Raw genomic sequence first — 46,596 nt, 5'->3', positions numbered from 1 at the left:
TAATAATTCATGGGATAAATCCTAAATTTACTTAATGATACAAAGAAGAATGAATTTTTAACGTTGCGCACTGTCCTTGATCGAGTTTTGTGTCATTCAGAGGACGCATAACAAACCCATAAGCATTGCCTAACTTTGCTGCCATGCGCAATCTAATACGGTCATTTTCTGATAACTCGGGTAGCCATCCAAGAACGACACTGTAATTTCCCGTCAACAACGCCTTTTCCATGGCATCAACTGTCGATAATGGATTGATCTGCCTCGCCTGAACAACTTTACTCATTGGTAAACCTGATTGCTGTAACCATAAACGGCTCAATTTCTGTTGTGGAGTCAGCCATAAGAGCCATCGGGATTGCTTACCAAGCTGTTGTAATAAAGGAAGCAGTAACTGTGCTACCGCAGGATGATTTTCACTGTACACAAGTTCACTGATAAGGCCACTGTAGCGCGCCGAAAAAAATGAGAAAACGATTCAGGTAGTTTGATAATTCAAAAGCTAGATTGGTTTTCTCATTTTACATGACTTTTATATTAATCTGTGGCGCTCTTCTGCGGGGATGTATTTGTAGATAGTTTTAGGTGATACATCTAGCACCAAAGCCACTTGATGCATGCTTGCGCCATTTGCAAACATTCGTCTAGCCCGCGCAACAACTTCAGTTGTCATTATCCTGCGCCGCCCTCCGACTCGGCCCTCAGCCCTAGCAACAGCAAGGCCAGCAAGCGTGCGCTCCACTATTAGCTCGCGTTCCATTTCTGCTAGTGCTGACATGACATGAAAGAAAAACCGGCCCATAGCAGTGCTGGTATCAATGCTATCGGTCAAACTGCGGAAGTGCACACCACGTTTTTTAAGCTCTTCAATCAAACCAATTAGGTGGCGAACGCTACGCCCCAGTCTATCAAGTTTCCACACAACCAATGTATCCCCTTGCGACATGGTGCGCATTGCACGCTTCAAGCCTGGTCGGTCTGATGATTTACCGCTAATTTTATCTTCAAATATTTGTTCGCAATTTGCACTAATAAGAGCGGCTCTCTGCAACTCGGTATTTTGGTCATTTGTTGACACTCGGATATAGCCAATAAGCATGTTTTATTCCCCATTAAAAATGATTGGAGTGTGTCACTTTTATGGGAATGGCTAAAGTATCAATAGTCTCGCAAACCTTGGTTTAGGCGACGCGGCTAAAAAGGGAATTGCATCAAATGCGGAAATGCAGTTGGGAACAGCGGATAAGCTGGTTTCACTTGTTGGACTGATGAGTATTTTTGGTAAGCGAACTTTCACAACAAATGATTATTTTCGTATTCCAGATGTGCCAGGCGGGCTAATCATTCAATGGTGCGGCGGGGCTACCACTACAACGGGTGACTCAACTCAAGTGGTGAATTTTCCAATTCCGCTCCCTACTGTATTGCTTCATCTATCTGTAACGACAATCGCGGGCAGTCAGTCAGTCAGTGACGCAAATTTCCAGCAGTTTGCTGCAACGTTATCAAACTGCACTGTAGTCGCTCAATATCAAAGTGGCGGCAACGTCTCAGGTGGTGTCACACCACGCGTATTCGTAGTAGGGTACTAATATGAAAGCACAATTCAGTCCATCTCTATTATCGTTCTATCCGCAAAATATGATTGATGACGGTAGTTACAATGAGTATTTACCAACAGATTTGATTAATGTAACCGATGGTGAGCTTTCAACATATTGGAAGCAATCCGCGCCCACAGGAAAACAGTTAGGTGCTGTTGACGGCAGGCCATTGTGGATAGATTTACCCCCGCCAACTGATGAACAACTCGCTGAGATTAAAGCTATTGATGTTGCCAAAGCTAAAACCGATAGATCAAAATTGATTAGCGATACCAGCAATAAGATAGAAACCCTAAAAGATCGTATCGATGCGGGACAAGACAAAGCTGCCGAGTTGAAACTGTGGAAGTTATATCGTATTGCACTTGATGATATTGATGTGAACTCTGCGCCGGATATTGAGTGGCCTTTAGCGCCAGAGTAATTAGTAATAACCGGGCTAATTAGCCCGGTTGTATTGCATATCTAACGTTGAAGTTTTGATAGAAATATCAAGTATCTTTCGTCGTTTTCTTCAACTTCTCCGAGATGATGAAAATACTCTGATGATTGAGGTTCAGGAAAAACGCTAGCAACTTCCGTTTCAGTATCATCTGTAAAATCAACGTAAACTTTTTGCTTTATTACTTTTGTCATTTTTAATCACCTTTTAGAATGAATAACCTGATATATAAATTACGGCTGGTGATGGCGCTGATAGCGTTGTGCCGTAGATGTAATAAAGCGCTTGCTGCTCTGTTATATCGATACCGTAGCTGCCTACAATGTCTTGCCCAGCTGTGACTGGTAATCCTGCGCGAATTTCTTGGTTGCCACACATCGAAGCATCGCCCGAAATTTGATACGAAGCGAAGCCTGGTGAAGTGGTGCCCCCGCCGACCTGCGCTGAGCCTTTTATTGCAATAGCGTTGCGTGGTACTGACGATGCTATTGCTAATCGCGTTGCTACACCTAATGTTGTTGTCGATAACGCAATTACGCGCTGGAAAGAGAGATTGCGCCCCATAAGCTGACTAACTTTAAACTTGCTCGCGGCGATCGGATTGACGCTGACAAGTGCTGATGCTGTGTAACCGGCTGGCATCACCCCAACGCACACTTCAGGCGCAACTGCTGATGTTGCGTTGACTGCAAGCAATGCGGATGTTTGAGTTGTCGGGTTATAAATCGCATATAGCGCTACAAATCCAGTCACAGGAACTGTGCCAGTATCCATACCGCCCACGCCAGTAGTCGCAAGGTTAATTACGTTGCTAAAACCGCTAAGTTTGTATTGCAATCCACCAATAGCATCTTGAACAACCAACTCATCTGCTGTGAAAGTCGCTGTTGCTAGAGTTACTGGAATACTCATTTTTGCATTTCTAGATGTACCAACGATCCCAGTAAGTTGTGCCAAATGTGCTACGTCGCCTAAACCAAGGTTTAAGAGAGTTGCAGCCACGGCAGCGGGGCCAGCGGTTTTAATTTCAGATAAATTATTGGCTTTTTGTAACGCACCAGTAAGCAACACACCTATACCGAGGTGGTTCCATGCGGCCGCAACGGCGGCGGGGCCAGCCGCTTCTATTTCAGAAAGGTTATTTGCTACTTTTAAAAAGTTATTACTATCTGAGCTGATAAGAGTTGTAATAGCCTCACTAAGTTGAGACAAATTTTCTTTATCGGGAGTAATATCCGCCGCAGCTAAAACATTCAGAATTTCAGCCTGAATGATGTTGAACCACGTCGAACCTGGCCAGCTCGGTGGAACGCCATTGCCACCTTCAGTAAACCATTTTGTGGTATTACTCTGCACCGGCGGTAAATTTGGCATAACCGGTACGCCTGTTTCGTTATCTAAATGAAACATTAAATATCTCCTTCATATATAAATTCATAACCCGTTCCCGCCAGCCGATATTTATTTAAAACGCATTCGAGCATCATGGCCTGGTCGCTGATAAGGGGGGTAAGTACGTTATCAGGCACCGTAAAACGGCCATCAGGTATCTGATAGACATGTACTTTCAATACAAATCGATAACGGGCGGGATACAGCGGATAGGTACAGCTTCGCAAGCAGTGATGGGGTAATATCACCTCAACTTCAATAGTAAATCCCAGCGCGGCGGCTACAGCTTCAATCTGCCAAGGGGCCAATCCACCTTTTCGGTAGTATTTCTCAATAACAGCATTGCGCCGCGAATCAAAAGTAATATTGGGAATATTGCATTCAGGGAGTGCTAAGTATTCTTCCCACTCGGGCAATAATAAAACCGTAGTATCAGGGCGCATTTCCAGCAATAACAAATCAGCACTACTTTCAGCACGATTTAAACGCCAGCTAAAGCCCCTTAGAAGTGCGCTTAAATTAGCGGTTACATCGCGTGGCCAAGCCTTTCCCCTCGGCATTAGTTGCTGTAAGACATTTTGCCAAGCCGTTACGCTGTGAGCCATGTAACTTCTCCAATCGTAATTAACTCTTCATCCTGGCAAGTAATATCAGCAGCAATATTAAGTTGATAATCCTTAACACCATTAGCAGTACCAATGGCAGTGCGTAACGCTGATAGCAATAATGTTTCGCCTGGTGATAACTGGCGTTGTAATAGATTCAGGTTAGTCAGCGTTGACGCGCGGGTTTCTGCGGTATCCGGTGTTAATTTTATATTCGGATTGAGTGGCTTTAACGTAAGGTCAAATATCCATACCTCAGTGCCACCAGGCTTACCGACATATTTGCCCGTTGCTGGGTCAGTATGGCGAAACAGATATTCATGCATCGCGGCTTTATCGGCAGACGTTGGGGTAATATCTGTCCGGCCATCATATACCCACGCTAATCCTACTGTTCCTAAACCATGCCATAAGTCTTCAGCCCATGCCCGACTTACACCCGGCACTTCACGCGCCCAGCCGACATAATCATGCACAGCCCCCCCCACAGGGGGATTACGTTTACGAAATAACAAACGGTCTAACAACTCACTGATTGGTTCAATATCGGTACCGTTCATGATACCGTCATCACCCACAACACCAATGCTCTCTACACCTGGTATCGGTTGGATTAACGTTAATGAATTTCCACCATCTATGTTGCCTGTGGTGCCAATAATATCGGCCTGCACAATAACAGTGATAACCCCATTAGCTGCTTCACCGGCATCAATAACGCTGTAGCCTATACCGGTTGTCGTCTGCATTTCTGTATCAAGCGGAATCGGCCTATTGCCATTAAATACCACTGGCCCAGTGGCAAAAGTGGCTTGTTTTTGAATAACACCTTCATTACGGGCAGTATCAATAATTGTTTGATCATCTGAGTTCGGTGAAGGAATTATTTGTGCCACAATCCAAGATTGATAATCATACAAATCACGAATACTACCGCTTACTGCAATATTTAAAGCACGTTCAACACCGACAATCGGTAATTGCTCGTCTAATTCAATTTGAATATCTTGCGCACCGGTATTAATAAGCTGGCGAATCGTTGGCACATTAAATGGCATATTCAATCGCCTCCCAGCGTTTTTTTATTTCTACTGTCAGTGAAGTTTTATCAGGGCGAGTTAACAGTACGGATAACCAAATCCAGTTGGTTTGCGGGATAGTGGCTTCAACTTGAATTGACCTTACCAGCCCGGCACGTGCCAGCGGTTGAAGGGCTATTCCTGCGTAATTCTGAGCTTTAAGGCGAACTTCTTCAGTGAGTTTTTCACGCTCAAGCAACCACAGCCAGGAACCCCATTCAAACTCACTGAATGAATCACCAGGCCAACCGCGCCGGTCATCCGTTCCATCCGGTATTTCATCGCTGGTCTTGGCTTTAGCATCAGTAAACAGACAAATCAGGATTAAAGTAACAAGCCCTTCGTCAAGCGAAAGGCCATTGTGGGTTATTTCAATATCACCGCCCGCGGGGACGTGCCAATTTAATCTGATGGTCATAGCATTTTCGTTGTTTCAGCACCGTCGCCATCCTCATGAATATGGTCAAATATACTTTTTCCTTTAACCGTAATATCATCTTCAAAGTTTGTCGGGCCGGTGACATTGATGAGTTTACTATTAATGTCACATTGTTCTTCAGCAACCAGATTAACTCTTTTCCCCCTTAGTTCTATTAACCCGTCTTTCTTCAAAATAATGGTATGCCCCTCTTTGTGATAAAGGCAAACATCGTTAGGATCCAACCCTTTTGGCCGACTTTTTTTATCTTCTACAGCAATGGCAATCTGACCAGAACGGCGACCACCTACGGCAATGACAATGGCTTCAGAGCCAGTTGGAGGGACAGAGGTTAATCCGTAGTTTTGAAAGCGTTCAACCTCGTCATTGGTTTCATCGGCAAGAGATTGGAGCTGAAGGTTTTGACGGCCCAAACTATCAGTGACCATCCGTACTACGGCACGATCAACAATTAGTCGCATACGCCTACCAAGGGCAGTGATTGACCGGCCAAAATTAGCAATATCTAATCCCATGTCACCCCCACTTGAGTGCCTTTTTTACCTTTCTTGCTCTTCGTGTTTTCGGCTGGCATATCCATAGACTCAGGGGGAACTAAAGACAGTATTGTTAATCGACCATTATCCCCTTCTGAAAAGGAAACGGTTTTAATTAACCAGGTCGCATTCAATTGCTGAATAGCGTCTTCTACTTGAACAAGCTTATTTGTCTGCCAGAGTGGGCCGCTATCATTATTCTCCCGCCAACCCGCCAGAGTTATTTCAGAGGTGTTGGCTTCACCCAACGCGCTGGCCTTGAGCCATTCCCCACGTGCACTGGCTCCGCCTACGGTGAGGTTATCTTCATTAACCAATATCTTTGGGCGATAGCGAGTAATTTCAGGGTCACTGATAATTATCTGGCGGCCACCAACCACTTTAACCGGCTGCTCGCCCCATGTGGTGCCACCTGCTGATGCAGAGCCTTTTATAATGTATTGGCTAGCCCGTTCGCGCCAACTGAAACGGCCACGGGCGGCAAGAATATTTTGACCTAGGACAAGAGACACACCGGCACGCTTTGTTGATGCGCGGGTAATAATTAACCGGCCCCAAGCATCTGACGTCATCAGTACACCCCGTTGCTTGGCCATACGATCAAGTAACTCGAATCCGGTTTCACCTTGTTCCAAAGTGATGTTGCTGAACGTGTCACCAGTATCAGTTTCAGTGATGACCTGAATGCCATAAGGCTTACATATAGTTGCAGCTATTTGTTCCAGTTTCTGGCCACGCCACTGGCCCGACTTATCAACAACAGAGCTATCAACCAGGTCACCGGTCTTATCACGACCAAGCACCCGCAAAGAAACAGAAGTTGCATCATAACTCGGGATGAAATCATCAATGTAACCGGTTAATACACGGTCTGGCCCTATGTCGACACTGCAAGGCATACCTGGCTTAATGGTGCGAGGGGCGGCATCTGACCACTGGGCGGTGACAGTAAGATCAAACTCGCCAGCGATACTTTCCAGCGAACGGTTAATAACCATATCAGTCCAGCCACCAAAAATGGTGCCGTTAACACTCAATGTCAGTGGTTCACTCATTGCCAACGACCTCTATAATTTGGGATGGAAGAATGAAAGCGGGATAACGCAAGCGGTTACGAATAACCAGGGCATCACGTTGTTCGGCATCGCCGGTTTCGCGCCAGGCTAACAACATCATCGGCACCGAATGGGTTGGGGACACACGCCGCAACTCCGGTAACTGGACGCTGCGAATACGCACATCATTCACCACGGCAAATCGCAGATCACGTAATGAACGCCAAAGTTCACGCTGGCCTGATTCAACGGCAATATTGGCTTGCTCTCCCAGCCGTTCTGCCAAGGCATCACCGATAGTTGTCGCCTGCTGGCTGGTTTCAAATGTGGTTGTGGCGACGGTTTCAGCCTGAGCAACTAGCGCAGAGGTGATAACCACTGCGCTAAAATCATCGATATTGGCTTGCATCGCATCCGAAATATCAACCAGCGAGGCGGGGGTAACACTGCTGGCCGTTCCTGCATCGGCATTAACCGCAACATTGTTTGCTAAGGAGTTTGTGGCCGCTCTTGCTGCTCTGTCGCCATCCCAACGGTCACGCAATTGGTCATACACCCGCAATGCCCAAGGTGCCTCGGTCACCAAATCTTTCATATCACTAACCAACCCAGTGATATCTCGAATCATTTCGCCTGGCGCGGCGATAACGATGCCAGACAAGTTTTTAAAGCGGTTTAGCCTGTCCATCCATTCATTCAGCGCTTCGGGCAAGGTTGGCAAATTAGCCACAAACCCTTGCAAATCATCAAGCAAGGTATCAACCATGCTACCCAAGCCATCAAGAGCGGCAAAGTAATCACCGTTGGCCAGTGCATCTTTCACTGCGTCAGCACCACTTAACGTGGTGGCGGTAGTATCTTCTTGCTGTGCTGGAAAAAGCTGCTCACCTGCTTCATAAACCTCAAAAGAAACATAAGCAATGCCTCCCTCTTCGGTGGTCAGTTTATGGGTAACTTTGCCTACCTGTACCTGCTGAATACCAAACCATGGATGAACCAAATCCCCTGGCCCAGGGGTATTCAGCGCGGCCAATAGCTGGTTTAACTGGGTTTTGTAATCTTTCCCCAACAGCTTTGCATTAATTTGCTGCTCAGTCAGTACCGCGCCATGGTCTTCAGTCCAGCCCACTTCCTTTTTCGGGTAAGCATGAGGGATTGCCCTACGGCCACCGGTACCCTCAACATCAACAAAAAAGAATGAAACACCACGAAATGAAGCAGGTAGCAGGTCTTCCCATTGGGTTTTAGCCATCAGTCTTGCCCCACATTACGTACACCAGATTGCGCACTGAGCGTCACGCCTGGCTGATTCATGGAAACGCTTTTGACTCGGGCGTCACCCTCAACGACCACCCGAATTTCGCCTTGCAGCTGCGGGGGAACCATCGGATAGATTGACGCTTGGTTTTGTGACTGAAGGGAAGCCCAAGGTGACGGGTCTTTATATTCAGGAGTCGAGTTTATCCATTCTTTGAGTTCCGCCCATACTGATGATGGGTCAACTTGAGTGGACTTAATATTGCTACTTTGGGCTGCTTCATCAGCCCATGACCGGACGGAAGAATTTTTAGCCCACTCGCCAGCGCCTGATGAATCGTAAATGGTCTTTGCACCCCAGTGAGCTAATTCATTCTGCGCATAAACCATCCCAGCCCCCGTTAAAGCGCGGGTTGCTGCTCCCCAAAAACCGCCAGAGGTTGGAGCCGGTGGTGCTGGGTTTCCTCCTGGTAAAGGTTGTTTTGGACCATTTGGGTTACCACCTGCGGGGAGTCCACCGGCTCCCATATTCACGACGTAAACAGGCATCACACCGGAACCAAAGGCATCCGTTACGCCTTTTGGTACCCCTTTTTTACCTGGATTAAGGAAGTCATAAGCGCCTTTACCAATCTGGTATGCCTTACGGGCGGCAAGGAGTCCACCAACAGCAAGAGTGACGTTTTTCCCAATTTCTAACCAGTTCTGCACAGTTTCCTGGTCTACAGAATTCAATGCATCGGCCAGTTCCTGAACCGGCTTGGCCAACTGCGCGTTAGCAAACTTTTGGCCGATGGTAGTTAAACTCTGTAAGGAGGAGGTGAAATCCTGTGCTGCATAGTTGGCATCAGCCATAATGCTCTTCCCATCGGCAACCACGCCCATATAAGTCTTTAATTTTGCCGCGCCAGCCTCGCTGGAAACCCCAGCTACTAGGTCCATGCTTTCCTGACCAAACCCGACCTCCATTAACTCGCCACGCTGACCTTTACCGCCTTTTTTACCACCGCGCATTGAACCGGCTGAAATCTCGCTCAGCAAGACAGGCAAATCGCGAATCGTGCCATCTTTGTTAAAGACATTTACCCCTTTTTTCTTAAGGGTATTTACCACTTTGGGGTTTTGCAGGTCACGAATAAAGTTCTCAACCATGGTGGCAGTTTTATCTCTATTGGCGGTAACGTCTTGTGCCGCTTCGGCAGTGGCCGCAACCGACATAACCCCGCGCACCCCTTTACCACCCGCTGCCGCATACAACGATAGCGAGGCTGGCAGCTTTTCAGCCATGTCTTTTAGCTCAAATGCACCTTCTTTGCCGAGCTTGTTCATGCCATCCAGCGCCAAACGAACAGTGTCAGAATCCTGAATAAGAAACTTGCGATACTCAGCAATCAGCCCACCGATGCTTTCACCGGAACCACCCGAGCCTGCAACGGTTGCACCAATATTTTCACGGTTTTGTATAGCAAATTCTAAATCACCAGTACGACCATTTATCTCTTCGAATGCACCAAAAATTTCACTGGTATCAACTTTATATTTTATTGCTACATCTTGAATGCCACCGAAAACGGCTTGCATATCTTGCTTGGTTTTATCCGCAGTAATACCTAACCGGGTTAACCGGCGGTCTACCGTGGCGTATTGTTTTAGCATCGCGCCGCCAGCAAAACCGGCAATCGCCGCGCTATACCGATTACCCAGTTGGTCTAACCCACGACCTGCTGCTGCACTGGTTGCCTGAATAACCGACATAGCCCGTTTATTATTTTGAGCAAAACCAGACATACTGCTGCCATACTGGCGAGCCTTCGCCACAAGGTTACCCGCCAAATTGATGATGATTTCAGTGTCAAGACGGCTTGCCATGCGACTTCCTCAATTGTTCGGTGATACGAAACAGTTGTCGTAACGGCAACTGTTCCAAATAGGCGGGATTAAATCGGGCAGATAGATTCACAATTAAGCTAATTAGCGCCGCCGCCATCGGCATTAGCTCGCCCCCGTTCAGCTACCTCCGTGAGCATGTCATCCATGGCTTCGGCGTTCTGAGTCAACAATTTGAAGTCATCAGGATGGAGCTGCAAAACCTGCTTTAAGCTTAAAGGCCCAGGGATTGAACCAATACTGGCGATTTGACGGCGTAATAACTCCACCCCCATCATCACTTCCGAGCAATACGCGACTGCTTTACCGGACTCACCGATAACAACACGCTCCGCTGCAAGCTGAGCATCAACGATATCTTTGGTGGTCAACTCACGTAATTGCACTTCGGTATGAAGGGTTTCATCGGATGAACCCTTAGCTGTCACCAAACCATTAGGTAGCGTCATCGTCATTTGAGCCATGAGTTACACCTTAACCAAACGTGTGCCGATGAAATTAGCTTCAATCTCACCAGAGTCTTCACTGAGAGGTGTCGGGTTATCGGTGGCCGCACCGGTCAGCATGTAGGACAACCCGTTATCACCTTCAAACATGACAGTGACATTTTCCCAATTACTGATTTCAATCACGTCCACATCTTCAGCAGCGGCAATCGTTAACTGAATCGACGGTACCGCCATTTTGCGCGAATACCCCCAATGCTTGCCGCCGCCACTGTGCATAGTACGGGCGAACCCACCTGGGTTAAGGGTGGATTTACCCGCTGTTTTAATCTCACGGCCATTAACCCGAATCGATGCCATGCCTAAAATCATGATGCCCCCTTAGAGCTTGAATTGAATCAAACCAGCCAGCACGCGCAACTGATTGATGATGTTGGGATGGATGACAAAGTTCAGACGGTTCATATCGGTGGTGTCGCGGTAGACCTCTAACGTGTCCTTGTAGTTGTCGAAATCTTCTACAAGACCAACCGGCTCCAACTCTGTCAGGAAGATATCAAGCAACTCTTCTCGGCCTAGCTTAGGGGTCATGACTGGTTGACCTGGTTGCAGATGTTCCAACACATCATCACCGGCTAACTTGTGGCGGGGATAACGATTAGTGAAGCGGTTTTTAATGACATAACGGATATGGCCAAGGGTCGCCGGTGACGTGATATCAAGGTATGAAGTATCTGCATCACCAAAGCTATTAACGCGGTAAGTGGTGATTTCACGCTCAATACACACATTACTGCCGGCATCGACAAAATGCGTGGCCACACCATCGAACAGATGAAGATTGCGTTCAACAGGATCCCAGCGAACTTCTTTAGCCGCAGGAAGGATGCCGGTTAATGCGAGAGTTTGCAGGGGGCGAGCGGGGTCAATGGCCAAAGAATATGCCGCCGTTCCCGCATAAGACGCCGCCCACAAGTAGGCTGGTTGTGGCGCAATGTTGGTTCCCATGCTGGTGATCAGGAAGTCATTACGATTGTTACCCCAGGTGCCAGTTTGGGCATGAGTACCACGAATGGCGGTATACGCAATGGCCTCCACCATGCGCAGTGGCCCCCAACGATCAAGCAGTTCATCACGTAAGGTATTCAGGCTGGCTACATCATTAAACGGGCAAACAATATGATTGAACCAGTCATCACCCAAAGCTGCAATCACACTGGTCATATCCGGTGTTCCGGTACCGCCCGTGAATGCCGCAGTGGTAATACTTAAACCGGCAGGCGTTTGCTCACCCACGTAGTAATTAAGCCGTACATCGAGATCGTTTGTGGTTTGTCCACGCCACTTGGCAGTGAGTACCACGGTACCCGTTTCACCGGCTTTAACCGCAGCAATAACTGGTAACGATGGCAGTGCATTAATGGCTGCAACGATAGCATCAGCAATAGCAGTGGCCGCTTGCTCAGCTTTAACGCCGACTTGTACCGACTCACCACAGACTAATAACGATAATGTCCCAGCGGCGGTAGCGGTACCGGTAACAATAAGCTGAGAGGTTGCCGCAGCACCGGCGGCGATATCGTCAATCCCCATAGCCCAAGTTTCTGTATAGCTGTTGGCCTTACGCAAGGTTTTAAGCATTTCAGCCAACATAGAACCACGCCCAAACAACTGATTGGCCGTGCTGTCACTGGTAATGCGGTTTTGTGTCAGTGGTTCGGCAGTTCCGCTGGTCAGTTGCTGACCGATAACCAAAATCTTATGTTGTTGCGCCGGTGCGCCATTCAGTGCCAGGGAGTTATCAATTTCGATGTAAACCAGTGGCACGCGAATATCATTAGGAATTGAGCCTAGCGACATATTATTTCTCCACTTTTACAGTTTTAGCAGCCGGTGTATTGCTAACGGCTGGCTCAGTTTCAGCGACAGTGGGCGCGAGTTCTGTTACCTCTCTTACCTCAAGATCACCTTCAGAAATCCGGCGCAACCAGAACGCATTCAGGGTTACCGTTTCCCCGTCAGCCGCCAGAAGCGAACCATCGGGCTTGCGTACCTGTAAGTTGGCCTTGGGTTTAAGCATTTTCATTTTCATTACTTTCTTGTCCTCTTACGGGGATAACGGCTTCAATGACAGGAACGCCAGATTTAGGCGTGGCGTGCATACCAAGCCGCAGGAAATCAGGTAACTCACTGATATCAAGATCAGTATCGAGTTTATATTCCTGATTCCACATCACGGCCCACATCGTCAGACCTAAATCATCCAGGCTGCCGCTGTAGATGTTATCGGCGGAAATAGCATCAGCGCGCTTCTCCGCTCCCATACCTTTGGTCGATGCCATTTCAGTGATACGGCGAACAATTTTGGCCACGAGAATTTCACAGCGCAGGTCACGGCCATATCCCCACACATCAGTAGTCATCACATAAGCGGCAAAGGTCACCAGGCCTACAGTGCCACCCGCTTCATGCCGAATGTCTCTGATGCGTAACGCAGCAATACGAACACAGCCATCACGATCAGATAAGTATCGCTTCACTTCTGCTGGGGTATTGAACTGGCCAATGTGTCGCTCAACGACGGGAACCTGGTCAGGGTTATTGCCCTGAATAACTGGGTTTAGCCAGGCAGCAATTTTATCCGCTGCCGCAACCGTACTGCCCAGTGTGACCAGGCTAGGGCGTTCACTACTCACGGTAATACCTCTTTCCAAAAGTCACCGATGACATGCAATAGCTCTTTACTGTTGCTGCTCGAAAGGCCAAGAAACTCACGTTGTGCGATTGACATCATGCGGCTGTGAGCACCAACTGTTTGCCAAACGGGATGTTTAAGCACCCGTCCAAATGCCTGTTTAATCAGGCGTTGATGTGAGCCAACGGAAACGCTGCCATTAAACCCTTCCTGATGAACCCGGGCATATTCCAACGGCGTACCAACCCGCACCTGATTACGTTCAACAACATAGGTAATGCTATCGTTCAAATTTCCGTCACCTTGCAGCAGGCTTTGATTTCCATGACGGGTTTTAGCATAACCGTCTGACCAATCTTGCCAGGCAGTGCCACTGGGTGATTCTTTCTCATCCGTGATACGCCTGCGGGTTTGGGTCTCGACAATCGCGCCAAGGCTCTCCAGTAATTCACCACGCAAACCGCTATCCGCTAAACGCTCCACGGCCTGTTGAAGTTGGGCGAGTTTTTCTGTGCCGAACACTTCAACCTGAATCCCCATTACAACACCCCTTTCAGGCTGTTACGGGTGAATATGCGGGGGTTTTCACCAGTCATAATGACCTTGCCGCTGGTTGTTTCAGTCGGTTGTTCTAAGGTCGGCAATCCCAAATCACGCGTGCCATTCGCAATTTCTTTAATCACTTTGATAGCATCTTCATAGCGCTTACGAACCAGCTCGGTTGCCTGATTGTCTCTGTCAGCCAGCCAGTAGAAAGCGATTGAAATGGCTTGCCGGTTCAGCATTGACGGGACAGTGGTTTCCAACGGCACTTTAAAACGCCGTGACAAGAGCGAATTGATCTCTTCATCGGTAGCCGTTAGCGCCTTGGTAATGGCCACTTCATCGAGTGCATTGGTTTCCCGATTAATGGCCACGTTCCAAACATAAGAACCGTCCGTATCAATCAAGTCCTGGCGGGTTAAGTAAGCGCTCATCATTACTCTCCAGCCACAACAGGTACGACAGTCACGCGCAAATGAGGATCACGTTTTAAACGGGCCGCAGTATCAGCGCTGATAAATGGCGCAAGATTGCTGGTATCCGGTATGCCGCCATCGTTATCAGCAACAGGTTCATCACTGACAAACACATTGATACCGGAATGAGGCCAGAACTGACCGCAACGATAAAACCCATTGACATGAACCGCTGAAACCAAGAGCACTTCAGTCAATGCAACTTCACCAGACTGAGACAGGTCATTCATCAGCGAGCCGATTTGGGCTTGCGAAAGCTCAAGTTGGTCGGCGTCAAGTTGCGTCCCCGCTATGCTGGCTGATTCATGTGATTGGCGATTGTCTTCAATCACAATAGAAACAGTCCGAGTGGTATCACCCGTCACTCCAGTAATTGGCTCATCCGGTTTCTGTGTCGCACTGAGTTGCTCAAGCTGAAGATTTCCTCCCGCATCCAGCGCTGTAACAGCCGACGCTGTAGCGTGTTTATCTTCCGGTGAAAGAACCGTTTCGATTTGCTTTTGCTTTGTTTTTCCACTCACTGTTCCGTCCTCTTTAAAGGGGGTTTTAGCGGGCGTTAAACACCCGCTAAAGTTGGATAATATTGACTGAGCAATACGGTTATGGCGTAACCGGTGGTGTGACGATGAACGGGCTATTCACAATTTTGACGTCCTGGTAATAGATGTTGGAATCACCACCATCGACTAACATGGCCTCAATCAAACGCTTAGCGGCTGCACGATTGCTTTTCCCCACAACGAGCGTGGTTGGCGTAATACCCAAAGGGGTGCCATTGTCTTTGAGCATTCCTTGCATCAGCTCTACAGCTTTCTCGTAGTTCGCGGCAGTCAATGGAGTACGGGAGGCCACAGCGGTTTGCCAGAAACCAAAGCCGACATTGGAACGCGCATCGACACCAAACAGGAATTCGTTGTTCTTGAAGGTATGCTCATTGCTCAAATCATCCAGCGCAGTGAAGTTAAAATCACGACGGTTTTGGTAGATGATCGGCTTGAGGATTTGAGAACCATCGATAAGGAACCACGGTTCACCCAGTTCTTCACCCGTGCCGACAATGTTGCTGTAGGTTCCACCTGCCATCGGATGGTCGGTATCAAAGAAATTCTGACCATCAAAACAAAGTGTATGGAAACCAGCGACCAACAGCGGGAATGTCAGTTTGTCAGGGAAAATCGCCGTATCCTGTCCTATGCGTTGTGCAATAACCGAATACTGACCTACTTGATCATCTTCAATCGATTCACGTTTAACTTTGATCGAGCTTTCCCAAGTCTTGTTGAAAATGGTGTAACCATTTTGGGCTAACTCCGCGAACTGGCGTGCACCAATCCACTCTTTGATCTCCGGCCAGTCACCCAACCAGGCATAGGTATTTGACGCACCACCACTGGGAATAATCGTCGCGATTTCCTGATACAACGGCTTGGCACCGTTAAGACCTTTGGTAAACGACGCATTTAGCGAAGTGCTGATTGCGTGCAAGATTTCAGCATTAGGAGTTGGCATTGCTGTTATTCCTCAGTGGTTTTCGGTTTAGCTGCCAGGAATTCATCTTGACTGATGCCCATGCTGCGACACATCGCCAGCTCGGTATCAGTCAGTTCCGGAGCGGCGTTCTGACCATCTTTTTTCGGGGCTGGTTTGGTATTAACAATCACCGGCGCACCCTTGACGAACTCAGTGAACTGTTGACGTCCACTTTCACTGCGGCAGGTGGCGAGGTACATATCGCGGTTTGCGGGAGCGACCTTGCCGCTGGCAATCGCTGAATCCACCAGAGAAGCAACGTCTTTCTCCGCCAGCACATTCAGTTTGGTTTCTGCTTCTGTGGCGCGGTTCAAGGCCAACTCATAGGTTTCCTTTGGCACAAACGTGCTTAGGTCAGGGTTTTGAGCACGGTTTAACGCCACTTGCTCTGCGGTTTTCAGGCTCTGGATAGCAGTGACGCCGTTTTCAACGGTGGCATCTGCACCCAGGCCCAACGCTGCCGCAATCAGTTCAGGCAGTTTCATATCGGTGTTCTCCGAGTTAAGGGCAGGAAAATCTAAGTTGGGTTTGTTGGTCAGTCCGGCACTGGACAGCTTGGTAACCAATCCATCAGGGGTGTTATAAAATGCGGGGCTGTAATAGCGATATTTACGACCACGGATTTGCGCCGCGCCATCAGCGTTCCAGTTGAATTTACCCATGATATAAGCGCCATCAATTTTGAGGTCTTCTATCCAGGCATAGGCGGGGGCTTCTTCGCCTTTCGGGCCTTTCAGTTCTGTGGCATGTTCAACATCAACAGGAATAAAGAGGCCAGCCAGCGACTTTGCAATTACCGCTTCAGGTTCATTGTTTACCCAAACACGGCCATCGCGCCCCTTAAACAGGCCAATAGGCAGCACAGGAAGCCATTCAGGAAGTGGCTCATCTTCTTTGCCAATATTCAGTTCGAAACAGAGAGCCACGTAATTCGCAGGCATGGAAGTTATCCGCATAGGAAATCATGCAGACAGTGTGAAATGAATGGGGGGGATAGGTGGATTAACCGCTTTCCCTCTAATCGAGGGGCGGAACCGTGTTTAAAACACGTTTAAAAGCGCACAGGAACGTTTAACAAAAATCCTGTGCGTCATCGTATCACAATGCGGGTTAAGGTCACTACGGTAGGTTCAGGTGGGTTTCCCTGTGAAACTAACTATCACCATCGAATACTTGCTGTTTGGTATTGAGCTGACGCTCTAACGCAGCCTGTCGGTTGATTCCAGGATTGTAATTCCAGCCTGGGTCAATCCCTTCTGGGATTAACTCTTCTTCACCTGTTCGCTTATTCAACCACTTCACATTCTTGACAGGTGGAGCCTCAGTTTTTAATGGTGTCTTGGTTTTGCTGACCTGACCGGTAGGTAAACCATTATCATCATAGACAGCGGTGGTTTGTGTTGCGCCGTTCTCAAGCAACTGCTCATATTCATATTTACTGACCTGGCGAATACCGCATTTACAGCCCCAACCATTTGGCCCTGTGTGGGTTAACCAAAATGGATCATCAACCGGCAAACAGATATTGGCCCATTTCAAATGGTCTACACGATGTTCGCGGGAGGGGCCAAGTGTATAGATCAAATATGGCATAGCACGTTTGGTTCGCTCTATGCGTTGCCACTGTCCTGCCGTTCTGGCGGTACGCATGTTGGTATCATAGATGGTCCGTAATCGACTTTCGCTCCCCAACTGTACTGTTTTAGTTTCATTGGTTAGTGGATCAACCATATCGCGGATACCCCACCAACCCCGCTTTACCAACAACGGCTCTAACACTTGCTGAAACTCTCTGAAAGTCTGGCCTGTTGCCAGTGCGTTGGTCACCAGCTCCTTCACGTCATTGAGTAAATCGAGCTGTGTCATTTTGGCAACGGTAAAGGCCGCGCGTTGCTCTTCAAGCCAAACATCACGGAAATCAAATCCAGGCTGAAGATATTTAGCCTTAAACCAGGCCAGTGCTTCTTTCGGTACAATATCGGGAATTTTATCCGGCATCACTTATATCCCCCATACCCCGAGCCAGAAAACAAAGCCGCGCTAGTTGGTCTACAAATTCGTCTGCATCCAGGCTGGCCTGTAATTCAGGCAAACGAGCAAGGAAATCTTCATAACTGGCGGCATCACTGGCCAGCGCTAACACCGGATTAGTGAATGCAGAGCCAACACGCTGCCAATCGCTAATCCCTTCACGGGTCAGCGAGTCAATATCATCAGGGGCAGATTGGCGATTAAGGGCGATATTTTCACGGTTTAGTGCGGTGAACATACCAGCACTATTGGTAGGCTGAAGAATATCGGAACCGGCTTCCGGTTCGGGTAATCCGAATTTGTCACGTAATACTGACGCCTGCACTTTCATGCCACGATCAATCAGTGGGATTAACGCATCCACTAAGGCTTTCAGGTTCTCTGGTTCGTTAATACGCAGACAGACGTTCGGATAGTTATCTTGAGGGCCATAGTTGAGCATGATGAATGGCCGCACCAGAAACTCATTCAGCGTATTCTCAAGTTGGCGGGCATCCCAACGGGCTATATCCATTCTGACCTGATTATGAACATTAGCCTGACTCTGGCTGCTACCATCATCAGTGGTCATTGTCTGGCCCAACACCGCTTTACTGGTTTGTGCGTCGCACCATTCGGCCATTCCCTTGAACAGGTCACCGCCCCCCTGACGGCTGGCCGTTTCAACCATATCAATCTGCATTGATTGGGGAATTGCGCACCCCGCATCCGATGCTAAGGATGCTATAGCATCAATCAAGGTCTGGATATCTTCGGTACTGGCGTTCGGGCCATACTTCCCAAGCGTGATCGGCAAACCAAATTTCTCACCGAAAGCCCACCAGTCACGGACGGTAAAGGATTTCAGCATATACATTACCGCCACCAAACGCGCCAGACCATTACGCAACGGCAAGCCAGATTTCAATCTTGGCTGATGGACGATGTACTTGTATGCGGCCAATGGTTCGCCATGGAATGGTTGTGCTTCGGTCAGAACGTGAACTTGCCGTAACGTCTCGGCATCCATCTTCAGGAACCGTGGGTCAACCCACGAATAGTCACGCGGCACCCATTGGGTGCTTGATGAGATATCCCACAGGATTTCTACTACTGCAATGCCTTTTCCTAAGCCATCGAGCAAATCAAATAGCAGCTCTGGTATTTGTGGCCGTTCAATCATCATCCGTACTGCATCGGCTATTTCAATATCACGGGCATCATCACTGGCGGCTTCTACTGTGGGTTCTATCCCTGCCACGGTCAGCTTGCGGGTACGCAGCACACTTGAATAATGCAGGTCACGTTCTTCCATCTCTTCAGCCAGGATAAAATAATCCAGTGCATTACCTTCAGCCGCCTGGCGCAGTACACCTGCCAGTCGTCGAGGATTCAAGGTGCTGGCCACGCTGATACCTGAGTTAGCTCGGCGCATACCGGTGGAGCGAGCGCGGGTTTGCTCTTCCTGAAGTTCATCTTTATTCACCGTTACCGCTTCGCCGGTAGCAGGATTAAACAGATTGCGGATAGCACCGGTCAGTTTGTTTAACATCAGAGTAGTCCTCGCTGATTTTTCAGCCCACGGGTGGTATGTAACTGGCGGCGTTCTTCTCGCTCATCTGGTCGTTCGGGTTTATTGAGCTTGTGCAGTTCGTAGCGACGGCAGTCTTCTTTGCTGGCCAGAAATGCCAGGAAGATTGCAATAGCTGCATCGCCATGGCGTTTCTTGCCGTCAGTGCCGGTGGTGCGACTGTCATCAATGCCTGGTACACCGCGCAATATCTGAATAGCACCCAAGTCGTTAATCACATCTTCATGTTTCGGCACTACCAGTTCGTTATCTTCAAAGGCAGATTTAAAGCGCGGCATATTTTCACGATAGTGCGGAACAGAAAGCATCACCTGTTCCACTTCATTGCCGTAACGGTATGCCGCTTGCTCAGCCAGATATTGACCATTGCCGCGAGCATCCAGTTTGATACCGTCACGACGCGGCAAGCGATCACAAATGAAATACAATGCCTGCTCTTGCTGCTTGAAAGGGACATTGGCCAGTTCGACCAGGAAAGGAACCTCACGGGTGGTATCGTCATTGACCGTGATCGGCGCAAAAACAGTTAAGTCGCCATTACGGGCAAAGTCTTCACCCAGCGCATGACGTAAGTGGGTAGGTAAACGGTTGAGTACAGGTAATACAATTTGCTCTAGCCATTCCTGCATCTCCAGTGCACGCATAGGCTCGGATAAGGCATTGAATTCAGCGGAGCCAGTAAAGCGTAGAACAGGGCCAGCCCCCCGCGCAGCACGTTCACGGATGGAACGCGGTAAATACACACCGCTGCCGCTTTTCGGCTCACAGTAATATTCCTCCCTGGCATCTTCCGGCGTGGCAGTGTCTTTCAACAAGTTGCCTTTCCACTCGTCTTCAGCCGCCTGGCTCCACTCTTTACGCGTGACCTGACAGATACGACGATAAAGCCCCTCACTACAGGCAATATCAATATCAATACGGTGAACGGAGTAGCGTTTTTTGCCTGCGCGGCTGTCAGTGATAATGGTATTAAAGAGATTATCAATACCGTTATGGGTGGAAATAAGCCGTACTTTAGAACCCCACATCGTCAGTGCCAGCGCCGCTTTAAGTACTGCCGCAAGGTCACTCTGGAATGCCGACTCATCAATAATGACATTGCCCTGCATCCCACGTAAATTCGAGGGATTGGACGACAGCGCCTTGATTTTGAATCCACTGGCAAAATTGATGACATAAACCAGAATGTCCTTATCTTCATCTGCCAACACCTCTTCACCGATATCAGACGCCGCCCAATCATAAGCTTTCGCCCACATCGAACAGGCATCGATAAACTCACGGGCCATGTCTTTTGTCGTACCGACATAGAAGGTATCACAGCCACCGGCACTGGGAGCCATTGAACCATTAAGCGCAGCGTCTGCCGCTTCTGCCCAGGTCAAACCGGTACGGCGTGACTTCTCGGCAATCTTCAGTTGCGAAGTGTCAGCAATCCAGCGCCGCTGATAGGGAAGCAGCACTTGGTCAGCATCGAACTCACCCGATAAAATGGCCGATGCAGACTGATTCCGCAGTTGTTCATGTTGTGGCGTTAATGGGGTCATTATGCAATCCCCAAAATCTGGCGACGAATATCAGCCGCAGTTTCAGCCGAAAGCCCCGCTTGCTTGGTGATTTTTTCGGTTTGAGCGGCAACCTCTTCAGCGAATGCCTGGCGTATCTCTTTTTCGCGCTTGTGGCTGACCATCTGCGCCTGCTCAATGCGCTGCGCCACCAGTGCCAATTGCCCCAAGGCTTTTGGCTCTACATGTTCCTCACCTTCAGCCAGCTTCATCGATGTTTCAAAAGCCAGCGTTTTGACAAACTCCATCAACAGCTTGCCGATATCAGTGGTGGGGGTCTCTCCAAATTTTGTTACCCATACATCAGCCATCTCCCGCGACTGGCGGATACGTGATCCAATGGACTCCATACGGCTGGCATAGCGGTTTAACCCAGTACGACTCACCCGCATCTCTTCAGGCAATGCATGGCCATCAATCAGCTCATTAACCGCTTCCCTGATTTGTTCCTGGGTATAGCGTTTATCGCGCAACATCTGATGGAGTGCATCGCGAATAGGCTCAGGTAGCAAATCAATCTTTGATGGTCGGCCACGGGTTGGGCGTTCATCGCTCATGCTTGCTCCTTGCTGTTTCTAACTGATTTTTACGCTGTTTTTTTATGGCTCTCGCCAGTGTTTTCCAAACGCGGTCATATTCAGGATGGGATGATAGAAAGGTGTTGAGAAAACCATCGGGGGCTGTGGCATCGTATGGGGTACCCTTTGCCTTTTCATAGGCTTGCGCAATAACTTCCCGCTCTATTTCGCTGCAAACCAGAACGGCGGCAAGCTTATCAAAAATACCTCGTTGCGCTGTGGTATAGGGTTTTAATTTTGACATATCAACCCCTTGCCCGTGGTTTCTTAACACCCGGAACAGACGCCAACCCATTCGCCACATCTTCACCACGGCCAGTAATTCGGGCGACAAAGCAACCGGCCACATCGGTCAGACTGACCAACCGTTGCTCACTGAGCCAGCTCAAGTGGGTACGAACTGAATCGCGAGAAAGGCGATGGCCATAGGCTTCCAGGCACGTTTGCAAAACTGACTCGTTGGCACTTTCGCCGCACTCCAACAGGGAGCGCAAAATAACCAACCGTTGATCGCTATCGAGAATGTCACGCATCGCCATTCCTCACTTATCCTTTAATTCGTTTTCTAACAGCAGGTCACTGATACGCTGTACTTGCTGTAATTTAGGCCCGAGTGACAGTAGTTCACCGCGCAAGCTACTAATTTCCAACTGAAGCTGGTGAAGCTCTTTCTGGCTTGGTAACGCCGAAATAGAGGATTGAATCGATTGAATTTGTATTTTAAGTAATTCAATCTCTTCACGTTTCACATAAGTCTTCGCCAAAAACATTTGAATAAGATTGACCGCTGACATAAACAGCGCCCAGACAATGGCCCAGTTACTTCTTATAAACTCCCACTCCATGCTGGGCCTCCTTCAATTCTTTGATTTGCTGGCATGTCACACATCGAACAGCATCAAGTGCTAAACGCTGTAGGGGAATATTCTCCCCACAGTCGTTACAAAAACCGTATTCAATTGGAGCGTCTTTAACACGGTTTAAATGGGCGTTTAACGCCCGTTGTCGGTCATTAATTTCAATGTCACTTGCACGGTCAAAATCATCCATTATTTGACCGCCGGTAACTTGTGTTTACTGGATTTGCTGAATCGGGCAAAACCATCGAGAGTACGAAAGCCTAGATAACCCAATGCTGGTGTTGCTAGCATCAGTGCAATATTCCAATCAGGTTCAGGCATAACTATCAGGTGTCCAGCGGCAGAAGCGACAGATGCCGCCTGTAATCCGATTGACAGCAACAGAACGTAAAAAATCGAGCTATACAGCGACAATCGAGCCATCAGGGGACGGGTGCGACGCACATATTCATCAACTGCGTTATCGCCGTTCCTGATAGTTTCTTGCGTCTCATGATGTTCAGCCTGGCCATCAGCCAACACCATCTTCTGACGATCAAGTTCAATCTGTTGCAGTTGCACTTTCAACGCCTCTAACTGAACAAATTGCTCAGGGGGCAGGTTTGCTAGTTTCTGTTCCAATATGCGTTGTCGGTCTTCTGGGTTTACCGCCTGGTTAATGCTTTCAACGATACCAGCGACACCATCGGCAGTGCTCGCCGTGCCGCCGCCGAACCACCCGCCCACCGTGCGTAAAAAGGTGGGGCCAGCTTTAAGCAATACACTGGCAACGGCCGAAAGTGTTATCGGATCCATAGTGCTCCCCAATATTTAATTGTTTTGCGGAACAGAGGGAAAGCAATGAAACCTAATCCAACGATGGGAAGGCTTATCCAACCAATAAAATGCCAACCAACCAACCCAGCAATCCAAATGCAACCACCACTAATACTTCCCATCCCATAATCAAACAATCTTGTATGCCATTGGGTTTTAAATGGCTGCGAATATATGAATTCTGAGAAAATCACAAATCCAGAAATAAAGGCCCCACACCACACAGCCACGACATACCAACCTGCAAAGAGTGTTAAAACCAACGGAACAAAAATAACGGCCACAGAAAGCAGCAACATGAAATAGTTAGATTTGAAAAGGCTAAGAAGTTTTACCATGGTATTTTTCCTTGTAACGCTGGCATTGCCAGGCAATATCAGTAGGGGCGACTGAATCCCATCCCCGCATATAAAAAGCGGCATGAGTTCCATCACATCCGGTGTAATCAACTGGCTCAGGCTTGGGGCCATTTGCCAGCCTAAATAACACTTCTTTTTTGAGCCGGTCACGGCGACCAGCACGACAACTGTCATCCCAGCCTTTACCCATGATTAGCTTCGGGTTACTGAATGAGAGCCGCCCACAACTTCCCAACAAGCGTTAGCAACCGCATCCAAACGATTGAACCAACCGTTCAGATATTTAGCCTGGGAAGAATTGGATTTAATGATTTCCGCGTAATAGCGGCTGCGGCGTAGGAGGTAGCGAGTTAACAGCCACTCAGGATCAGCACTGATAACAGCGGCGGTGGTTTTAGGGCCAACAATGCCATCAGCCACAACCCCCGCAGCCTCTTGTAGCAGACAAAGGGCTTTTTTGACACCATGCTGTACCGCTGAATCAAAGACCAGCAGGGAAATGCCATCTGGCCAACTAGGGCAGTAGGAGGGATACCAGTAGTCGCGGTAATAAATTTGCGTGGCCTGGTCTAACGTGAGGTCTTTGATGCGCGTGTCGGGTTTGCTATCACCATCAACATCGGTCATGCCATCAGCCAAACCATCACGTTTATCGGAGATCCCCCAATGGGTTTCTCCACCTTTGTCCGTAGGGTCATTGACATAGCCTCCTTCGGAGCCAAGAACAAAAGCGATAGCATGAAGTAATGCAGGGGAGGAAATAACAGCGTTCATTTGCACCTCTGGAACATGGAAACCGGTTAATCCGGTATTTGTTCCAGTGTGCTACGGGCATAAAAAAAGCCGGATTAACCGGCTTCATTGTATTTTTATTGTTTTAATTCCAGGTAACAAACCCTTCAACCATACAGGCTAATGCAGGGACATTACCGATAGACAAATATTGTGTGGTGAAGTTATAGCCATCAACAAGGTCGGAGCCTTCGTTGAGATTAAGCGCTGACTGTTGAATTAGTCCTTTAATTTTGTTTGAAGCATCTACAGTAACATTTTGCATAGCGACTTCTGCTAACTTCAAACAAACGTCAACAACATGCTGTGCTTCAGTGTCCGTATTTTTCTCTGAAATAAGACTGAATACAGTAACTGAATCATCAGCGATAGAGTAGACGTCGCTACCAACCCGCGCACTTTTTATTGCTGTGCTATCCGGGGCTTCAGCATTTTTCCACTTATCGGCCTTAACCAATCCTAATGACTCAAAGCGTTTAATTAGTGTATTTTCATCCGGTAAGCGCGTGTCAGCAATAGCAAGACTCATACTGAATGATAACGCTAATAAAAGACCGATCAGCTTAGTCACAAACATGTCCATTGCTCCTTAAAATAGTTCCGGTTGTCTTTTCTTGCTTTCTAACTTTCTCATCCGTCGGATAGCTTTATACACTGTTTTATAAGTTACATGATAGCGCTCAACCAGTTCATGAATGTTATGCCCATCAAAATCGCGCCAGATACGCATATCACGTACCAAGTCCTCTAACACCTGACCGCGCGGAAAATAGACCTGACTACCGCCAATCTGCTTGCTGATGGCTACTACCAATTCCAATGAATGCTTACCGTTACCGCCCAACCGTTCCAACTCACAGCGCAACAGTTCATTTATCTGTTTCAATAATTCAGGGAAACGACCACGTTCAGAATCTCCCCCTTCCAAATGTTCCAGAATAGAATCATCCTGACTATCGTCGAATAGCTCTAAGTTATCAGCCATTTTGCTCACCTCGATTACGCGCTAACCACTCTTTCCCGCCAGGCATGGTTGATACATCTTGACCAAGCCGATTCATATGGCTCAAGTATTCATCACGCCGACGCTCATGATCGACCACATTGTTAGCAGCGTTTTTTTCACGGGCAGCAATATTGCTGGATTGTGCGAATATCTGTTCGGATGACTGATAGACCGTTTTCAAATAGTTATGATTTGATAACGGTTTTTTATCCCCAAGTGCGCGTTTCTCACGAATACGCTCAACTGTTTCACTGAGCGCATGAGCAAGAACGCGACCTGGCGCGTAAAGCTCCAATACCTCAGATGCCAACTTGAGGGCGCGACTATTACTCAGGTTGGATTTTTCACGGCGAAATAGACCGATATAAGCAACAAGATGCCGCGCACAGCTACCAGGTAGGTCTGCAATTATTTTCAGAAGTTGGCGGCTGGCATCATCTTCACATAAAGCCTCAAGATGCCAATCAGTGTGACAAATAGGGCAACGGCTGAGTTTCATAAGCTGGCCTCATAGGCATTTGCAATAACGGGATAATCACGCGACTCATCACCGGTCATAGGGTTAACAGGCAGAGCTTTACGGCGAGCCACCATTGATTCGAGCATAAGCCGGATATGCCACTGTTTGATGCACTCAAGCACACGGAACGCCAGCAAGCCATCAAGCCAACCCACTTCGGCAACGCCTACACCTTTATTGAGCTGCGAGGTCATGCGTCTAACATAGGCGTTCAGTGCCAGTTCATCATCACTACCGACAAATCCATGTAAAAACATGGTGTTCCAAACGGCCCGAATTTTAGGAATTTCAGCAGCCCGTGAAAGGCCTTTTGAATTGGGTTTAACGCGGGGTGTAGGTTTCTTGAAACGACGTTTAAACCCCCGTTGCTGGAACTCGGAATACACATCTTGCAGTTCCTGATGAGACATCACAGAGCAGCTTGTTTTGCCATTGGCGGCATTGGCCAGCAATACTCGGTAAGTATCGTCATCAAGTTTTAATTGCGCCTTAGCAATATGGATTAAGCGTATAAGTTGAGGCTTATTCATCGTTTTCTTCCTCGGTTTCATTATGATGAGAAAGAACAATCGGACAGGTTTTAAACTGGTCTAACGCAATACCTACTCCAATACGTAACCATTTAGCCTCTATGGAGTCAGCCGGTAATACCTTTTCAAAACCATCGAACCTAAGGTCAGCATCGTTATGGTCCAAAATGGTTTGGCAATTTGATACACGGTTTTTATGCCATTCCACTATGTGTACCAAAATATCTTTTAATTCGGGGTTATTAACTTCCATGATATTGATACCTCTTGATTTAGGCGTAAGCCAGCCCTGACGGGTTTACGCCATATTTAAAGTGATTTAATAAAGTTCTAAATTACCCTGCGGGGGTTAATGCCTTAATATTGGCAAACCAAGGCTCAAGACTTATTTCAACAATAACTCCCTGATTAAAGTCACTCGCTGGTGCAACTGTTCTGACGGCTTTACCACCCCGTAATACTTTATTGGGCTGATAAATAAAGCCACTACCAACAGGATATTTTTTATTAAACTCTTTAGCGTTCATTCAAACCCCCGCGATATCTAAGCTGATTTGCACATATTTACCATTTGGCTGGCGCTCATAAATCCGCAAATACTGGCTGGTGCCACTAATCTGGATTGAATCAGCGATAGCATCCATCGCTTCCAGCCAGCGCGGATCATCAATATCAACCTGACGTAATCTTAAAACCTCATTTATATCAATGCGGCCCTGTTTATTGACACGGAAAGCATGGTCCACTAGGGCTTTGATTTTGTCATCTGCGCCATCTGACCACTCAGTTACACAGTCATCAATCAGTTTCTTTGCCGCCTGAATGCGCTCATCGAATACGCGATGGTCACCTACAGCACGCAAGATTTTAAACTGGCCATCAAAGCTCGGCAGTGTCACATTGCCCTTGGTGCCACCATATTCCACACCGTACTCTTTGGATGACAAGTCAATGAAGTCCTCTATTTGCTTCATTGATGCAGCTTTGAAAGCTGCCATGGCCACGCGCAGCGCCTTAGCCGCTTCAACAATACTTAACACCGTATCGTCACGCAGATTATCAATAGGCCGAATTAGATTTTCAGGTACAAGATAGCCTTGGCCATTCCGACGATAGCCAGATTGTTCGATTTCTTTATTCATATTGTGCCTCAATGTTTTTTGTTAGCATTGGAATTCGCAAACATACTTTCACCAACCTTTTTCACCACATCTTCGATAATTGACGGCTGGACATTAACAAATTTATTTAAATATTCAGTTGCGAAAACTTTTGCAGCAGGATGATTACTTGAACTTATTTCCTGTTTAATACCTTCGTTCTCTGTAATATAAATATCCGTTTTAATAGTCATTATTTTTATTTTACTCATTTCCTATCTCCAGTAGATGATGCAACCTTGAATCGTTGCGGCTGAGACTGCGTGATAGTTGTGCGCCTTACGTTTAAGGTCAGCATCGGGGGCCTTCACTTCCACGATAGGGCGAGAACGGCTAACGTTAACATGTTTAATTTCAACATTTCGGCGTTGCAGCCAGCCAAGCGCATTAACCAATTTGGTTGGATTAATCATATTGAAATGCCCTCTAAATCTTTTACCGCATCACGAATATGCTTTTCACATAGCCTTTCATTGCTACCTGTGGCAAACATAGACGCTAACCGTAAAGTGTGTGAAATAGTCCGTAATGCGCCTGGTTTCTCTGATAGAACCTGAATCAGTTCACGTTCAGCTTTATCAAATAAGCCCCAAGCATCGGCGATGGCATCAACATCAGCCTTTTTAGTTTTTAGGATAGAAACCTTTTTAGCTATACGGCTAAATAAACGAGCAAAGTCCATATTGCGGCTATTACCGCCCGTTAACTTGCTATATACCTGATGGTTACCAACCAATGTCAGACCAACAGCGGTTTCTTCCTGCAAAATACGCAGTTCTTCTAATACCGGATATTCCAGATGGTCAGCTTCATCGATAATAATTAAACCATTTGTTCCACGTAATTTGCGACGAATAGCGCGACCTAATTGACCGGAACGACGAGGGGCATCACCAATACCAATTTCTAGTGCCAGCTCATATAGACACTCACTGAGGCTGGCGCGGGATGGTGAAACCGTAATTAGCCAGACGTTAGGACGGTCGGCAACGAACTGCTGCAAAGAGCGCGTTTTCCCTACACCAGAATTGCCATAAATAACTGTGATGCATTGTGCTATTTGTGAATATTGCAGCGCATTCCAAATTTGTTTTACTGTGCGGGTTTCAATGAAATCAGGGGCTGCTGGCATTTCAGTGGTACGGCGTTTACGGTTATCAAGCCAGACGCTTAATTTAGTCGCGATATTATGATTGTCACCCTTATATTCACCTTTCATAAACTGTGAAATAGAGCCGGTTGAAATACCAACTTCACGCGAAACTGCAGCATAAGTGACGTCAGAGCTGTCAACAATAGTGCGAATAGTTTCCCGAATATCGGCAATTTTTTCTTGCTGTTGTTCTAAATCAATTACGTTACTCATTATATATCTCCGTTAAATCTGTTTATTTTGAAATGCGCTATAAAGCTGTGTTATTGCATTACCAAAGGCTTCTTCTGATTCATCTGCGTCAATATCTTCCTCCACTAATTGCCGCCTCATGGTATTGCCATTAGGGCGTAAGATTTCTACCACCCTTGACTCTGGCGGGGCGGGTGGAACGGTATCAGGCATAAGTTCTGCGGCTTCCAGCGTAGACATTCTTTTTTGTGCTGCTGCCGCTTCTTTAGTTCGTTTAATAAATTGAGTGCGATTTCGTTTATGTTCACGCGCCGCTTGAGTATCACCAAAGCCTACATTTTCAATACATTGAGCTTCGCCAATAAATCTGCCATCCAGCGTGTAGCACAGAACGCTGTTATGCAGGTTTTGTGGATCAAAACGGATAATGACTTTATTCGGTTTTATGCCAATCAGACGCTCACTGTAATAACGGTTACGACGCTGATTAATTTTCCCACCGGCTTCCATGACAAAGGTGCCAGATTCACTGATTCGAACCGCTTCTGCTGGCAACAACAATAGGCGGCGCTGTTCAGCGGTAGCCTTGCGAATTAGGCTCTGCTGATAGCTTTCTTCAAACGCCTGATCAAACGACATAACACCACGGCAAATCTCGGTTTGGCGATTAGGGCGACGATTCCAAAAAGCTATCCCCTCAGCTAATGCCTTGAGGAATATATCGGCATCAACGGCCCGTTCACCGTAATTATCGGGCTTATCCATTGGGTTATCGCCGGTATGAGCGCCTGATAATAAAGGATGTTTATCTACCGTTTCGCCCAAGCCACCATGCGAGAACGCACGTTCTACTGGCTTAGCCTGACCATGACCACGGCCAAATAGGACGCTAGTCCAATGCAGTTTGATACCTAGCAATGGGATAATCCCCATAGGGTCATCTTCTTTAACCTTGAATCGATAACGGTTAGGAACGCCACCCGTAAGCCACTTGTTTGCCGCTGCGCGGGTGTTATCAATGGTCAGTTGTTGCGGTATACCGTAGTTTTCTATCAAGTCGGAAAGTGAAAGCCGAATTGAATCAGAGTTCTCACTTACATCTGTACGCCAAGCTAATATTTTACGGGTGCGTATATCTTGCCAAATCCATGTTTTCGGCCGCAGTATTTCGCCGTTATGCCAACGAACAAATACGTTATGTTGATATCCATCGCCATTTACCCATTCCATGGCGGATAGGTCAGCAACAGTACGCTCTTGAGCTGGGTAAAGACGCATGACAGCATGTTGCCCTTCGCGTAAGAGAACTCGCTGTTCAACGGGGATTTCGCGCTCCATCTTACGGCGCATAGAAGACATGCTTGGAATCATCCAGCCATGAGAAAGCGCAACTTCTTCCAATCGAGCAAATGCGGTGCGGAAAGCTGGACGCTCGGGACGCAGAAAATCTGCTAAAAAGAAATCCCAGGCTTCCTGATCACAATCAGCTTCTTTCTTTTTCCGTGCTTCAATGCTTTTCCCGTACTGGCCAATCAAAGCCGCCATCCAGTCTTCACGGGCGAATTTACGTGCTGTGTAGTACCAGCGGCGAATTGAAGCTACAGAAGCACCATGCGTTTCAGCCACAGCATCAAAGGCAGTAACAACATCAATGCCTGTGTCAGTCAATGTCGCCACCGCCTGAACAGCCTCGGTTTTCTTTTGCGCAGCATTGCGTTGCTTTTCTGTTGCTATATCCCAATCACGCCACAAAAGCTCACGACAATAGTTATTAACCGGCTCAGATTTCGGTAAGAAAAAAGGTTTGTTATTAATTTCAACCGCACCACGGGCTTTCAATACCATTGACCTGGCAACCGGCGATAAGCAATTAATATGGTACTCAATTGCTTTTGAACCTTGACGCTTGCGCATCTGGCTCTCAGTGGCATTCTTTTTCAAACGATTACTGATATTGAAGGGTGCCGTCGGCATATTCGGCAGACCGACGCATTCTTGTGCTGTTAGCCAAATATCCATTGGTTCAATCCGTAATCTGTTGTGGATAACGGCTTGGCCAGATCACCGCTGGCGAAACCTTGATAACATCAGCAACCATCTGCTCATATTTCGGACACTTACGGTCTAACACATTCCGTAAGGTATCTTGGTTCAATCCGGCTTCACGTGACAGCTTGCGTAGATTTGTACCCCGAATTTCTAACTCAGCGCGTATTTTTGCGCGATGCCAATCAAGGCTACCTTGCGCTTGCTCACCCATCATGCGATCCTCACTGGTTTGTATGCAGGCCGATAACACACGCGCGTTATCGGTATGCATACAAATATATCGCATAAAAACACGAAGTCAATCTTTGTCCGTGTTTTTATGCGAATCGCTATTTTAAATCGTGAGGCGCTATATGACTGGGGAAGAGAAGGAAAAACATGATGTTTCTGAGAAAAACACATCTCGTGTTTTTATACGCAATGGAATAGCTCGATTTAAGGATAGATTGAGAGAGGCAATGGGGAAAGAGTCAGGTAATAGTCTAGCTAAAAGATGCGGTATGTCTGAGGCTGTCATACGTGCCTACTTGTCAGGTAAGACATATCCATCATTAGACAGATTAGCTATCCTCGCGGAAAAATGCGAAGTATCTATCGAGTGGTTAGCAAATGGCGGAGATACAGCCAGCAATGGTATATCCTCCCAGCTCAATGAATGCCCCCAGGATGAGTCCCAATCGGTGACTGAGACCCAACAACAAGCATGGCTAGAGTTTCTCAGTAGAATGACGCCAAATGAACGAGAGGCCATAATTGATAAGGTTTACAGACAAGGTATTGGTGTATTACTAACATCCATTCAATCTGCCAGTAAACCAACCCCTTCACAATTCCCTTGGCCTGATGATCTTCCTGAGAGATTGGGCATATCGCATCATGCGATCGCTATGGGAATGCTGTATGACTCACTGCCAGCCCAGGATCGCCAAAAGATTTTAGTGGATATCGAAAAGCAACAGTTGTTAGCCTCTGGCCACAAACCAAGTGACAAACAAGCTGGATGAGGGGCCGCATTAGCCCGTTGTATAAAGGCTGTTTAAAAATGTTTTAAACGGTGAGTTACGTAGTCCCTCTATTTATCATAATAAGTGAATCATAATCCGTACCTGAGAGTATTTTCTCATTTTGAATAATGTATCTTCTTTATAGGGTTAATCTACAACATAGCGCCACAAGCCGCACCATTCCTCGATTGCATACCCGCGAAATCCCGCTTATTTTCGCCAAATCCCTATCTACCTTTATTTCTCATTCTTAGTGACCCATAACAGCCACTATCTGTTGGTGCATTAACTCTTTCCTGTGTGTCAGGGGTAATAAGAGAGCGATAATTAGCATTATAAGGTTTTAGTGATTGAGTACGCATTATGAACCTCGCCTGTGGTGTGCTGTATGTATATACAGTAGTCACTGTTTGTTCGAAGATCAACTTAATTTTTACAAGGCGCTTCGCATTATTGCGATGTAAATACGTGAAAGCTGATTTTGTGTTTGGCTCGGATATCCATATTGCGTATTTTCTAATTAGTTGTTCCTCTTACATTTATTACAACTGAAAAGGGACGTTGGATCGGATTTTTACTAAAGGAGTAGTGATGAAAAAAGTATCTGAGAACAAAATAATGCAGGCTCAGTGCCGTTTTGATTTTTTGGGGCAGATCACAGTCCGCTCACAATTTGGCGGTTATGGCCTGTTAGCCAATAGCATTATGTTTGCGGTAGTTTCAGAAGGGGAGTTGTATTTACGTGCTAATGATTTGGTCGAAAACTTATTCCGCACCAGAGGGATGATTAATCTTGTTTATGCCAAACGCGGCCTTCCTGTTTCACTACGTTATTATTGGGTTGACTCGGCATTATGGGATGATGACCTTGCATTACGCCATTGTGCAAAACAGGCTTATCAAGGGGCTAAATCCGAAGTTTTAAGTAAAAAATGTCCTCCCGTTCGTTTGAAAGATTTACCCAATCTCAGTGCCAGCCTTGAGCGGCTATTATGGAAAGTCGGTATCCAGAGTGCGGCAGAGCTGAAGATTGAAGGGGCTAAGCGTTGTTATCTGAAGATACGCACGCTGAGGCGCACATTAGGCGTCAATATCTTATTGGCTCTCGCGGGGGCGATAAGTGGCCACCACTGTGCCGTGTTGCCGCTAATAATGCGCAGCGAGCTAATTGAATGGTTTGAAATACACATTCGGTCGGCCGATGTCGGGCAATATGAAACAATATAGAGAAAGAGAAGGGCCAGTGATGGAAACTGCCCCGAAATTTAATTAGCCAGTCTGGCCAATGCGTTTATTAAGTTCACTAAGCTCAGGTAATAATTCGAGCAATAAGCCAATCTGTTGTAAAACCAATTGATCTTTGCTCTCCGGCTCAGGATTACAACTCTGTAGCCGGGTTGATAAGCCTGCTAATACTTGTGCCATCTTTGTACTGTCGAGTTGCTCTTGCTCAAGAGCGCCTTCAACATAACAAATAGCATCGTTGAGTAAATTCAACGTGGCAGCATTGGTCAGTTTCTCACGGTGAGCGCCTAATGCAGAAATATAACTCAGCATGGTGTGGTTGAGGCAAAGTAAACGAAATGCCGCTTCCTGAGTTTGTTTGTCGTTCTTTGGCTCCGCGGACATATTTGAAATAACAGACGCTAATTCAGCATCGCAATTATGTGCATCGCGCCGGGCAATACGGTAGGGCAGGCTATTATCTTTACCTTGGTAATATTGTACTAAAATAGCATCGAGATAACGGCAATTTGCGTTAAGTGTTTTTTGAACCACGGCGGGAAGTTGGCGGAATTTCCAGTCAGGCCAGATAAAACTCACCGCAACCCAGGCAATAGCGCAACCAAGCAGCGTGTCAAATACTCGCGGTGCGGCAACTTCAAATCCTTCCCCGAGTAAGTTAAAACAGAGCAAAACCAACAAAGTAATGAACATCGTCGCATGAGCATACTGAACATTGCGGAAAGCAAAAAAGAGTACGCCAGTAATGACTATCAGGATTAACTGCCCCTCAATAGACGGCACAAAATACAGGATGGGCAACCCGATAAGGATGCCTGCTAAGGTACCAATAATACGCAGCGCCAGGCGGCGTCTGGTTGCATTATAGTTGGGCTGGCAGACAAAAAGACTGGTCAGCAAAATCCAATAACCATGGCGCATGCCAGTCAGTTGAATAAATGCATAACCGACGCAGAGCACCACGGACATGCGCACAGCATGACGGAAGAGGGCAGATTGCGGAGTCAGGTGGCGGCTAATACGTAATTTGATATCGCTCCATCCGGTGAGGCGATCGTCAGATAAGCGGCTTTCAGGTTGTGGGCCTTCAGCTAATACTTGTTCTGATTCTATGCCAGCCAATTGGGCATCAATGGCGCGCAGGTTTTTAAGTAGATGGGACAGCGCTTTAACTTGTGGAACATTCTCGTTTTGGGCTAATTCTCTGGCCAATGCGGCATCCAGGAAGGTAAATGCTCGTTCGAAACGCGGGTCATGCTGATATTTCTGTCTCATCAGAATAGATTGCGACAGTTGCATACAGGCTCTGGCTTGCATGTTGAGCAAACGTTGAAAGCGGAACAACACGTCACTGTAGCGGAATTTTTCTCGCAATACTTGATATTGAACATGTGATGAACTGGCGCGTTCATGAATATCTTGCGCAACAAAATAATAGTGGAGGGTGCGTCGAGTTTCGCGCTGGCCTCGATCACCTTTCAGTCGCGTAACCAGTGAGGCTTTGGCCTGGTTCAATGTCGAGACTAATGTGCCGTTAGCCATTGCGACATAGATAAGTGGTTGATTAACATCTGATTCTATATCAGGATCAAAGAGATTGGCTTTGGCTTCAAGATAGTGGGCCAGGTGTTGATAGCAGCGGGCGAGATTATCCTGCAAAGGGCGGATAGGGAAAATAAGGTGCCCACATAAAGTCAAAACGTTATACCAAACAGCTCCGAGTATCAGTAACAGGGGTTGCTGATACCATATATGGTACATAGAAGTACCCAACATGGTGTAAATGGCTATTAATAATGCGCCAAAGGCGATGGTGGCATAACGTTGGCCTAAGGCACCTAGCAAAATAAAGCCGCAGGTTGAAAAGGTCAGGCCGATGGCAAAAAACCAAGGATAAGGAAATAACAGCTCAATAGAGGCTGATGCGATAAAAAAACAAATCAACGTAATAAATAGATTACGTAACCGCCCTGCCAGGCGGTCATCAAGATCAGTTAATGCTGCGGCTACGACACCCAGAGTTAAGGGGATTGTCAGTTTGGGCTGATCAATCCACCATGGAACCGCCGTTACACCCACCAACGCGATAAATATACGAACATGGTAAAGCAGGCTGCTATTGTAGATATAACGGCGTAAACCAGTGACGAAAGTGAGCACAAAAAACCTCTAAAAACAGAAAATTCAGCGTTGCTGATACTGGCGTTGAGCATTAGCGATTCTCGCCTGTTGCGCCATTTCAACAGAAACGACACGGCGACCCACAGGCCATAATGCGATAGCAGCAATCTTAAAATTGGCAATCCCGACAGGAATCCCAATTATGGTGATACATTGAACAATCCCTGTTGCAATATGTGATAAACATAACCACCAACCAAATAAAACAAACCAAACGATATTCAGTAAAGACCCCCCCGCGGATAGCAGAGGATTACTTTTTTCTGGATATAATTCATTGACATGGATCGCCTCATTGCCATACGGAAGAAATGATAACTTAGTGATCTCCCAGCAAGAGCGCGTTAATGGTAAGGTGAAAATCAGGATGACGCTGACCACGGTGGCCAATAACCAGCCCAACGTGGTGAAAAAACCACCTAAAACAAAATTAAGAATATTCAGTACAGTACGCATAGTGATTAATCTGCCTAGCTGAATAAAAAAACCGCAATGCGGATGAGTGAAGCCGGTGCCATCTATTCTATACACATAGCGCCGGTTAGTTTCCTTTGTTAACTATCGGATACCTGTTGTTTAAACTCAATTATTTTATTTACACTCCATCATGTTATTTCAATTCACTTAATACGAGTTATGGCGCGCAGATATGGAACTTAAAGCGACATCTTTTGGCAAGCATTTGGCTCAGCACCCCTATAACCGGGTTCGCTTGCTGAATGCGGGCATTGAAGTATGCGGTGATAAACATCAATACCTGATTCCTTTTAACCAGTTGGTTAACATTCAATGTAAGCGCGGTATTGTTTGGGGCGAAATGGAGTTTGAGCTTCCGAATCAACAAGTTGTACGTTTACATGGCACCGAATGGCAGGAAACTCAGCGTTTCTATCATCATTTACTGGGTATCTGGCAACAATGGAGTGAGGAGATGAGCCTGGTTTGTGTTGACGTTTTACATAAACAAGTTGAATTGATTAAGCGAATTGAACAGCAGGATAAATGGTTTAAACGCAGCGAGTTAAGTCAGGTTCAAGCATCTATCCGTGAGGCTTTTACATCACTACCGATGCCTGTTCAGCGTTTAATTGAATTTGATTCTTGCCGCATAGATTATGAGCTTTGCTTGCGCTGGCTGGAACAGGGTAACCGGAGTGTTGACCGCCGCAACCAGCAGTGGACTCATCGCATGCTGGAGGAACATCACGATTTCTTCCAGAGCGTTGAAACTTCGCCCTTGAATGAGTCGCAAAGTCGAGCTGTCGTCAACGGTGAGGATTCGGTCTTGGTGCTGGCCGGTGCCGGCAGTGGTAAAACCTCCGTATTGGTCGCGCGAGCAGGTTGGCTACTGCGCCGCAATGAAGCTCTGCCTGAGCAGGTTTTACTGCTCGCTTTTGGTCGTCAGGCCGCCGATGAAATGAATAGCCGCATCAAGCAACGCCTTGGTGTTGATGATATTCAAGCCAAAACTTTCCACGCACTGGCGTTGCAGATAATCCAGCAAGGTAGCCGTAAAACCCCAGTAATAAGTAAGCTTGAATCAGACAGCAAGGCCAGACGTGCTCTGCTGATTAAGCATTGGCAGCAGCAGTGCAGCGAGAAAAAGGCACAGGCTAAAGGGTGGCGCGAATGGCTAACCGACGAGTTGGAATGGAGTATTGGTGATGGTGAGTTTTGGCATGATTCACGGCTGGCAGCCCGACTGGCCGGGCGGCTTGAGCGCTGGTTAGGTTTGATGCGTATGCATGGCGGTAGTCAGGCTGAAATGATTGAACAGGCTGATGACGAAGTGCGTGCTCTCTTCCAAAAACGTATACGGCTAATGGCGCCGTTACTAAAAGCATGGAAAGCGGCGCTAAAAGAAGAGGGCGCGGTTGATTTCTCCGGGTTGATTCATCAAGCCGTCAATTTGCTGGAAAAGGGGCGTTTTGTCAGCCCGTGGAAGCACATTTTGGTCGATGAGTTTCAGGATATCTCACCACAGCGAGCCATGCTATTGACCGCTTTACGTAAACAAAATAAGCAAACATGCCTGTATGCGGTTGGGGATGATTGGCAGGCAATTTACCGTTTCAGTGGGGCGGAGCTCTCTCTTACCACCGCTTTCAGCCAGAATTTTGGTGAAGGCGCTGAATGTGCATTGGATACGACCTATCGATTTAATGACAGAATTGGTGAGATTGCTAACCAGTTTATTCAGCAGAATCCCTATCAACTGAAGAAACCCCTGAATAGCTTGAGTCAGGGGAATAAAAAATCGGTCGTCATCTTACCGAGTGAGCAGCTTGAACCGCTGTTGGATAAGTTAAGTGGCTTTGTCAAAGATGATGAGCGGATTCTTATTTTGGCTCGTTATCACCATTTACGGCCAGAAATTTTGCAAAAAGCAGCCACTCGCTGGCCAAAATTAATCATTGATTTTATGACGATCCATGCCAGTAAGGGCCAACAGGCAGACTATGTGATTATTGCGGGTTTACACGAAGGAAATGATGGTTTTCCGGCTGTGGCGCGCGAGTCAATTTTGGAGGATGTGCTGTTACCGGCCCCAGAAGATTTCCCTGATGCGGAAGAACGGCGCTTACTTTATGTCGCTATGACACGGGCAAAACATCAAGTCTGGTTACTGCAAGATGCCGCTAATCCTTCTATTTTTGTTCGTCAACTTAGCGAGTTAGGGGTACCGACTCAGCGTAAACCCTAGCTAATATGGGCCGCTTCTTAGACAAAATGAACCCCGGAGGTGTTATCACCCCGGGTGTCATGATTATTTCAGGCGTTGCTGTAAGTAGCTATCATAATCCGGGATGGCAATGGTCACTTCGCTGCTAAATAAATCGGAACCAATCAAGAAATCGGCGGTAGAGCGGTTGGTCGCAACCGGAATGTTCCAGACGGTTGCCAGGCGTAGCAGGGCTTTAACATCAGGGTCATGTGGGACGGCATTGAGTGGGTCCCAGAAGAAAATCAAAATATCAATTTTCTTCTCAGATATCAGCGCCCCCACCTCTTGATCCCCTCCCATTGGGCCACTGAGTAGACAGAGGACATTAATGCCTGTTGCCTTTTGTACCAGTTTTCCGGTGGTGCCCGTTGCATAAAGTTTGTGCTGTGACAACAGATCTCTGTTTTGCATGACCCATTCGAGCAGTGACTTTTTGCAATGGTCGTGGGAAACAAGGGCAATATGCTTGCATGCCGCAATAGTGCGGGTGGTGAGTTCCATCAACTTTTCCTTTCATACAATGTCAGCGGTTTGCAGACAGATTACTGAAATGGCGAATTTGTGCATAGCAGTAACGCAAAGAAATGCGAGGAAGCAAGCATAACCTGATGTTTAAAAACGATCCTGGCCTAACCGATTACTTCGCGGGTGGTTTTTTAGCCCATAACAGGAAACGCTGCTGAGTGTCTGCGTCGGCTTGCAAGAACCAATATTGCAGCATCTGTTCTGCTACGTTTTCACCCTGTAAATTGGTGGTTTTTTGTGGGGCATTCGTTCCTGCAACCGCAATAGTGGTTCCCGGTACAGCGCTCACCGGTGAGGGCGGGATGGTAGCAAAAGAGGGGACTGAAGCACTGAATTGCCCGACATTATAAGTTGCCATGGCTGTTTCAAGGGTGGCCGCAGTATTAAGATTATCCTGATGCAATACATCATGGCGTACCGATAATGGCCGCCCGTTATCACCAATTAGCTGATATGACGGGGTTTTAGAAAACTTGATACCCTCTCGCTCAGTCTCGATTACAGGTAATTTTATCGCCACTGACCGGATATTCCGGGTGTTAAACACCACCACTAAGGGGGGGGAGGAATACAACACTTTTGGATCAGTCGGGAGAGGTTTGGCCACTTTGAATAGAATTTGATGCTGGCCGCTATTCAGCTCCAGGCTATCAGCCCCTTTAAGTAAAGAACCTGACATATTTTTGCCATCGACCACCAATAGGTCAATTTCCGGCGCGAGTTTTAAGGTCGTGGCTATAGCTGAAGCACTACAGCAAACGGCCAAAATCCCTGTGACCACCAGACCAAATTTCATGTGCTACTCCTGAGGTGATATCCACTGACATTGTCAGACACGCTAGATTATGTGTCAAAGTCTTTCCAGTTGCCCATATTTATTTACTTTTTGAAACATTCAGTATAAATATGTTGTCTTTATCTCGATGAATTCTAAAGATAAAAGAGCCAATCTAACAGCTATTAGTTCTATAACTATTAAATAAAATCAATTAGACGGCGTTTATCATCGGTTTTCTGAATGATATACACTGAGATGTCGCCTAATATGGGTCAATCCATCCGGATGCAAATGGATTGGAATATTCTTTTAGCGCATCAGAGGAACTGAAAAATGCACGATAAAGACATTGCTGACATTTTCCAACAGGTTAAGACCATTGCATTAGTAGGGGCCAGCGATAACCCTGCGCGGCCCAGTTATGGAGTGATGAATTACCTGTTAGAGCAGGAATATCAGGTCACCCCCGTCAGCCCTAAACTGGCAGGAAAAACGTTATTGGGTCAGCAGGTTTATGCTGAATTAGCCGATATTCCTTATCCTATTGATATGGTTGATGTATTCCGTAATACAGACGCGGCATATGGTGTTGCGCAGGAAGCTATTGCTATCGGAGCTAAGGTGTTGTGGCTACAAATCGGTGTTATCAATGAGCTGGCTGCAACATTAGCAGCAGATGCCGGGTTAAAGGTGGTGATGGATCGCTGCCCTAAAATTGAAATTCCGCGATTAGGATTAGAAAAAGAGTAAGGTTTTTTTACATCAATAGCTGTGAATTTCGCCGATAAAAAACCCGACAACCTGTGCCGGGTTTTATCAAGAAGTCTTAAGGTTTAGTTGCGCAGACGTGGGGCTTGCAACTGATGGCGGATAGAAGCAGCCAATTCATCTAATGAAGGTTGTTCAGGGTGAGCATCTATATCTTCATAAGTCAGTTGTGCTTCAGCCAGGTAAGTATGTACCGGTTGCCCTTCATCATCTTCAATCACCACGTGATACCAAGGCGACGAACGCAAAGTATCATTGTTAGCAACCTCATCGGGTGCTGGTGGCTCAAGCGAATATTCCGGATCGATATCAATCACTACACCCAAGTAGCCGTGGAGGCGGTGGCGAACCTGCTGCCCGATACCGAATTTGCTCGCGATCATGATAACCTCCTGGGAAACTATTACGCTGCTTTCTATATGAGGGCAACGCAGGGCATTTCAAGTCACATTATCCGACACGCAAACCCTTTCAGGTACAAACCCTCTGGATATGTCGCGATGACCGGGTGATCCGCAGCCTGACGGAACTGTTCTATAAATTGTATATCATGACCTGCATCTAACGCAGCATCGGCTAAAATTTTCTGGAATAAATCGATAGGCATCAAACCAGAACAGGAGAAACTTAACAAGATGCCGCCTGGGCGTAAAAGCTGTATCGCTAACATATTGATATCTTTATAGCCGCGGCATGCACTGGCCAGTTGGCTTTTATTTTCCACAAATTTCGGTGGGTCCATGATGATCATGTCAAACTTTTCCCCTTGTGCGCGATAGTTGCGCAGCAATTGGAATACATCATCACGAATAAACTCGGCTTTGCTCAGGTCTAACTGGTTTAGCTCAACATTTTGTTTAGCGATATCTAACACGGATTGTGAAGTATCAACACTGATAACGTGTTGGCAATTCCCCATTAGCGCTGCCACGGCAAAGGCTCCAGTATACGAGAAGCAGTTCAGAACACGGCGGCCATCGGCGTAATTACGCGCCGCCAGACGGCTGTCTCGCTGGTCTAAATAAAAACCTGTCTTATGACCTTGCTGAATATCTACCAGCAATTGCATACCGTGTTCAGTGATCGGTAACAGTGCAGGGGGCATTTCGCCAGAGAGGGTGCCCTGAGTGAGTGGCAAACCTTCTTTTTTGCGCACCGAAACATCGGAACGGTCATAAATAGAGCATTCCGGATAGCACTGTTGTAATGCACTGACCAGCGCGGCGCGTTGATATTCCGCACCTGCCGACAGCAATTGCAACACCAGAAAGTTTTGGAAACGGTCAATGGTAATACCCGGCAAGCCGTCAGATTCACCGGCAATGAGACGATAGCCATTCAAGCCATCACGTTGTGCCAACCAATCGCGCCAGCTCTGCGCCTGCTGTAAACGGCGAACAAAGAATTCGCGGTCGATCACTTCATCTTGTTGGAACGTCCAGACTCGCGCCACAATTTGTGACTCAGGCGAGTAGGCCGCGCGGGCAAGCCATTTCCCCTGACTATCAAGAATATCGATGGTCTCACCGGAAAGTGCTTTGCCTTCAAGGTGTTGAACGGCTCCAGAGAAAATCCATGGATGGCGGCGAAGTAAGGATTTTTCACGTCCTCTAGCAAGAAATAGGCGCATTGTAATATTCTTTTAAAATCAAATAGTTGAAATTGATAAGTCATTATCAATCAAAATAAGGTCACAATGATATAGCAATATCATGTCACTCACTACCACGACAGCTTTGATAGCTGACACGCCCTTAAGCAGCTTAGCTTCTTATCGACCGCACTCCCACATTCGATAGAAAGGTAGAAATTTTTTTCACTAACATATTCATAGAGCTATAATTACTTTTTCTGTTCAACCTTTATTGATAGTAGGAATAGCATCATGACAAATAAGCAAACTCACGTAGAACTCACCGAAAAACAAAAAGAAGAAATTGATTTAATTGCGCTTCAGCGAGTTGAGGCGATGAATAGCGATGAGTTTCTTTGTAACAGTATTGACCAAAAAATTCATTCAATGGAAGAACAGGTTAAATCCTATTTCCAGTCACGTTTTTCGTTCCATTTAAAGCAAAAGAACGGCGAGAAATAGAGGCCAATTCTGTTGGAAAACATAAAAGAAATCATCATTTATCTCTCCCAGTCACTACAGCTTCTCCTGGAATTTTTGTCTGTGATTTGTGTTTTTGTCGGGCTGGTAAAATCCCTGCCCACAGCAATAACAAATTTTAAGAATCAGTCGATACTCCACTTAATGAGAACGCGTTTTGGTACCTGGCTGGCATTGGCGCTAGAGTTCCAATTAGCGGCTGATATCTTGGCGACGACAATTAACCCTAGCATGGAGGAATTGATCAAACTGGCCATCATTGCTGTGATCCGAACATTCCTTAATTACTTCTTATCTAAAGAGTTAGAGTCGGCAGAAAGTAATTTTGCCAATGGCAATACAGCAAATGCCACCACGCATCATGGGAAAAAGTCACAATAGATGAGGAACTGATATGGCAAAAGTATGCACTGCTGCTTATGTTTATGGCGTCGTTCAAGGTGTGGGGTTTCGCTATAACACACAACAACAAGCACTGGCGCTTGGGGTCACGGGGTATGCCCGTAATTGCGATGACGGTAGTGTAGAAGTTGTGGCTTATGGCGAACAACATGCGGTCGAGCAACTCATGGAGTGGATTAAGCAGGGTGGGCCACGGGGGGCGAGGGTTGATCGTCTGCTGACCGAGCCTTATCCATCCACTCCATTTGAGACATTTAAAATCCGCTATTAGCCGACCCACCAGCAGGGTGCATCAGTATTAAATACATTTCACTGGCTTTGGCAAACCGGCAATTTTTGTTGCTTGTTTTGCTGGCCCTTTGGGAAAGAGACGATAGAGGTAGCGGCTATTGCCCTTTTCTTCACCGTATTTTTGCGCCATGGCTTTGACCAGCATGCGGATTGCCGGTGATGTATTGAATTCCTGATAAAACGCCCGCACAAAACGCACCACTTCCCAGTGAGGTTCGGTGAGTGTGATGCCCTCTTGTTCAGCCAGTATTGGGGCCAGAGCTTCACGCCAGTCGGCGCTGTCTTTCAGGTAACCTTGTGCATCGGTCTCAATCGTGCGTCCTTCAAACTCCAACATACAACCTCAGTTATCCCATCAATGAAACGACTGCTAATTTAGCAAATATTTGTCTATATCCCAAAGAAGTCTATGCTTTAGCCCCGTAAAGTGACCGCGGGGCAATTGAGCCACAGCGGGCTATGCTGCGGTTGTACAGTGAATCATCACTATGACGATTAATTCATCATTCAATAATCAGATGGTGGCTTTTTGCCCGATTAAACACAAACAAGCTTTACAAGCGGCAGAGCTCTGTTTATAGTTCGGCTCGTTGCGGAGGGGTGGCCGAGTGGCTGAAGGCAACGGTCTTGAAAACCGTCGACGGGAAACCGTTCGAGAGTTCGAATCTCTCCTCCTCCGCCATCTTCTCTTAGTGTTTCTTATCTTTTCAGTCCCTTTCCCAAATAATCATTCCGTATTTCTCAGCGTGACAAGCAGGTCAGATGTTTTGTTTCGTCGGTCTCCGACGTTCAGCGGCAATACTGTTTATACCGGTTATACCTCAAGTGGCATGTACGCAGACTATGTTTATTATTTGGTCCATCCTTGGACCTTGCCGCTGCAAATATTTTATATTGCTGCTATTTCCGTTCCTGAACCTGTTTGTTTAATTGCCAAGACAATAGCGGCGTAAATGCCTGCCAGCGATTAAAGGTTTTTTCCTGATCTTCATTCATCGGCTGAGGTGCGGCTAGCAATAATCCCTCTTTATCAACCCACCGATGGAACTCCCCTTTACCCGATAAGCTGAAAGCCCCCTGTTGGGTGATCATTAGATTAGGGTTATAGCCCTGGCACCATAGAGGGTCTGGTTTCTCAGACAATAAGTCGCAACCCGTTCGGTAATACGGTGCTTCTGACAAACTAAGCTGATATAGCGTAGGCCAGATATCTTTATGACTGCCCACCCGGGATGCATCAAAATGACTGTTCTGGCGATAATTATTGGGTACATAAAGATAAAATGGAACCGCGTAACTCAGTGCCAGTTCGGCAGTATCAGGATAGCTAATACCACGGATATTATGATCACCCGTTGCAGCAATAATCGTGTGTTCACCCAATGGCTGGTGTTTTACCCAGCTAATAAATTGTCCTAACTGATCATTGGTGTAACGTAGCGTATGGAATACTTCCTCTAGCTGTTTTCCGCTGGCCAGATTGTTCAGTCTGTGTTTTTCGGCATCGGATAATTTGATGTCCGTCTTTAGGTAACTCTTCGGTGCTTTGAACGGGGGATGATGAGAGGTTGACATCGACATGATGAATACATGTTCACCTTCTTTGTCGGCCTGTGCTAAACGTTCCTCGATATAACGGAACATAAATTCATCAGGTACACCCCAGGTGCCGGTTTCAGCTTCGGGATAGCGCTTTTTCAACCCATTTTGTTCAACAAATTCACTTACGCCCAAGTGAGGTAGGAACTGATTTAGATTGCGCCAAGAGCCATTACCCGACGTAACGAAAATAATTTTATATCCGTTAGCAATAAAGGGTTTAAACATATTGCTATAAAAATCAGTATCTTGAGCGCTTGATTGGCTAATGTTATTATTTGGGCTACGAACGAAAAAGCGGCTTAGGCTATCAATCGTGCCATTCCCTTCGGAGATAAAACGGCTAAAACGCCAGTCAGTTTGCCAGTGCTGTTTTAGCGCGCCGAAAACATCACGATCCTCGCGATCATAACCTTCAAGGTAATATCCCATGCTTTCCATAACAGCGAAAACAACATTAGGTGGCGATTTTTTCGCGATAGGGTTAGGGCCAGTTTGAGCCATAAATTGCTTAAGGCCTGCCTCGGTAGGAGTAGCAAAAAACTGACTGAACAGTTCTTCTCCCTGTTTGTCGGTTGCTTGAGAAAAGTTGTTATATTCCCGGTGGGCTTTGATTGCCCAAGTTAGCGCTATCGGGCCACTTGGTGTCAGCATATTTAATAAAGTGACATCTGAAATCTGTGCATCGGACTGCCGTAGAGGGAATGTACCCAACGAACCGCGCGTGCCCACAAAACTCATTGCGAGGATAACCAGCGTTGATATGGCCGATACGGCTAGACAGTGGCGTTGTTCAGGCCAAGTGCTTATTTTTTTCTGCCAACGGCGACAAATCCATAAAATTGCGGCCACCACCAGAATAAGACAAATAATGCTGCGAATAACCGGATAATCGCTCCACAAGGTTTTCAGCACCGCGGTCGTATCATCTTCTACCAGACCGAAAATGAAAATATCAATTGGCCTCTGGTAGGTCGCGTAATAGAAAATATTGCCGACGGTAAGTATTGTTATTAATGTACCAAGAATCGTTGCGAGCCAAGGCCAGGCGCGCTGCCAAAGCTTAAAGCTGTTTTTACCCAGTGCGAGTAGACCCGCAATCAATAAACACGGTACAAACATCAAACTCGCGATACGAATATCAAATAGTCCACCAATCAAAAACATACGCCGTATATCAATTGATGAACTTGCCAATAATTCCGGGTGGCAATAGTCCGTTAGAAGATAGACTCTTCCCGCTAGCTGAATAGTGACGGCCAGTAGCCATGGGAGCAACAACGCAATAAACGCGTGTTTAAATCTGTAAAACCACATAATTCCTTTTCCTGTGTGTTTGCTAGGGCAAAACATGTTGACTTAATCAGAGATATCTTCGGTTCTTTCACCTTAAACTCAGCATGACTGAACCGAGCTCAGGGTATCGGCAGCAGAATATAAATAATTAATAAATCAGGAAAATAAATTTAAAATAGTACATTTGGCCTTACATTTTTTTAACTTAAAACATCATTTCTTTAACCAAAAAAACATTTCACTTGCTGAAATTGAAAAGTGGCATCTACCTCAGATTTAACTCTTTCATGAAGCGTCACACTGTAGTTCACGATATCTGCTACCTATAAAGAGGTATGCGTTTGATTTTATGTAAAAAATGATCAATGGGCTGCATTTTTTTGAGCTGGTTCATAAAAACAAATACCCACACAAAAATTGTTTGATCTAAAACAAGCATTCTCACTACAACAAATCATTTGCTGAAAATCCTCCTTACTATCTCCTTAACCCCACTGGGTGA

At 46.8% G+C, this 46,596-nt stretch carries 60 protein-coding genes, 1 tRNA gene and 2 pseudogenes; 10 read left to right on the top strand and 53 right to left on the bottom strand.

Annotation, left to right across the window (positions count from 1 at the left end; all coding sequences use genetic code 11):
• Positions 1-31: 31 nt before the first annotated feature.
• A pseudogene (gene sulA, locus ACNSO8_RS23235) lies at positions 32-448 on the bottom strand (SOS-induced cell division inhibitor SulA); the annotation flags it as partial.
• An 84-nt stretch (positions 449-532) separates the two neighbouring features.
• A complete protein-coding gene (locus tag ACNSO8_RS23230; RefSeq protein ID WP_050158304.1) occupies positions 533-1,099 on the bottom strand; it encodes a recombinase family protein in 567 nt (188 codons plus the stop codon).
• A 130-nt stretch (positions 1,100-1,229) separates the two neighbouring features.
• Between ACNSO8_RS23230 and ACNSO8_RS23225 the strand changes: the two genes are divergently transcribed.
• Positions 1,230-1,592, top strand: coding sequence for a gp53-like domain-containing protein (locus ACNSO8_RS23225; RefSeq protein WP_418396063.1), 363 nt, complete (start codon positions 1,230-1,232; stop codon positions 1,590-1,592).
• A 1-nt stretch (position 1,593) separates the two neighbouring features.
• Positions 1,594-2,028, top strand: a complete 435-nt coding sequence (locus ACNSO8_RS23220) for a tail fiber assembly protein (RefSeq protein ID WP_418396062.1) — start codon at positions 1,594-1,596, stop codon at positions 2,026-2,028.
• Between the two features lie 41 nt (positions 2,029-2,069).
• Here the strand turns inward: ACNSO8_RS23220 and ACNSO8_RS23215 are convergent, their stop codons facing one another.
• The 42 genes from ACNSO8_RS23215 to ACNSO8_RS23010 form a co-directional block, all read right to left on the bottom strand.
• Complete coding sequence (locus tag ACNSO8_RS23215; protein WP_418396061.1) at positions 2,070-2,240, bottom strand: hypothetical protein; 171 nt, start codon at positions 2,238-2,240, stop codon at positions 2,070-2,072.
• A 13-nt stretch (positions 2,241-2,253) separates the two neighbouring features.
• Positions 2,254-3,456, bottom strand: a complete 1,203-nt coding sequence (locus ACNSO8_RS23210; RefSeq protein ID WP_418396060.1) for a hypothetical protein — start codon at positions 3,454-3,456, stop codon at positions 2,254-2,256.
• Positions 3,456-4,043: a YmfQ family protein gene (locus tag ACNSO8_RS23205; protein WP_418396059.1), complete on the bottom strand. Its 588-nt coding sequence runs from the start codon at positions 4,041-4,043 to the stop codon at positions 3,456-3,458. Before ACNSO8_RS23205 ends, ACNSO8_RS23210 begins: the two co-directional genes overlap by 1 nt.
• On the bottom strand, positions 4,028-5,101 hold the full coding sequence (locus ACNSO8_RS23200; protein WP_418396058.1) for a baseplate J/gp47 family protein: 1,074 nt from the start codon (positions 5,099-5,101) through the stop codon (positions 4,028-4,030). Before ACNSO8_RS23200 ends, ACNSO8_RS23205 begins: the two co-directional genes overlap by 16 nt.
• Positions 5,091-5,540, bottom strand: coding sequence for a phage GP46 family protein (locus tag ACNSO8_RS23195; RefSeq protein WP_050158064.1), 450 nt, complete (start codon positions 5,538-5,540; stop codon positions 5,091-5,093). The genes ACNSO8_RS23200 and ACNSO8_RS23195 overlap by 11 nt, the downstream gene beginning before the upstream one ends.
• Positions 5,537-6,076: a phage baseplate assembly protein V gene (locus ACNSO8_RS23190; protein ID WP_050158063.1), complete on the bottom strand. Its 540-nt coding sequence runs from the start codon at positions 6,074-6,076 to the stop codon at positions 5,537-5,539. Before ACNSO8_RS23190 ends, ACNSO8_RS23195 begins: the two co-directional genes overlap by 4 nt.
• Complete coding sequence (locus tag ACNSO8_RS23185; protein ID WP_050158062.1) at positions 6,067-7,152, bottom strand: phage baseplate assembly protein; 1,086 nt, start codon at positions 7,150-7,152, stop codon at positions 6,067-6,069. The genes ACNSO8_RS23190 and ACNSO8_RS23185 overlap by 10 nt, the downstream gene beginning before the upstream one ends.
• Positions 7,145-8,404: a DNA circularization protein gene (locus ACNSO8_RS23180; RefSeq protein ID WP_372568970.1), complete on the bottom strand. Its 1,260-nt coding sequence runs from the start codon at positions 8,402-8,404 to the stop codon at positions 7,145-7,147. Before ACNSO8_RS23180 ends, ACNSO8_RS23185 begins: the two co-directional genes overlap by 8 nt.
• The gene (locus ACNSO8_RS23175) at positions 8,404-10,278 is read right to left on the bottom strand and encodes a phage tail tape measure protein (protein WP_418396057.1); all 1,875 of its coding nucleotides are present in this window, start codon (positions 10,276-10,278) and stop codon (positions 8,404-8,406) included. The genes ACNSO8_RS23180 and ACNSO8_RS23175 overlap by 1 nt, the downstream gene beginning before the upstream one ends.
• A gap of 98 nt (positions 10,279-10,376) precedes the next feature.
• Positions 10,377-10,760: a phage tail assembly protein gene (locus ACNSO8_RS23170; RefSeq protein ID WP_418396056.1), complete on the bottom strand. Its 384-nt coding sequence runs from the start codon at positions 10,758-10,760 to the stop codon at positions 10,377-10,379.
• Between the two features lie 3 nt (positions 10,761-10,763).
• Entirely contained in the window at positions 10,764-11,117 is a 354-nt protein-coding gene (locus ACNSO8_RS23165) for a phage tail tube protein (RefSeq protein ID WP_038892513.1), read from the bottom strand.
• Between the two features lie 6 nt (positions 11,118-11,123).
• Entirely contained in the window at positions 11,124-12,602 is a 1,479-nt protein-coding gene (locus ACNSO8_RS23160; RefSeq protein WP_050158057.1) for a phage tail sheath subtilisin-like domain-containing protein, read from the bottom strand.
• Position 12,603: 1 nt separating this feature from the next.
• Positions 12,604-12,834 carry a DUF2635 domain-containing protein gene (locus ACNSO8_RS23155; RefSeq protein ID WP_083167511.1) on the bottom strand — a complete coding sequence of 77 codons (231 nt, stop codon included), beginning with the start codon at positions 12,832-12,834 and terminating at the stop codon, positions 12,604-12,606.
• A complete protein-coding gene (locus tag ACNSO8_RS23150) occupies positions 12,815-13,438 on the bottom strand; it encodes a hypothetical protein (protein ID WP_418396055.1) in 624 nt (207 codons plus the stop codon). Before ACNSO8_RS23150 ends, ACNSO8_RS23155 begins: the two co-directional genes overlap by 20 nt.
• Positions 13,435-13,977 (bottom strand): phage virion morphogenesis protein, encoded by a 543-nt coding sequence (locus tag ACNSO8_RS23145; protein ID WP_023160757.1) that lies wholly within the window; start codon positions 13,975-13,977, stop codon positions 13,435-13,437. Before ACNSO8_RS23145 ends, ACNSO8_RS23150 begins: the two co-directional genes overlap by 4 nt.
• Entirely contained in the window at positions 13,977-14,414 is a 438-nt protein-coding gene (locus ACNSO8_RS23140) for a gp436 family protein (protein ID WP_418396054.1), read from the bottom strand. Before ACNSO8_RS23140 ends, ACNSO8_RS23145 begins: the two co-directional genes overlap by 1 nt.
• Before the next feature lie 2 nt (positions 14,415-14,416).
• Positions 14,417-14,977 (bottom strand): hypothetical protein, encoded by a 561-nt coding sequence (locus tag ACNSO8_RS23135; RefSeq protein WP_418396053.1) that lies wholly within the window; start codon positions 14,975-14,977, stop codon positions 14,417-14,419.
• A gap of 79 nt (positions 14,978-15,056) precedes the next feature.
• The gene (locus ACNSO8_RS23130) at positions 15,057-15,965 is read right to left on the bottom strand and encodes a Mu-like prophage major head subunit gpT family protein (protein WP_057630040.1); all 909 of its coding nucleotides are present in this window, start codon (positions 15,963-15,965) and stop codon (positions 15,057-15,059) included.
• Between the two features lie 5 nt (positions 15,966-15,970).
• The gene (locus ACNSO8_RS23125; RefSeq protein WP_418396052.1) at positions 15,971-16,927 is read right to left on the bottom strand and encodes a phage protease; all 957 of its coding nucleotides are present in this window, start codon (positions 16,925-16,927) and stop codon (positions 15,971-15,973) included.
• A 211-nt stretch (positions 16,928-17,138) separates the two neighbouring features.
• Complete coding sequence (locus ACNSO8_RS23120; RefSeq protein ID WP_418396051.1) at positions 17,139-17,984, bottom strand: phage minor head protein; 846 nt, start codon at positions 17,982-17,984, stop codon at positions 17,139-17,141.
• Positions 17,974-19,548 (bottom strand): DUF935 domain-containing protein, encoded by a 1,575-nt coding sequence (locus tag ACNSO8_RS23115; protein ID WP_418396050.1) that lies wholly within the window; start codon positions 19,546-19,548, stop codon positions 17,974-17,976. The genes ACNSO8_RS23120 and ACNSO8_RS23115 overlap by 11 nt, the downstream gene beginning before the upstream one ends.
• Positions 19,548-21,134, bottom strand: a complete 1,587-nt coding sequence (locus ACNSO8_RS23110) for a terminase large subunit domain-containing protein (protein WP_050131245.1) — start codon at positions 21,132-21,134, stop codon at positions 19,548-19,550. The genes ACNSO8_RS23115 and ACNSO8_RS23110 overlap by 1 nt, the downstream gene beginning before the upstream one ends.
• On the bottom strand, positions 21,134-21,709 hold the full coding sequence (locus tag ACNSO8_RS23105; RefSeq protein ID WP_050131247.1) for a DUF3486 family protein: 576 nt from the start codon (positions 21,707-21,709) through the stop codon (positions 21,134-21,136). Before ACNSO8_RS23105 ends, ACNSO8_RS23110 begins: the two co-directional genes overlap by 1 nt.
• Positions 21,699-21,974: a hypothetical protein gene (locus ACNSO8_RS23100; RefSeq protein ID WP_418396049.1), complete on the bottom strand. Its 276-nt coding sequence runs from the start codon at positions 21,972-21,974 to the stop codon at positions 21,699-21,701. The genes ACNSO8_RS23105 and ACNSO8_RS23100 overlap by 11 nt, the downstream gene beginning before the upstream one ends.
• A 1-nt stretch (position 21,975) precedes the next feature.
• Complete coding sequence (locus ACNSO8_RS23095) at positions 21,976-22,263, bottom strand: ArsR family transcriptional regulator (protein ID WP_342079961.1); 288 nt, start codon at positions 22,261-22,263, stop codon at positions 21,976-21,978.
• Between the two features lie 9 nt (positions 22,264-22,272).
• Positions 22,273-22,575 (bottom strand): DUF2730 family protein, encoded by a 303-nt coding sequence (locus ACNSO8_RS23090; protein WP_023160746.1) that lies wholly within the window; start codon positions 22,573-22,575, stop codon positions 22,273-22,275.
• Positions 22,550-22,780 carry a TraR/DksA family transcriptional regulator gene (locus ACNSO8_RS23085; RefSeq protein ID WP_418396048.1) on the bottom strand — a complete coding sequence of 77 codons (231 nt, stop codon included), beginning with the start codon at positions 22,778-22,780 and terminating at the stop codon, positions 22,550-22,552. Before ACNSO8_RS23085 ends, ACNSO8_RS23090 begins: the two co-directional genes overlap by 26 nt.
• Entirely contained in the window at positions 22,780-23,385 is a 606-nt protein-coding gene (locus ACNSO8_RS23080; RefSeq protein ID WP_050158034.1) for a hypothetical protein, read from the bottom strand. Before ACNSO8_RS23080 ends, ACNSO8_RS23085 begins: the two co-directional genes overlap by 1 nt.
• Positions 23,373-23,744: a hypothetical protein gene (locus tag ACNSO8_RS23075; protein ID WP_418396047.1), complete on the bottom strand. Its 372-nt coding sequence runs from the start codon at positions 23,742-23,744 to the stop codon at positions 23,373-23,375. Before ACNSO8_RS23075 ends, ACNSO8_RS23080 begins: the two co-directional genes overlap by 13 nt.
• The gene (locus ACNSO8_RS23070; RefSeq protein WP_408549247.1) at positions 23,728-23,955 is read right to left on the bottom strand and encodes a hypothetical protein; all 228 of its coding nucleotides are present in this window, start codon (positions 23,953-23,955) and stop codon (positions 23,728-23,730) included. The genes ACNSO8_RS23075 and ACNSO8_RS23070 overlap by 17 nt, the downstream gene beginning before the upstream one ends.
• 2 nt (positions 23,956-23,957) lie before the next feature.
• Entirely contained in the window at positions 23,958-24,539 is a 582-nt protein-coding gene (locus ACNSO8_RS23065) for a glycoside hydrolase family 108 protein (RefSeq protein WP_418396046.1), read from the bottom strand.
• 103 nt (positions 24,540-24,642) lie between these two features.
• Positions 24,643-25,134 carry a hypothetical protein gene (locus ACNSO8_RS23060; RefSeq protein WP_226719021.1) on the bottom strand — a complete coding sequence of 164 codons (492 nt, stop codon included), beginning with the start codon at positions 25,132-25,134 and terminating at the stop codon, positions 24,643-24,645.
• 12 nt (positions 25,135-25,146) lie between these two features.
• A complete protein-coding gene (locus ACNSO8_RS23055; RefSeq protein WP_050131260.1) occupies positions 25,147-25,542 on the bottom strand; it encodes a Mor transcription activator family protein in 396 nt (131 codons plus the stop codon).
• Positions 25,535-26,062 (bottom strand): hypothetical protein, encoded by a 528-nt coding sequence (locus ACNSO8_RS23050; protein ID WP_408549244.1) that lies wholly within the window; start codon positions 26,060-26,062, stop codon positions 25,535-25,537. The genes ACNSO8_RS23055 and ACNSO8_RS23050 overlap by 8 nt, the downstream gene beginning before the upstream one ends.
• Positions 26,059-26,613, bottom strand: a complete 555-nt coding sequence (locus ACNSO8_RS23045) for a gp16 family protein (protein WP_226719017.1) — start codon at positions 26,611-26,613, stop codon at positions 26,059-26,061. Before ACNSO8_RS23045 ends, ACNSO8_RS23050 begins: the two co-directional genes overlap by 4 nt.
• A complete protein-coding gene (locus tag ACNSO8_RS23040) occupies positions 26,606-26,866 on the bottom strand; it encodes a hypothetical protein (protein ID WP_167311059.1) in 261 nt (86 codons plus the stop codon). The genes ACNSO8_RS23045 and ACNSO8_RS23040 overlap by 8 nt, the downstream gene beginning before the upstream one ends.
• 82 nt (positions 26,867-26,948) lie before the next feature.
• Entirely contained in the window at positions 26,949-27,140 is a 192-nt protein-coding gene (locus tag ACNSO8_RS23035; protein WP_083167555.1) for a hypothetical protein, read from the bottom strand.
• Positions 27,141-27,755, bottom strand: coding sequence for a DUF3164 family protein (locus ACNSO8_RS23030; protein WP_221872379.1), 615 nt, complete (start codon positions 27,753-27,755; stop codon positions 27,141-27,143). It lies immediately after the preceding gene.
• 8 nt (positions 27,756-27,763) lie between these two features.
• A complete protein-coding gene (locus ACNSO8_RS23025) occupies positions 27,764-27,985 on the bottom strand; it encodes a hypothetical protein (protein WP_057630010.1) in 222 nt (73 codons plus the stop codon).
• Positions 27,986-28,182: 197 nt separating this feature from the next.
• Positions 28,183-29,139: an AAA family ATPase gene (locus ACNSO8_RS23020; RefSeq protein WP_083167562.1), complete on the bottom strand. Its 957-nt coding sequence runs from the start codon at positions 29,137-29,139 to the stop codon at positions 28,183-28,185.
• A 12-nt stretch (positions 29,140-29,151) separates the two neighbouring features.
• Entirely contained in the window at positions 29,152-31,137 is a 1,986-nt protein-coding gene (locus ACNSO8_RS23015) for a transposase domain-containing protein (RefSeq protein WP_226719012.1), read from the bottom strand.
• A 4-nt stretch (positions 31,138-31,141) separates the two neighbouring features.
• A complete protein-coding gene (locus tag ACNSO8_RS23010) occupies positions 31,142-31,438 on the bottom strand; it encodes a helix-turn-helix domain-containing protein (protein WP_418396045.1) in 297 nt (98 codons plus the stop codon).
• Positions 31,439-31,520: 82 nt separating this feature from the next.
• Between ACNSO8_RS23010 and ACNSO8_RS23005 the strand changes: the two genes are divergently transcribed.
• Complete coding sequence (locus ACNSO8_RS23005) at positions 31,521-32,171, top strand: helix-turn-helix domain-containing protein (protein WP_418396044.1); 651 nt, start codon at positions 31,521-31,523, stop codon at positions 32,169-32,171.
• Positions 32,172-32,437: 266 nt separating this feature from the next.
• On the opposite strand, the pseudogene ACNSO8_RS23000 reads toward ACNSO8_RS23005, so the two are convergent.
• Positions 32,438-32,533 (bottom strand): annotated as a pseudogene (locus tag ACNSO8_RS23000) (cell division inhibitor SulA); the annotation flags it as partial.
• Positions 32,534-32,762: 229 nt separating this feature from the next.
• Here ACNSO8_RS23000 and ACNSO8_RS22995 point away from each other — a divergent pair.
• Positions 32,763-33,398, top strand: coding sequence for a TfoX/Sxy family DNA transformation protein (locus ACNSO8_RS22995; RefSeq protein ID WP_418396043.1), 636 nt, complete (start codon positions 32,763-32,765; stop codon positions 33,396-33,398).
• A gap of 42 nt (positions 33,399-33,440) precedes the next feature.
• Here the strand turns inward: ACNSO8_RS22995 and yccS are convergent, their stop codons facing one another.
• Positions 33,441-35,576: a YccS family putative transporter gene (yccS, locus tag ACNSO8_RS22990; RefSeq protein WP_418396042.1), complete on the bottom strand. Its 2,136-nt coding sequence runs from the start codon at positions 35,574-35,576 to the stop codon at positions 33,441-33,443.
• A 24-nt stretch (positions 35,577-35,600) separates the two neighbouring features.
• Positions 35,601-36,053: a YccF domain-containing protein gene (locus ACNSO8_RS22985; RefSeq protein WP_050106342.1), complete on the bottom strand. Its 453-nt coding sequence runs from the start codon at positions 36,051-36,053 to the stop codon at positions 35,601-35,603.
• A 193-nt stretch (positions 36,054-36,246) separates the two neighbouring features.
• Between ACNSO8_RS22985 and helD the strand changes: the two genes are divergently transcribed.
• Positions 36,247-38,301, top strand: a complete 2,055-nt coding sequence (helD, locus tag ACNSO8_RS22980) for a DNA helicase IV (protein ID WP_418396041.1) — start codon at positions 36,247-36,249, stop codon at positions 38,299-38,301.
• A gap of 63 nt (positions 38,302-38,364) precedes the next feature.
• On the opposite strand, the gene ACNSO8_RS22975 is transcribed toward helD, so the two are convergent.
• The gene (locus tag ACNSO8_RS22975) at positions 38,365-38,823 is read right to left on the bottom strand and encodes a methylglyoxal synthase (protein WP_418396040.1); all 459 of its coding nucleotides are present in this window, start codon (positions 38,821-38,823) and stop codon (positions 38,365-38,367) included.
• Between the two features lie 136 nt (positions 38,824-38,959).
• On the bottom strand, positions 38,960-39,643 hold the full coding sequence (locus ACNSO8_RS22970; protein WP_418396039.1) for a DUF2057 family protein: 684 nt from the start codon (positions 39,641-39,643) through the stop codon (positions 38,960-38,962).
• 315 nt (positions 39,644-39,958) lie between these two features.
• Between ACNSO8_RS22970 and ACNSO8_RS22965 the strand changes: the two genes are divergently transcribed.
• The gene (locus tag ACNSO8_RS22965; protein ID WP_418396038.1) at positions 39,959-40,375 is read left to right on the top strand and encodes a CoA-binding protein; all 417 of its coding nucleotides are present in this window, start codon (positions 39,959-39,961) and stop codon (positions 40,373-40,375) included.
• Between the two features lie 83 nt (positions 40,376-40,458).
• Here ACNSO8_RS22965 and hspQ read toward each other — a convergent pair whose 3' ends face one another.
• Both hspQ and rlmI read right to left on the bottom strand, forming a co-directional pair.
• Entirely contained in the window at positions 40,459-40,776 is a 318-nt protein-coding gene (gene hspQ, locus ACNSO8_RS22960; RefSeq protein ID WP_418396037.1) for a heat shock protein HspQ, read from the bottom strand.
• Positions 40,777-40,838: 62 nt separating this feature from the next.
• The gene (rlmI, locus tag ACNSO8_RS22955; protein WP_418396064.1) at positions 40,839-42,029 is read right to left on the bottom strand and encodes a 23S rRNA (cytosine(1962)-C(5))-methyltransferase RlmI; all 1,191 of its coding nucleotides are present in this window, start codon (positions 42,027-42,029) and stop codon (positions 40,839-40,841) included.
• 249 nt (positions 42,030-42,278) lie between these two features.
• Here rlmI and ACNSO8_RS22950 point away from each other — a divergent pair, with 249 nt between their 5' ends.
• Genes ACNSO8_RS22950 through yccX form a run of 3 tightly spaced genes read left to right on the top strand, consistent with a single transcriptional unit; the run spans position 42,279 to position 43,179 of the window.
• Positions 42,279-42,488, top strand: coding sequence for a hypothetical protein (locus tag ACNSO8_RS22950; RefSeq protein WP_418396036.1), 210 nt, complete (start codon positions 42,279-42,281; stop codon positions 42,486-42,488).
• A gap of 12 nt (positions 42,489-42,500) precedes the next feature.
• Complete coding sequence (locus ACNSO8_RS22945) at positions 42,501-42,887, top strand: DUF1622 domain-containing protein (protein WP_418396035.1); 387 nt, start codon at positions 42,501-42,503, stop codon at positions 42,885-42,887.
• Positions 42,888-42,900: 13 nt separating this feature from the next.
• Complete coding sequence (gene yccX, locus ACNSO8_RS22940; RefSeq protein WP_418396034.1) at positions 42,901-43,179, top strand: acylphosphatase; 279 nt, start codon at positions 42,901-42,903, stop codon at positions 43,177-43,179.
• A gap of 27 nt (positions 43,180-43,206) precedes the next feature.
• Here yccX and tusE read toward each other — a convergent pair whose 3' ends face one another.
• On the bottom strand, positions 43,207-43,536 hold the full coding sequence (gene tusE / locus ACNSO8_RS22935) for a sulfurtransferase TusE (protein WP_418396033.1): 330 nt from the start codon (positions 43,534-43,536) through the stop codon (positions 43,207-43,209).
• A gap of 257 nt (positions 43,537-43,793) precedes the next feature.
• On the opposite strand from tusE, the gene ACNSO8_RS22930 reads away from it, so the two are divergent.
• Positions 43,794-43,881: transfer RNA gene (locus ACNSO8_RS22930), tRNA-Ser, on the top strand.
• Positions 43,882-44,099: 218 nt separating this feature from the next.
• Here the strand turns inward: ACNSO8_RS22930 and ACNSO8_RS22925 are convergent.
• A complete protein-coding gene (locus tag ACNSO8_RS22925; RefSeq protein WP_418396032.1) occupies positions 44,100-46,115 on the bottom strand; it encodes an LTA synthase family protein in 2,016 nt (671 codons plus the stop codon).
• Between the last annotated feature and the right edge of the window lie 481 nt (positions 46,116-46,596).

It is taken from the genome of Yersinia sp. LJYL362 (genome assembly GCF_048323875.1).
The sequence above is the reverse complement of the archived record's forward strand: the minus strand, read 5'-3'. Positions and strand labels throughout refer to the sequence as shown.

Coding starts and splice junctions, on each gene's coding strand:
- ACNSO8_RS23140 (WP_418396054.1), bottom strand. CDS start 14,414: ATGAGCGCTTACTTAACCCGCCAGGACTTGATTGATACGGACGGTTCT.
- ACNSO8_RS23175 (WP_418396057.1), bottom strand. CDS start 10,278: ATGGCAAGCCGTCTTGACACTGAAATCATCATCAATTTGGCGGGTAAC.
- ACNSO8_RS23130 (WP_057630040.1), bottom strand. CDS start 15,965: ATGCCAACTCCTAATGCTGAAATCTTGCACGCAATCAGCACTTCGCTA.
- ACNSO8_RS23100 (WP_418396049.1), bottom strand. CDS start 21,974: ATGTCAAAATTAAAACCCTATACCACAGCGCAACGAGGTATTTTTGAT.
- ACNSO8_RS23185 (WP_050158062.1), bottom strand. CDS start 7,152: ATGAGTGAACCACTGACATTGAGTGTTAACGGCACCATTTTTGGTGGC.
- ACNSO8_RS22965 (WP_418396038.1), top strand. CDS start 39,959: ATGCACGATAAAGACATTGCTGACATTTTCCAACAGGTTAAGACCATT.
- ACNSO8_RS23120 (WP_418396051.1), bottom strand. CDS start 17,984: ATGCCGGATAAAATTCCCGATATTGTACCGAAAGAAGCACTGGCCTGG.
- ACNSO8_RS22995 (WP_418396043.1), top strand. CDS start 32,763: ATGAAAAAAGTATCTGAGAACAAAATAATGCAGGCTCAGTGCCGTTTT.
- ACNSO8_RS23010 (WP_418396045.1), bottom strand. CDS start 31,438: ATGCATACCGATAACGCGCGTGTGTTATCGGCCTGCATACAAACCAGT.
- ACNSO8_RS23155 (WP_083167511.1), bottom strand. CDS start 12,834: ATGAAAATGAAAATGCTTAAACCCAAGGCCAACTTACAGGTACGCAAG.
- ACNSO8_RS23015 (WP_226719012.1), bottom strand. CDS start 31,137: ATGGATATTTGGCTAACAGCACAAGAATGCGTCGGTCTGCCGAATATG.
- ACNSO8_RS23050 (WP_408549244.1), bottom strand. CDS start 26,062: ATGAAACTCAGCCGTTGCCCTATTTGTCACACTGATTGGCATCTTGAG.
- ACNSO8_RS23030 (WP_221872379.1), bottom strand. CDS start 27,755: ATGAATAAAGAAATCGAACAATCTGGCTATCGTCGGAATGGCCAAGGC.
- ACNSO8_RS23180 (WP_372568970.1), bottom strand. CDS start 8,404: ATGGCTAAAACCCAATGGGAAGACCTGCTACCTGCTTCATTTCGTGGT.
- hspQ (WP_418396037.1), bottom strand. CDS start 40,776: ATGATCGCGAGCAAATTCGGTATCGGGCAGCAGGTTCGCCACCGCCTC.
- yccX (WP_418396034.1), top strand. CDS start 42,901: ATGGCAAAAGTATGCACTGCTGCTTATGTTTATGGCGTCGTTCAAGGT.
- ACNSO8_RS23080 (WP_050158034.1), bottom strand. CDS start 23,385: ATGGATCCGATAACACTTTCGGCCGTTGCCAGTGTATTGCTTAAAGCT.
- ACNSO8_RS23035 (WP_083167555.1), bottom strand. CDS start 27,140: ATGAACGCTAAAGAGTTTAATAAAAAATATCCTGTTGGTAGTGGCTTT.
- ACNSO8_RS23085 (WP_418396048.1), bottom strand. CDS start 22,780: ATGGATGATTTTGACCGTGCAAGTGACATTGAAATTAATGACCGACAA.
- ACNSO8_RS23065 (WP_418396046.1), bottom strand. CDS start 24,539: ATGAACGCTGTTATTTCCTCCCCTGCATTACTTCATGCTATCGCTTTT.
- helD (WP_418396041.1), top strand. CDS start 36,247: ATGGAACTTAAAGCGACATCTTTTGGCAAGCATTTGGCTCAGCACCCC.
- ACNSO8_RS23045 (WP_226719017.1), bottom strand. CDS start 26,613: ATGAATAAGCCTCAACTTATACGCTTAATCCATATTGCTAAGGCGCAA.
- ACNSO8_RS22970 (WP_418396039.1), bottom strand. CDS start 39,643: ATGAAATTTGGTCTGGTGGTCACAGGGATTTTGGCCGTTTGCTGTAGT.
- ACNSO8_RS23230 (WP_050158304.1), bottom strand. CDS start 1,099: ATGCTTATTGGCTATATCCGAGTGTCAACAAATGACCAAAATACCGAG.
- ACNSO8_RS23005 (WP_418396044.1), top strand. CDS start 31,521: ATGACTGGGGAAGAGAAGGAAAAACATGATGTTTCTGAGAAAAACACA.
- ACNSO8_RS23145 (WP_023160757.1), bottom strand. CDS start 13,977: ATGGGGATTCAGGTTGAAGTGTTCGGCACAGAAAAACTCGCCCAACTT.
- ACNSO8_RS22925 (WP_418396032.1), bottom strand. CDS start 46,115: ATGTGGTTTTACAGATTTAAACACGCGTTTATTGCGTTGTTGCTCCCA.
- ACNSO8_RS23160 (WP_050158057.1), bottom strand. CDS start 12,602: ATGTCGCTAGGCTCAATTCCTAATGATATTCGCGTGCCACTGGTTTAC.
- tusE (WP_418396033.1), bottom strand. CDS start 43,536: ATGTTGGAGTTTGAAGGACGCACGATTGAGACCGATGCACAAGGTTAC.
- ACNSO8_RS23060 (WP_226719021.1), bottom strand. CDS start 25,134: ATGTTTGTGACTAAGCTGATCGGTCTTTTATTAGCGTTATCATTCAGT.
- ACNSO8_RS23110 (WP_050131245.1), bottom strand. CDS start 21,134: ATGACCCCATTAACGCCACAACATGAACAACTGCGGAATCAGTCTGCA.
- ACNSO8_RS22950 (WP_418396036.1), top strand. CDS start 42,279: ATGACAAATAAGCAAACTCACGTAGAACTCACCGAAAAACAAAAAGAA.
- ACNSO8_RS23055 (WP_050131260.1), bottom strand. CDS start 25,542: ATGGCTGATAACTTAGAGCTATTCGACGATAGTCAGGATGATTCTATT.
- ACNSO8_RS23125 (WP_418396052.1), bottom strand. CDS start 16,927: ATGCCTGCGAATTACGTGGCTCTCTGTTTCGAACTGAATATTGGCAAA.
- ACNSO8_RS23115 (WP_418396050.1), bottom strand. CDS start 19,548: ATGTTAAACAAACTGACCGGTGCTATCCGCAATCTGTTTAATCCTGCT.
- ACNSO8_RS23200 (WP_418396058.1), bottom strand. CDS start 5,101: ATGCCATTTAATGTGCCAACGATTCGCCAGCTTATTAATACCGGTGCG.
- ACNSO8_RS23195 (WP_050158064.1), bottom strand. CDS start 5,540: ATGACCATCAGATTAAATTGGCACGTCCCCGCGGGCGGTGATATTGAA.
- ACNSO8_RS23170 (WP_418396056.1), bottom strand. CDS start 10,760: ATGGCTCAAATGACGATGACGCTACCTAATGGTTTGGTGACAGCTAAG.
- ACNSO8_RS23040 (WP_167311059.1), bottom strand. CDS start 26,866: ATGGAAGTTAATAACCCCGAATTAAAAGATATTTTGGTACACATAGTG.
- ACNSO8_RS23075 (WP_418396047.1), bottom strand. CDS start 23,744: ATGGTAAAACTTCTTAGCCTTTTCAAATCTAACTATTTCATGTTGCTG.
- ACNSO8_RS23205 (WP_418396059.1), bottom strand. CDS start 4,043: ATGGCTCACAGCGTAACGGCTTGGCAAAATGTCTTACAGCAACTAATG.
- ACNSO8_RS23220 (WP_418396062.1), top strand. CDS start 1,594: ATGAAAGCACAATTCAGTCCATCTCTATTATCGTTCTATCCGCAAAAT.
- ACNSO8_RS22985 (WP_050106342.1), bottom strand. CDS start 36,053: ATGCGTACTGTACTGAATATTCTTAATTTTGTTTTAGGTGGTTTTTTC.
- ACNSO8_RS23215 (WP_418396061.1), bottom strand. CDS start 2,240: ATGACAAAAGTAATAAAGCAAAAAGTTTACGTTGATTTTACAGATGAT.
- ACNSO8_RS23105 (WP_050131247.1), bottom strand. CDS start 21,709: ATGAGCGATGAACGCCCAACCCGTGGCCGACCATCAAAGATTGATTTG.
- ACNSO8_RS23090 (WP_023160746.1), bottom strand. CDS start 22,575: ATGGAGTGGGAGTTTATAAGAAGTAACTGGGCCATTGTCTGGGCGCTG.
- ACNSO8_RS23210 (WP_418396060.1), bottom strand. CDS start 3,456: ATGTTTCATTTAGATAACGAAACAGGCGTACCGGTTATGCCAAATTTA.
- ACNSO8_RS22975 (WP_418396040.1), bottom strand. CDS start 38,823: ATGGAACTCACCACCCGCACTATTGCGGCATGCAAGCATATTGCCCTT.
- ACNSO8_RS23020 (WP_083167562.1), bottom strand. CDS start 29,139: ATGAGTAACGTAATTGATTTAGAACAACAGCAAGAAAAAATTGCCGAT.
- ACNSO8_RS23190 (WP_050158063.1), bottom strand. CDS start 6,076: ATGGGATTAGATATTGCTAATTTTGGCCGGTCAATCACTGCCCTTGGT.
- ACNSO8_RS23025 (WP_057630010.1), bottom strand. CDS start 27,985: ATGAGTAAAATAAAAATAATGACTATTAAAACGGATATTTATATTACA.
- ACNSO8_RS23070 (WP_408549247.1), bottom strand. CDS start 23,955: ATGGGTAAAGGCTGGGATGACAGTTGTCGTGCTGGTCGCCGTGACCGG.
- ACNSO8_RS23095 (WP_342079961.1), bottom strand. CDS start 22,263: ATGCGTGACATTCTCGATAGCGATCAACGGTTGGTTATTTTGCGCTCC.